Annotated in this window: 51 protein-coding genes; 19 read left to right on the plus strand and 32 right to left on the minus strand. The window is 69.2% G+C overall.

Annotated features, from left to right (window positions below):
* Together H0523_RS20410 and H0523_RS20415 are read left to right on the plus strand one after the other, a co-directional pair.
* Positions 1 to 1,040 (plus strand): YncE family protein (locus H0523_RS20410; protein WP_180180133.1); only part of this gene is annotated, 1,040 nt, incomplete at its 5' end.
* A complete protein-coding gene (locus tag H0523_RS20415; RefSeq protein WP_054430539.1) occupies positions 1,037 to 1,708 on the plus strand; it encodes a PepSY-associated TM helix domain-containing protein in 672 nt (223 codons plus the stop codon). The genes H0523_RS20410 and H0523_RS20415, both read left to right, overlap by 4 nt.
* 7 nt (positions 1,709 to 1,715) lie before the next feature.
* Here H0523_RS20415 and H0523_RS20420 read toward each other — a convergent pair whose 3' ends face one another.
* The 20 genes from H0523_RS20420 to pcp all read right to left on the minus strand — a co-directional run bounded on the left by H0523_RS20420 (position 1,716) and on the right by pcp (position 23,636).
* Positions 1,716 to 2,855, minus strand: a complete 1,140-nt coding sequence (locus H0523_RS20420; RefSeq protein WP_054430540.1) for a hypothetical protein — start codon at positions 2,853 to 2,855, stop codon at positions 1,716 to 1,718.
* A gap of 116 nt (positions 2,856 to 2,971) precedes the next feature.
* Positions 2,972 to 4,246, minus strand: coding sequence for a hypothetical protein (locus H0523_RS20425; protein WP_156350033.1), 1,275 nt, complete (start codon positions 4,244 to 4,246; stop codon positions 2,972 to 2,974).
* Between the two features lie 152 nt (positions 4,247 to 4,398).
* Positions 4,399 to 5,598: a hypothetical protein gene (locus tag H0523_RS20430; RefSeq protein WP_054430542.1), complete on the minus strand. Its 1,200-nt coding sequence runs from the start codon at positions 5,596 to 5,598 to the stop codon at positions 4,399 to 4,401.
* 273 nt (positions 5,599 to 5,871) lie between these two features.
* Positions 5,872 to 7,095: a YeeE/YedE family protein gene (locus tag H0523_RS20435; protein ID WP_369817057.1), complete on the minus strand. Its 1,224-nt coding sequence runs from the start codon at positions 7,093 to 7,095 to the stop codon at positions 5,872 to 5,874.
* A gap of 93 nt (positions 7,096 to 7,188) precedes the next feature.
* Positions 7,189 to 8,118: a sulfurtransferase gene (locus H0523_RS20440; protein WP_197287355.1), complete on the minus strand. Its 930-nt coding sequence runs from the start codon at positions 8,116 to 8,118 to the stop codon at positions 7,189 to 7,191.
* Between the two features lie 245 nt (positions 8,119 to 8,363).
* Entirely contained in the window at positions 8,364 to 10,571 is a 2,208-nt protein-coding gene (locus tag H0523_RS20445) for a rhodanese-like domain-containing protein (RefSeq protein WP_054430543.1), read from the minus strand.
* Positions 10,572 to 10,720: 149 nt separating this feature from the next.
* Positions 10,721 to 11,650: a CysB family HTH-type transcriptional regulator gene (locus H0523_RS20450; protein WP_054430544.1), complete on the minus strand. Its 930-nt coding sequence runs from the start codon at positions 11,648 to 11,650 to the stop codon at positions 10,721 to 10,723.
* A gap of 40 nt (positions 11,651 to 11,690) precedes the next feature.
* Complete coding sequence (locus H0523_RS20455) at positions 11,691 to 12,038, minus strand: VOC family protein (protein ID WP_054430684.1); 348 nt, start codon at positions 12,036 to 12,038, stop codon at positions 11,691 to 11,693.
* Between the two features lie 122 nt (positions 12,039 to 12,160).
* A complete protein-coding gene (metC, locus tag H0523_RS20460) occupies positions 12,161 to 13,366 on the minus strand; it encodes a cystathionine beta-lyase (RefSeq protein ID WP_054430545.1) in 1,206 nt (401 codons plus the stop codon).
* A complete protein-coding gene (locus tag H0523_RS20465) occupies positions 13,363 to 13,989 on the minus strand; it encodes a cysteine dioxygenase family protein (protein WP_054430546.1) in 627 nt (208 codons plus the stop codon). Before H0523_RS20465 ends, metC begins: the two co-directional genes overlap by 4 nt.
* 26 nt (positions 13,990 to 14,015) lie before the next feature.
* Positions 14,016 to 14,867: an amino acid ABC transporter ATP-binding protein gene (locus tag H0523_RS20470; protein ID WP_054430547.1), complete on the minus strand. Its 852-nt coding sequence runs from the start codon at positions 14,865 to 14,867 to the stop codon at positions 14,016 to 14,018.
* Positions 14,854 to 15,672, minus strand: a complete 819-nt coding sequence (locus H0523_RS20475; protein WP_054430548.1) for an amino acid ABC transporter permease — start codon at positions 15,670 to 15,672, stop codon at positions 14,854 to 14,856. The genes H0523_RS20470 and H0523_RS20475 overlap by 14 nt, the downstream gene beginning before the upstream one ends.
* On the minus strand, positions 15,662 to 16,399 hold the full coding sequence (locus tag H0523_RS20480; RefSeq protein ID WP_054430549.1) for an amino acid ABC transporter permease: 738 nt from the start codon (positions 16,397 to 16,399) through the stop codon (positions 15,662 to 15,664). The genes H0523_RS20475 and H0523_RS20480 overlap by 11 nt, the downstream gene beginning before the upstream one ends.
* Complete coding sequence (locus H0523_RS20485; RefSeq protein ID WP_054430550.1) at positions 16,396 to 17,640, minus strand: aminotransferase class I/II-fold pyridoxal phosphate-dependent enzyme; 1,245 nt, start codon at positions 17,638 to 17,640, stop codon at positions 16,396 to 16,398. Before H0523_RS20485 ends, H0523_RS20480 begins: the two co-directional genes overlap by 4 nt.
* Positions 17,637 to 19,058: an FAD-binding oxidoreductase gene (locus H0523_RS20490; protein WP_054430551.1), complete on the minus strand. Its 1,422-nt coding sequence runs from the start codon at positions 19,056 to 19,058 to the stop codon at positions 17,637 to 17,639. The genes H0523_RS20485 and H0523_RS20490 overlap by 4 nt, the downstream gene beginning before the upstream one ends.
* Positions 19,055 to 19,915, minus strand: coding sequence for a transporter substrate-binding domain-containing protein (locus H0523_RS20495; RefSeq protein WP_054460595.1), 861 nt, complete (start codon positions 19,913 to 19,915; stop codon positions 19,055 to 19,057). Before H0523_RS20495 ends, H0523_RS20490 begins: the two co-directional genes overlap by 4 nt.
* 31 nt (positions 19,916 to 19,946) lie before the next feature.
* Positions 19,947 to 20,786, minus strand: coding sequence for a transporter substrate-binding domain-containing protein (locus H0523_RS20500; RefSeq protein ID WP_054430553.1), 840 nt, complete (start codon positions 20,784 to 20,786; stop codon positions 19,947 to 19,949).
* 105 nt (positions 20,787 to 20,891) lie between these two features.
* Complete coding sequence (locus tag H0523_RS20505; protein ID WP_369817054.1) at positions 20,892 to 21,917, minus strand: Bug family tripartite tricarboxylate transporter substrate binding protein; 1,026 nt, start codon at positions 21,915 to 21,917, stop codon at positions 20,892 to 20,894.
* A 170-nt stretch (positions 21,918 to 22,087) separates the two neighbouring features.
* A complete protein-coding gene (locus H0523_RS20510; RefSeq protein ID WP_054430554.1) occupies positions 22,088 to 22,975 on the minus strand; it encodes an alpha/beta fold hydrolase in 888 nt (295 codons plus the stop codon).
* A 13-nt stretch (positions 22,976 to 22,988) separates the two neighbouring features.
* On the minus strand, positions 22,989 to 23,636 hold the full coding sequence (pcp, locus tag H0523_RS20515) for a pyroglutamyl-peptidase I (protein WP_054430555.1): 648 nt from the start codon (positions 23,634 to 23,636) through the stop codon (positions 22,989 to 22,991).
* Between the two features lie 93 nt (positions 23,637 to 23,729).
* Between pcp and H0523_RS20520 the strand changes: the two genes are divergently transcribed.
* Positions 23,730 to 24,656: a LysR family transcriptional regulator gene (locus H0523_RS20520; RefSeq protein WP_054430556.1), complete on the plus strand. Its 927-nt coding sequence runs from the start codon at positions 23,730 to 23,732 to the stop codon at positions 24,654 to 24,656.
* Between the two features lie 84 nt (positions 24,657 to 24,740).
* On the opposite strand, the gene H0523_RS20525 is transcribed toward H0523_RS20520, so the two are convergent.
* Positions 24,741 to 25,574, minus strand: a complete 834-nt coding sequence (locus H0523_RS20525) for a DUF4189 domain-containing protein (protein WP_054430557.1) — start codon at positions 25,572 to 25,574, stop codon at positions 24,741 to 24,743.
* Positions 25,575 to 25,878: 304 nt separating this feature from the next.
* On the opposite strand from H0523_RS20525, the gene H0523_RS20530 reads away from it, so the two are divergent.
* Together H0523_RS20530 and H0523_RS20535 are read left to right on the plus strand one after the other, a co-directional pair.
* Positions 25,879 to 26,445: a hypothetical protein gene (locus H0523_RS20530; RefSeq protein WP_054430558.1), complete on the plus strand. Its 567-nt coding sequence runs from the start codon at positions 25,879 to 25,881 to the stop codon at positions 26,443 to 26,445.
* A 247-nt stretch (positions 26,446 to 26,692) separates the two neighbouring features.
* Positions 26,693 to 28,234: a hypothetical protein gene (locus H0523_RS20535; protein ID WP_054430559.1), complete on the plus strand. Its 1,542-nt coding sequence runs from the start codon at positions 26,693 to 26,695 to the stop codon at positions 28,232 to 28,234.
* 84 nt (positions 28,235 to 28,318) lie between these two features.
* Here H0523_RS20535 and H0523_RS20540 read toward each other — a convergent pair whose 3' ends face one another.
* Positions 28,319 to 28,717: a RidA family protein gene (locus tag H0523_RS20540; RefSeq protein ID WP_054430560.1), complete on the minus strand. Its 399-nt coding sequence runs from the start codon at positions 28,715 to 28,717 to the stop codon at positions 28,319 to 28,321.
* Positions 28,718 to 28,854: 137 nt separating this feature from the next.
* Here H0523_RS20540 and H0523_RS20545 point away from each other — a divergent pair, with 137 nt between their 5' ends.
* Entirely contained in the window at positions 28,855 to 29,805 is a 951-nt protein-coding gene (locus tag H0523_RS20545; RefSeq protein ID WP_054430561.1) for a LysR family transcriptional regulator, read from the plus strand.
* 66 nt (positions 29,806 to 29,871) lie between these two features.
* A complete protein-coding gene (locus H0523_RS20550) occupies positions 29,872 to 30,447 on the plus strand; it encodes a hypothetical protein (protein ID WP_054430562.1) in 576 nt (191 codons plus the stop codon).
* Positions 30,448 to 30,472: 25 nt separating this feature from the next.
* Here the strand turns inward: H0523_RS20550 and H0523_RS20555 are convergent, their stop codons facing one another.
* Together H0523_RS20555 and H0523_RS20560 are read right to left on the minus strand one after the other, a co-directional pair.
* Entirely contained in the window at positions 30,473 to 31,081 is a 609-nt protein-coding gene (locus H0523_RS20555; protein WP_231689830.1) for a class I SAM-dependent DNA methyltransferase, read from the minus strand.
* A gap of 4 nt (positions 31,082 to 31,085) precedes the next feature.
* On the minus strand, positions 31,086 to 31,787 hold the full coding sequence (locus H0523_RS20560) for a TetR/AcrR family transcriptional regulator (protein WP_082404439.1): 702 nt from the start codon (positions 31,785 to 31,787) through the stop codon (positions 31,086 to 31,088).
* A 210-nt stretch (positions 31,788 to 31,997) separates the two neighbouring features.
* Between H0523_RS20560 and H0523_RS20565 the strand changes: the two genes are divergently transcribed.
* The 6 genes from H0523_RS20565 to H0523_RS20590 all read left to right on the plus strand — a co-directional run bounded on the left by H0523_RS20565 (position 31,998) and on the right by H0523_RS20590 (position 41,953).
* Positions 31,998 to 34,148 (plus strand): TonB-dependent siderophore receptor, encoded by a 2,151-nt coding sequence (locus tag H0523_RS20565; RefSeq protein ID WP_054430563.1) that lies wholly within the window; start codon positions 31,998 to 32,000, stop codon positions 34,146 to 34,148.
* Positions 34,149 to 34,158: 10 nt separating this feature from the next.
* Positions 34,159 to 35,274 (plus strand): ABC transporter substrate-binding protein, encoded by a 1,116-nt coding sequence (locus H0523_RS20570; RefSeq protein WP_054430564.1) that lies wholly within the window; start codon positions 34,159 to 34,161, stop codon positions 35,272 to 35,274.
* Positions 35,275 to 35,277: 3 nt separating this feature from the next.
* Positions 35,278 to 36,396: a siderophore-interacting protein gene (locus H0523_RS20575; protein WP_054430565.1), complete on the plus strand. Its 1,119-nt coding sequence runs from the start codon at positions 35,278 to 35,280 to the stop codon at positions 36,394 to 36,396.
* 235 nt (positions 36,397 to 36,631) lie between these two features.
* On the plus strand, positions 36,632 to 37,819 hold the full coding sequence (locus tag H0523_RS20580; RefSeq protein ID WP_054430566.1) for a TGL-type protein-glutamine gamma-glutamyltransferase: 1,188 nt from the start codon (positions 36,632 to 36,634) through the stop codon (positions 37,817 to 37,819).
* Between the two features lie 179 nt (positions 37,820 to 37,998).
* Entirely contained in the window at positions 37,999 to 38,667 is a 669-nt protein-coding gene (locus tag H0523_RS20585) for a class I SAM-dependent methyltransferase (protein WP_054430567.1), read from the plus strand.
* Between the two features lie 148 nt (positions 38,668 to 38,815).
* On the plus strand, positions 38,816 to 41,953 hold the full coding sequence (locus H0523_RS20590) for a CheR family methyltransferase (protein ID WP_054430568.1): 3,138 nt from the start codon (positions 38,816 to 38,818) through the stop codon (positions 41,951 to 41,953).
* An 82-nt stretch (positions 41,954 to 42,035) separates the two neighbouring features.
* Here the strand turns inward: H0523_RS20590 and H0523_RS20595 are convergent, their stop codons facing one another.
* Positions 42,036 to 42,920, minus strand: coding sequence for a LysR family transcriptional regulator (locus tag H0523_RS20595; protein WP_054430569.1), 885 nt, complete (start codon positions 42,918 to 42,920; stop codon positions 42,036 to 42,038).
* A 107-nt stretch (positions 42,921 to 43,027) separates the two neighbouring features.
* Here H0523_RS20595 and H0523_RS20600 point away from each other — a divergent pair, with 107 nt between their 5' ends.
* A complete protein-coding gene (locus H0523_RS20600) occupies positions 43,028 to 44,152 on the plus strand; it encodes a muconate/chloromuconate family cycloisomerase (RefSeq protein WP_054430570.1) in 1,125 nt (374 codons plus the stop codon).
* Positions 44,153 to 44,234: 82 nt separating this feature from the next.
* A complete protein-coding gene (locus tag H0523_RS20605) occupies positions 44,235 to 45,221 on the plus strand; it encodes a tripartite tricarboxylate transporter substrate binding protein (RefSeq protein WP_054430571.1) in 987 nt (328 codons plus the stop codon).
* A 1-nt stretch (position 45,222) separates the two neighbouring features.
* On the opposite strand, the gene H0523_RS20610 is transcribed toward H0523_RS20605, so the two are convergent.
* Complete coding sequence (locus tag H0523_RS20610) at positions 45,223 to 45,945, minus strand: GntR family transcriptional regulator (RefSeq protein ID WP_231689829.1); 723 nt, start codon at positions 45,943 to 45,945, stop codon at positions 45,223 to 45,225.
* A gap of 278 nt (positions 45,946 to 46,223) precedes the next feature.
* Between H0523_RS20610 and H0523_RS20615 the strand changes: the two genes are divergently transcribed.
* Together H0523_RS20615 and H0523_RS20620 are read left to right on the plus strand one after the other, a co-directional pair.
* Entirely contained in the window at positions 46,224 to 47,126 is a 903-nt protein-coding gene (locus H0523_RS20615) for a dihydrodipicolinate synthase family protein (RefSeq protein ID WP_054430572.1), read from the plus strand.
* Positions 47,127 to 47,139: 13 nt separating this feature from the next.
* Entirely contained in the window at positions 47,140 to 48,114 is a 975-nt protein-coding gene (locus H0523_RS20620) for a tripartite tricarboxylate transporter substrate binding protein (protein WP_054416944.1), read from the plus strand.
* 101 nt (positions 48,115 to 48,215) lie between these two features.
* On the opposite strand, the gene H0523_RS20625 is transcribed toward H0523_RS20620, so the two are convergent.
* The 3 genes from H0523_RS20625 to araD form a co-directional block, all read right to left on the minus strand.
* Complete coding sequence (locus tag H0523_RS20625) at positions 48,216 to 49,205, minus strand: Bug family tripartite tricarboxylate transporter substrate binding protein (RefSeq protein WP_054430573.1); 990 nt, start codon at positions 49,203 to 49,205, stop codon at positions 48,216 to 48,218.
* A 64-nt stretch (positions 49,206 to 49,269) separates the two neighbouring features.
* Positions 49,270 to 49,980 carry a ribonuclease activity regulator RraA gene (locus tag H0523_RS20630; RefSeq protein WP_054430574.1) on the minus strand — a complete coding sequence of 237 codons (711 nt, stop codon included), beginning with the start codon at positions 49,978 to 49,980 and terminating at the stop codon, positions 49,270 to 49,272.
* Positions 49,981 to 50,027: 47 nt separating this feature from the next.
* The gene (gene araD / locus H0523_RS20635; RefSeq protein ID WP_054430575.1) at positions 50,028 to 51,758 is read right to left on the minus strand and encodes an L-arabinonate dehydratase; all 1,731 of its coding nucleotides are present in this window, start codon (positions 51,756 to 51,758) and stop codon (positions 50,028 to 50,030) included.
* A gap of 157 nt (positions 51,759 to 51,915) precedes the next feature.
* Between araD and H0523_RS20640 the strand changes: the two genes are divergently transcribed.
* A complete protein-coding gene (locus H0523_RS20640; protein ID WP_054430576.1) occupies positions 51,916 to 52,605 on the plus strand; it encodes a GntR family transcriptional regulator in 690 nt (229 codons plus the stop codon).
* Between the two features lie 11 nt (positions 52,606 to 52,616).
* On the opposite strand, the gene H0523_RS20645 is transcribed toward H0523_RS20640, so the two are convergent.
* Together H0523_RS20645 and H0523_RS20650 are read right to left on the minus strand one after the other, a co-directional pair.
* Complete coding sequence (locus tag H0523_RS20645) at positions 52,617 to 53,072, minus strand: GNAT family N-acetyltransferase (protein ID WP_054430577.1); 456 nt, start codon at positions 53,070 to 53,072, stop codon at positions 52,617 to 52,619.
* Between the two features lie 3 nt (positions 53,073 to 53,075).
* Entirely contained in the window at positions 53,076 to 54,452 is a 1,377-nt protein-coding gene (locus tag H0523_RS20650; RefSeq protein WP_054430578.1) for a beta propeller repeat protein, read from the minus strand.
* 173 nt (positions 54,453 to 54,625) lie between these two features.
* On the opposite strand from H0523_RS20650, the gene H0523_RS20655 reads away from it, so the two are divergent.
* Positions 54,626 to 55,201, plus strand: coding sequence for a surface-adhesin E family protein (locus tag H0523_RS20655; RefSeq protein WP_054430579.1), 576 nt, complete (start codon positions 54,626 to 54,628; stop codon positions 55,199 to 55,201).
* A gap of 13 nt (positions 55,202 to 55,214) precedes the next feature.
* Here the strand turns inward: H0523_RS20655 and H0523_RS20660 are convergent.
* Positions 55,215 to 55,941: ABC transporter permease (locus tag H0523_RS20660; RefSeq protein WP_180180134.1), on the minus strand; the 727-nt coding region annotated here is incomplete at its 5' end.

The following is a 55,941-nucleotide window of genomic DNA, read 5'->3' on the forward strand; positions in this document are numbered from 1 at the left end:
CCCTGATCGCCCAGGCCCCGGCCGGCGCCGAAACGGCCGCCGCCCGCGATCCCATCGTGGCCGAGCGCAGCGCCACCGCGCTGCCCGGCAGCGGCCACAGTTGGGGCTTCGCGGCCCTGGCGCGCGACGGCGCCGAACTGCTGCTGGCGCGCCGCGAGAACGGCCTCACCGTCTACGACACCGCCCGCCGCCAGGCGCTGGCCCGGATACCCGGCACCGAAGGCGCCAACGCCGTCGCCGCCGTGCCGTCGGCCGACCGGCTCTACGTGGCCGGCATGGACGGCAGCGTGATCGTGGTGCGGGCCTCCGACCGGCAAGTGCTCAAGCGCGTGCCGCTCGACATCGGCAACCTCAACAACGTGCTGTACGACCCCGACAGCGGCCAGGTGCTGGTGACCAGCGGCCGCCGCGGCGCCGTGTCGCGCGTCTACCGCCTCGATCCGGCCTGCGACTGCGTGCGCGCCAGCCTCGACCTGCCGGCCGCCAAGCTCGACGCGCCCGCGCTGCTCGGGCCCGGTGTGGTGGCATTGCCGCTGCGCGACGAGGGCCGCATTGCCGTCATCGACCTGCGCCGCATGACGCTGACGCGCCTGTGGCAGCCGCCGCAATGCCCGCGCCCCAGCGCCCTGGCCGCCGATCCCGCCGGCAAGCGGCTGTTCGTCGCCTGCCGCGGCGCCGATCCGCGCCTGCTGAGCCTGGACGCGGACAGCGGCGCGGTACTGGCCAGCGCCGCCGCCGGCCGCGACATCAACGCCCTGGCCTATGACGCCCGCCGCGGCTGGCTGCTGGCGCCCAGCGGCGCCGATGCCCGCCTGTCGATCCATGACGCGAGCCGTACCGGCCACCTGCGCCGGCTGGCCTCCATCGGCACCCGGCCCTGGGCCCACAACATGGCCTACGACGCCGACCACGGCATCGCCTACCTGCCCAGCATGGACGACACCGAGGTCTATCCGGCGGACGGCGGCGAGTCGCAACGGCATTTCACCGCCGACAGTTTCACCGTCACCGCGTTGCGCCTGCGCGAGGCGCGGCCATGAGCCTCGCCTCCGCCAACTCCGCCATCGCCCGGCCGCCGCGTCCGCCGGCGCGGCGCGGTCAATACCTGAAGGCGCTGCGCAAGGCCCACGGCTGGCTCGGTTTGTGGGGCGCGCTGCTGGGCCTGCTGTTCGGCGCCAGCGGCATCCTGCAGAACCATCGCGCCGTGCTCAAGATCGACATGCCCGGCCCGGCGGTCGAGACCCTGCAATTGCAGGCGCCCGCCGGCCTGCCGCGCACCGACGCGGCGGTCGGCCAATGGCTGCAGCAGGCCTTGAAGCTGGACAAGCCGGTCGAACGCGTCCGCAAGGAAGCGGCGCAGGACGTGCGCTGGGGCGATGTCACCGCGCGCCAGCCCGAGCGCTGGCAGGCGCTGTTCCGCGCGCCGGGCTATCAGGTGCAGGTGGAATTCTGGCCGCAAAGCGGCGCCGCCAGCGCCCGCCGCAGCAGCGCCAGCTGGTGGGGCGTGATCCAGAACTTCCATCGCGCCAATGGCACCGGCGTGGCCTGGGTGCTGCTGTCCGACACCATCGGCGGCGCGCTGATCGCGCTGTGCCTGACCGGCGTGCTGCTCTGGACCGAACTGGAAAAACGCAAGCTGATCGGACTGGCCATCGCGTTCGCGTCGGTGATCGCGTGCCTGGCGGCGGTGGCGCAATCGTGGGCCTGATGCGGCATCAGGCAGGTTGCGCCCCGGACGGCAACGGGCCGATCTCCAGCGGGCAATGATGCTTCAACGGAAAGCGCACGCGCCCGTCCACCACCAGGAAGTTCAGCTCGGCATCGCCGCGCGTGTGCAATCGCCGCGCATCGAAGCGCAGGGCCGGAATGTAGGCGTCCTGATACCAGCGTCCATCCACCCGCACCCAGCGCACGTACTCCGGCGAACGCCCCAGCGTGCGCACGGTGACCAGCACTTCGGTCACCGGGCCGCGCACCGTGCGCTTGCAGGTTTGTAGCCGCGACCTTTGCTGCCACAGCCAGAGCTTGCGCAGCGGGCCGATACACGGCGGCGACAGACACGCCAGCATCACCGCCGCGAACAGCCACAGGAACGCCTGGTAGGCATCCAGCGACAGGATCCCGACGATTGCCCCCAACCCCACCGGCAGCATCATCAGGAACAGGAAGATCCCCACCATCCATGCCAGCGGCTTGAGCGCGCCGCGCCGCAGTTCGGCCCAGTCGTCCTCGCCCATGGGCTGGTCCGTGACCCGCACCGGCGGCAATTCCGGATAGTCCACCCGCGCGATCCTTTCCCCGCAGGAAAAACTGATCCGCGCCTGCGCATCGGGATACAAGGTATAGAGGTCCATCACCTCGTGCTGTACGATCGCGTCCGGATTGGGGGGATCGAGCAAGCCGGGCACCGGCTTGCCATCCAGCACGTAGTCGACGCGGGCGCCCTTCCACCGCAGTCCGCCCGAATTCCGGGTAGGCGCCACCGGGGCCGCCGACAACGGCACGCCATCGGCGCGCGGCCGCATGCCCGTCAGCGCGCCCTGCGCCACCTGGACGCGCCCGGCCCGCAAGACGCGGCCGATGCCCACGAAGGCCTGCCCGTGGCGCCAGGCCGTGTGCAATGCCACCGGCAGGAACACCAGAATCGCGACCAGAAGGCCATAGGAAGCGGCAATGGCGCGCCCGGGCACCACGTAGTCACTCAGCCATTGCGGCGGCGAATACCAGAGCCACAGCAGATACAGGAACATCAGGACGATGAGAAGGGCCAGCGCCATCAAGCCACGGTGGCTCTGGCGGCGGGCCTCGAGTTGGGCCCGCAAGGCGGCGTTCAATTCGACTTCGGAGAGGTGCATGGGGCGCTCGCAACGAATCGACAAGGAACCTGGGGCACAGTCGTCGGGACGGACGCCCGGACTGTGCTGTCGGCCGATGCTATCACGCGCGGGCGATGTTGTGACAAAAAACTACATCAATATAGATCGTGCCCAATCAGCGCATCGCCGGGTGGAGGATCGGAAAACAATCCCAAGACCGGCGCGTACACAAGTTCATCGACCTCCTGCCCAACGAGAGCATGGCGATGCATCAGGTTATCCATCAGTTCGAATGTGGCGTCATGGTCTGCGGCAAGCTCGACGCCGGCCATTCGTTCCGGATCCAGCGCCACGGACTTGGCTTGGAAATAAAACCGTATGCAATCGTCGAATTCAGGCCCTTTCCACGCATCGCACACCCACGGATTCGACTCTTCCGGCAACGGCACCCATGAAGGCAGGGGTTCGTCGCCGACCACTTTGATGGGGGGTGACGGGCGCCCCATCAGATCGCTGGGACCGGGTGGATCGACAACCTCGATGTAATAGGGAGGTTGAGATCCTGGCGGCGCGGATGCCACGGGTTTCTCCCCTGCGACAGGCTTATCCGGCCCCGCCGCGGGCGGAGCGGCGGGCGGCGCGCTCGGAGCGGGAGGCGGCGCGGGCGGCACGAACGGCAGGCTGGGAACAAGCGCCCAATCTCCGAAGCCGTCAGGCGGTATTCCGATCTCTCCCCCCGATATCAAGTTTCCATCGTGGTGCGGCGCGCTGGCGTCATTCCCCGGGGGCGAGCCGGCCGAGGGATGAGGGGCCGGCGTAAGCAGGGTTACCGGCGTCGAGGTTCCGATCTGTTCGAGCACCGAGCCGTCGTTCATCACGGTGATGATTCTCGTCGCTGCTTCAACGACCAGGCCATTGGCGATGGGCGTAAAGCTGTGGATCGCCTGGAATGCATCCTGGTAGCAAGCCCACGTGTTGCTGGCGCCGTCCATCTGCGTGCACGTCACTCCGAAGAGTCGGTAGGCGAGGCCCTCGTTCTTGGCATCGAAAGCCATGCCTGTGATCGTGCTGCCGAACTGATCGGTATAGGTCAGGCCATCGATGTGGTGGAAGAGTTTTTCGAAGGATTTTGCCAATTCAAGAATGCGGTGCCCCATCCACTCGCTCGATGCGTTGGGCAGATCAACGAGTAATATTTTCTCGAAGAATGCATACAACATGAGGCGGCCATATACGCGCTCGGCCGCCGGCAGCTGGTCGAAATCAAGCTGTTCGAGCCTGGCCATCAAGACGAGATCCGCCTCCAGCTTTCGCACGGCTTCATCCGGCTGCCCCTGAGCGTCGAAATAGGCAATGTCATGGTCCTTGCAGAACGAATCGACGGGACTGATCTCGGGTGTCACCCCGTCGATGCCGATGCGCGTCAACACTGCGCTCTCGACCAGCTGCTCCCTGGTTTTCTCCCCACCTCTCTCCCCCGCGGACCAATTTGGCCCGCACCAGAGCCCGTACACGGGTATGTAGCTCGTTGGACTCCAGGAATCCAGACCCACCCATCCGATTGCATCATGCTCCATTGCCATTATTCGCTCCTCGAATTGATCGAACAGCCCTGTGCGCCGTCATCCATGCCACACGCACTTGTGTCTACCGGAATGACTTCCGCATCCCGCCACGACGGCAGTGGAATCGCGGTCCAGGTATCCGTCGCGATATCCAGCATGGCCAAGCCGCCCGGACGGTTCGTGACATCCATCGGCTGGTCCCAATAGATCGACGCGAGATATGCGCCCGCCGGATCGCAGATCAACTCCTGCGGAATGAATCCCAGGCCCGGCTGCCAGGCCTTGCGCTGGCCTCCCGGTTCAATACGGATCAAGGTCAGGCCGTAGCGCGGCGTCTGCCCCCAGAGATACAGGTTCCCCGCCCGATCCATCGTCGGCATCTCGGCGTACTTGATGCCGCTGAAGACCTGTGGTTCGGGCAGCCTCGTATCTCCGCGCCGCATGCGATGGACGCTGCTTCTGCCATACAGGGGCTCGTAGCTCGAGAGATGTCCCGCCGGCCCGAAGGTTCGGAACAGGATCTCGTCCTCCGAGAGATACTGCGCCTGGCCGCCGGAAACGAATTTGAAGATGCCGGCAAAAGGCCGTTCCGTCGCGTCGGCCCGATCAAACTCCCAGATATCGAAATCGAGCAGGCCCAGGCGTTGTCCGGGCGGCAGGATGCGTCCCGTCCTCCAGAATGCGATCCGGCTTTCATCCAGCGACATGAAAGGCGAGAGCTTGTTGCCCCGCGCCAAGGGAAGGATCTGGAGGCCCTCGCCATCGCTGCGCATCAGCAGGATCTGCATGGCGTCGAGCGAACGGCGCTGTTCATCGTCGGAATCGCCGGCGATCCGCCGCCGCGACATCACGATGTAGTTGCCCTGCGGTGAATAGCGGGCGTAGGGATAGGTGTAGCCAGCGGGCAGTCCGTAGCGATACAGCTTTCCCGTCTTCCATTGATAGCGCATGACGTCGCATCGGTTGTCGCCGGTCCGGGCGCACTCCACGAACAGCCAGTCATTGCCATCGGGATGCACGCTGAGCGAACGGATCTCCCGGCCGCCATTGGGCGGGGAAAACGGCGTCTGCGTCGTTGGCGTCTCCTGCACCTCGTCCGACTTGACGGGCGCGTTGGTGAACCCGTGCGGGAACGGCAGCAACCATGACAACGGCACCAGCATAAGCATCGCCAGTACCGAAGCGATCACGAGCAGGCACGCGTGCTGTCGTTTCATCGCCGTCGCCCCAGCTCGGCGCCGGATCTGATCTGCCGATGCAATAACCGGGTTTCAGCGGCAACGCCGAACACCCCCGCCCCATACTTCCGACACCACGCCACCGCCGCCTCCACGCCGCCACCCGACAACCGGACCTCCCTCGCGCCTGTCGAAGCGCGCGGTCCGCCTCGACCGGCCCGCGCATGGAGCCGTTATTGCCGATCCTCCGCAATAACGTATCGGCGGGAACCGTCAAGCGGAAGCGGTTGCCGGTGGAAAGCGGACGGATGCTCAGCGCGTCGGGCGCAGCTTCAGCGCCACCCAGATCCCCGCCACGCAGGCCGCGCCGAAGATCCAGCCCGACGCCGCGCCCGCCATCACGCCGGACAGCAGAGTGCCGACGGTGCAGCCCAGCGCGGTCATGCCGCCCCACCCCATCAGGACGCCGCCGGTGAAGTTGCGCAGGATCTCGCGCGCCGTCGGCCAGCGCGGCCGGAACGCGCCGGCGGCCAGCGCGGCGGCCCAGGCGCCCGCCACCAGCGCCAGCACGAAGGCGCCGTTGTTGGACAGCAGCGCGTTCTTGACCGCGGTGGCGCAGCCGGCGAAGGTGTCCAGCCCCTCCAGCCGGGCCGGCAGCGCGCCGGCCGCGGACGCGGCGGTGCGGGCCACGCTGCCCAGTTCGGCGGTCACGCCCAGCGGCGCGATGCGCAGGTAGGCGATGACGCCGATGAAGGCCACCAGCAGGCCGCCGACCGCGGGCGGCCAGCGGTCCCGCAGCACGGCTTGCCATGGCGAGGACGGCGGCGTGGCCGGGCCGTTCGCCGCGTGCTGGGAGGCATTCGCTGGCCGGATGGCGGCGCCGTCAGGCGCGCCATCGGCCTGGCGCGCCGCCGGAACGCGCCGGCCGAGCCGGCTCAGGCCCAGCGCCAGCAACGCCAGCAACGCGATTTGCAGCAGCACGGTGCCGCCGTAGCCGAGGTGGTGCGGCAGCCACACCACCAGCGCCTGCTGGATCATGGCCAGGTACAAGGTGTTCCAGGACGCGAAACCCAGCACGAAGCCGACGCCCGCGCCCAGCAAGGCGAATGGCGAGGCCAGCGCGCCTTCGCCGAGGCGGTACAAATGCGCGCTGATGCAGGAGCCCGAGATGCGCATGCCGACCCCGAACACGAACGCCCCGGCCACCAGGGCCAGGCTGACCGGCCCGATGTGAGCGCCGGGCGGCAGGCGCTCGGCCCCGGGGATGGGCAGGAACGCGCCGAACACCGCGTGATAGCCGAGCGTGCCGACCGCCAGCGCCACCAGCACGGCATAGGCGCCGGCGGGGTCGCGCCGCTCGATCGCGTCACGCGCGATGCAGTAAAAGCAGAATCGTGAACGTTGCAGCACGATGCCGAAGGCGGCGCCGAGCAGCAGCGACAAGGACAGGCCGCGGCCGCCCTCGGGCTGCGACGCCAGCCACCAGGCGGCCGCGCCGATGGCGGCCAGCAGCGCCACGGCCGCCGCATTGCCGATCGCCGCGGCGGCGGACGGGATCGCGGCGGCCGAGCCCGTGGCGACAGCCGCCGCCGACCCGGCCGGCGGCGCGGAGTTTCCCAGGGCGCTCACTCAGGTCTTGCCCCACACGGTGCCCGACGGATTGCTGATCGGCGAACCGACGCTGTTGCCGTACTCGGTCCACGAACCGTCATAGTTGCGCACGTCGTAGCCCAGCAGCTTGCGCAGCGCGAACCACGAGTGGCTGGAGCGCTCGCCGATGCGGCAATAGGTGATGATGGGCTTGCTGCCGTCCACGCCCACCGCCTGGTAGATGGCGCGCAGTTCGTCGGCCGACTTGAAGGTGCCGTCTTCCGCCACCAGCTTGCTCCAGGTGACGTTGACCGCGCCCGGCACGTGGCCGGCGCGCACCGCCAGTTCCGGCACGCCGTTGGGCGCGAAGATCTTGCCGTTGTATTCGTCGGCCGAACGGATGTCGACCAGCACGTCCTGCTTGTCCTTGCGCGCCACCGCCAGCACGTCCTGCAGGTGGGCGCGCAGCGCCGGGTTGGCGTCCTTGGGACGCGCGTTGCCGGCGGCCAGCACCTTGACGCTGTTGGACTGCGGGCGGCCCTCGGCTTCCCATTTCTTGCGGCCGCCGTCCAGGATCTTCACATTGTCGATGCCGTAGATGTCGAAGATCCACGCGCCCCAGGCGGCGAACCAGTTGTTGTTGTCCCCGTACAGCACCACGGTGCTGTCGGTGTTGACGCCGGCGCGCTCCAGCAGCGCCTGGAACTGCTTGGGCGGCGCGATGTCGCGGTTGACGGTGTCGACCAGGTCGGTGTGCCAGTTGACGTTGCTGGCGCCGGGAATGTGGCCGCGCTCGAACAGGCCGGGATTGACGCTCACCTCGATGACACGCACCTTGGGGTCGTTCAGGTTCTTCTCCAGCCACTCGGTGGTGACCAGGTACTTGGCGTGCTGCGCCGTGGCGGGAAAGGCCATCAGGCTGGCCAGCGCGGCGAAAGCGCCCGCCAGCAGTTTCGATAGGGACATCATGATCTCCGGAAGCAGGCGCAATGCGGCCTGGGAATCCGGAGCATATTTGTTCAGCTTACAGTCAGGAACAATTTACTGGTCATATCCTGATTACCGGAATGCGCAGGTCGCGGTCGATCGCGACCTGCGCCCGCGAATTCCGGCGCGAGGCCAGCGCGGCGCCTGCCTTCACGACAGGCCGGCGCCGTGGCGCCGCGCGGCGGATGCCCCGGCTGGGCATCGCCCGCGGCGCCCAGGCGCTCCGCCTACGCCGCCGCGATCAACCGGATATCCGCGCTGCCATCGCGCTCCAGCTGCGCCACCAGCCCCAGCTCCCAGTCGAGATAGTCGCGGAAGCCCTGGTCGCGCGCCGACAGGTCGTCGAACAGATACGGGCTGATGCTCTGGTCGTCGTCGCCCGTCAGCACGCCCTCGGCGCCTTGCGCCAGCGGCAGGCCCTGCGCCTGCCAGGCACGCGTGCCGCCCAGCAGGTAACTGACCGGACGGCCGCTGCGCCAGGCCAGTTCGGCCGCCGCCACCGCGGCCAGCACGCCGTCGGGCGAGGTCAGCACGATGGGGCGTTGCGTGTCGGTCGGCAGAAACTCCTGCAGGCGATCCGGCGCGGCGTAGCGCGCGCCCGGTACGTGGCCGCGCTCGTAGGCCAGCCGCGATTCGATATCGAACAGTTCGGCGGCGCCGGCATCCAGCGCCGCCCGCAAGGCCTGGGCCCGCAGCGCGGGCGCGTCGGGCCGGTGGCGCAGCACGCGGCGCGGCTCGGCGCCGCGTTCCAGCGGCGCCAGCGCCGGCGGTTGGTACAGATAGACCTCGACCGCGCCCAGCTGCGCCAGCCAGGCGCCGGTGGTCTGCGCGCGCACGCCGTCCCAGTCGACCAGCACCACCCGCGCGCGGCGCGTCGCCAGGTACTCGTCGGTCGCCTGCACCAGCTGGCCGCCCGGCGCCCAGCGCCAGCCCGGCAGGTGGCCGGTCTCGTATTCCTCGCGGGTGCGCACGTCGAACTTGTACAGCGTGCGCGTGCCCTGCTCGGCCTCGAACGCTCGCAAGGTGGCGGCGTCGATATGGCCGATGCCGGCGCGTTCGGCCACGCCGCGCGCCTGCACGCGCGCCGCGGCGGCGCTGTCGGCGGACGGTTCCGGCAAGGCCGCCTGGCGGCCATAGGCCAGCTCGCGGCCGGACAGCAGCCATTCCATGGTGCCGTTGCGCAGCGACGCCACGCGGTTCGGGATGCCAGCGTCGATCAGCGTCTGCGCGCCGACGATGCTGCGCGTGCGGCCGGCACAGTTCACCACCACGAAGGTCTTGGGATCCGGCGCCAGTTCGCGGATGCGGTACACCAGTTCGGCGCCCGGCAGGCTGTGCGAGAACGGCAGCGTAAAGTTGTGGAATTCCTCCGGCGTGCGGCTGTCGACCACCACGATGTCGTCGCCGCGCGCGACGCGCTCGTGCAGGTCGTCGACGTCGATCCAGGGCGTGTGCTTCTCGTGCTCGATGACTTCGCCGAAGGCCTTGCTGGGCACGTTGGTGCCGGAGAACAGCTCGCGCCCTTCCCGCTCCCAGCCGTCGGTGCCGCCGGCCAGCACCGAGATGTCGGTCCAGCCCAGGCGGGTCAGCTTGGCCGCGGCCTGGTGCGCCAGGGTCTCGTCGTCATCCACCAGCACGATGCGCGTGTCGCGGCGCGGCACCAGGCGGTCGGCCAGCACCTCCAGGCGCCACAGCGGCGCGGGCACCGCGTACAGCAGGTGGCGGCGGGCGTAGCGGCCGGCTTCGCGCACGTCGAGCACGGCGATCTCGGCCTCGCCGCGCAGCGCTTCCTGCAACCCGGCGGGCGACAGGCGCGCATGGTAGATCGCGGCCGGCGGCGAAAAGGTGCGGTAGGAACCGCCAGCGGTGCTCTCGAACACCACCCGGCCATGCAGACGGTCGAGCGCCAGGCCGTAGAAATGCAGGTGCGCGCCGGGCTTGCCGTCCACCAGCTCGATGGTGTGCACGTCGCTCGGTCCCAGCACGATCGAGTCGCCCGCGGCCACGTCGACGCGCCGCACGTGGGTCAGCACGTCGCGGCCCGGCTCGGCGCCGGCGCTGCGCGCATAGACCTCGTTGCGCTCGTTGCCCGACACGCCGGCGATGATGGCCCAGGTGGTGTGGTCGTGCGGCGGCTGGGCCTTGCCCGCCTCGCCCAGCGACAGGTACAGCGCGTAGGCGCCGTCGGCGTCCTCGGCCAGGCGGTAGATCGCGGTGGGCCGGCCCGGCACCACTTCAAAGGCCTGCGGCGGAAACAGCTCGGCGCGGCGGCCCAGCGCTTCGAGCAGGCGGGCGACCGGCGCCAGTTGATCGGGCGTGGCGCGCGCGGGGTCCGGCACCAGGGCCTTGACCTGCGCGATGAAGTCGCGCACGGCCCGGGCGCGTTCGGTGTCGTGGCGGAAAGCGGCGGCGGCCGCGTCGGAATGGGTGCTCATGGGATCCGGAATTCCTGGGGTTGAAGAACCGGATCAGCCTACGTCCGCGGCCCGGCGCGGACAACGTAGAAATGCGTCTATGGATATGCGGCGACTGCGCGGCCCATGTCGGCCTCTGGCCGATCAGGCGGACCGCGCGCGCGCCGCGGTCAGGCCTCGCCCTTGAGCGCCTGGTCCACCACCGCGCGCGTCAGCGTCGGCACGAACATCTCGATGAAATGGAAGGCGTAGCCGCGCAGCCAGGCGCCGCGGCGGATGGCCAGCCGCGTCAGGTTGATCTCGAACAGATGGCGCGCGTCGATGGCGCACAGGCGCGTGTCGCGCTCGGCGTCCCAGGCCACGGCGGCCACGATGCCCACGCCCAGTTCCAGCTCGACGTAGGTCTTGATGACGTCCGCGTCCATCGCCGTCATGACGATGTCGGGCGTGATGCCGGCGCGCGCGAAGGCTTCGTCGATGTGGGCCCGGCCGGTGTAGCCGCGGCCATAGGTGATGATGGGATAGCGCGACAGTTGCGACAGGCTGATGCCGCCTTCCACCGCGCCCAGCGGATGCCCCTTGGGCACGATGATGCTGTGGCTCCAGCGGTAGCACGGCAGGTTCAGCAGGCCGGGATAGTCGGCCACCGCCTCGGTGGCGACGCCGATGTCGGCCTCGCCTTCGAGCAGCATTTCCGAGACCTGCCGCGGCGAGCCCTGGTGCAGGTGCAGCACCACCTCGGGATAGCGCTGGCGGAACTCCTTGATGACCGGCGGCAAGGCATAGCGCGCCTGCGAATGGGTCGCGGCGATCGACAGCACGCCCTTGCGGCTGTCGGCGTATTCGGCGCCGGCATGACGGATGTTGTCGGCGCATTGCAGGATCTGCTCGACCAGCGGCAGGATCTGCTCGCCCGGCGGCGTCAGGCCGATCAGGCGCTTGCCGGAGCGCACGAAGATGTCGACGCCGACCTCTTCCTCCAGCTCGCGGATCTGGCGGCTGACGCCGGGTTGCGAGGTGTGCAGGCTTTCCGACACGTCGGTCAGGTTGAAATCGCGGCGCACGGTTTCGCGCACGGAACGCAGTTGCTGGAAGTTCATGGAATCGCCGAGGCCTGTGTGAGGGAGCCGAGCACGAGGCCTAGCCGAGAAATGCCAGCTGGTTGCCGCTGGGGTCTTTGACGTACATGACGCGCGGCAAGGCGTCGGGCAGCGAACAGACCGGGTGAAAGCCCGCATCGCGCAGGCGCAGCAGGATGTCGTCGTAGGCGCCGGTGCGGATGGCCAGGTAGTCGGCCCTGACCTCGCGGCTGACCTCGGCCACCGGCGACAGCGACAGGGTCGCGTCGCCCAGCGCGAACAGCAGGCGCCCGTCCGGGACTGGCATTTCATCCAGCCCGAGGGTGCCGCGGTAGAACTCGCGCACGGCGTCCAGCTGCCGCGCCGCGAAGGAAAGCTGTACCGATCCGATCGAAGAAATAGAAGACATGCCCTGCCGCCAACCTTGGAACAAGGCAAATTCTAGACCCCGGGGGTACAACCGGACAAAGAGGTTGTAATTGCTTCTACATAATCAGAATCCCTAAGGAAACGCAGTCATTTGCATATGCGTCAGGCGCTGCGGCGCAGGCCGTCGCGGACCACGCCGAAGGCCCGATCGAGGTCTTCCACCAGGTCCAGCGGATGCTCCAGGCCGATGTGCAGGCGCACCACTTCATGGCCGCCCTGCCACACGCTGTGTTCGGCCAGCCGTTCCGGCGCCGCTTCCAGCGCCAGGCTCTCGTAGCCGCCCCAGGACGCGCCGATGGAGAAATAGCGCAACGCGTCGATGAAGCGCGCCGCGGCGCCCGGCTGGTCCGCCCGCAGCGCGAACGACACCAGGCCGCTGGCGCCGCTGAAATCACGCCGCCACAGCGCATGGCCGGGATCCTGCGGCAAGGCCGGGTAATAGACCCGCTCGACGTCCGCGTGGCGCGACAGGTATTCCGCCACGCTCAGCGCGTTCTGGTGGTGGCGCGCCAGCCGCACGTCCAGCGTGCGCAGGCCGCGCAGCGTCAGGTAGGCATCGTCCGCGCCCACCGCCAGGCCGAGCGCGTCGTAGGTGGCGCCGACCTGCCGCGCCAGCTCGGGGCTGTCGACCGTGACCACGCCCATCATCACGTCCGAATGACCGGCCAGGTACTTGGTGGCGGCCTGGATCGAGATGTTGGCGCCCAGCGCCAGCGGCTGGTAGTAGAGGCCGCCGCTCCAGGTGTTGTCGGTGGCCACCACCACGCCGCGGCTGCGCGCCTGGGCCGCCAGCGCCGGCAGGTCCAGCACCTCGAACAGCAGCGAACTGGGAGACTCCAGATACAGCAGCCGCGTGTTGGGGCGGAAGCGTTCGGCCAGATCGTCGCGGCCGGGCGAGAAGTATTCAACCTCGATGCCGTAGCGCTGCAGCAGCGCCTTGTCGACGCGCCGCACCGGCGAATAGACGCTGTCCGACACCAGCGCATGCTCGCCCGGCGCCAGCGTGGCCAGCAGCACCAGCACGATGGCCGACAGGCCGGACGGCGCCAGGACGCTGCGATGGCCCCCTTCCAGCGAGGCCACCGCAGCTTCCAGCGCCTGGTGCGTGTCCAGGCCATGGCGGCCGTAGGTGGCGACGCGTTCGCCAGCGGCGCGCTGCGCGTTCAGCGCCGCGTGCGTGGCGGTGTCGGCAAAGCGCACGGTGCTGGTGCGCACCACCGGCACATTGACCGGGCCGGCGCCCTGCTTCAGGTCGGGACTGCCGGCATGCACCAGCCGGGTTTGCACGTGGGCGTGATCGAGGCTCATGCGCGCTGCTCCTGGCCCGGCTTCATCTGGGTGGCGTTGTAGTTGACGATCTCGCCGGTGGCCAGGTCGATGCCGATGCGGCCCGACAGCGTCTCCAGCGGCTGGCCGTACAGGTGGAAATGCAGGGTCGGCTCATCGCCGGTGACATGGATGCTGTGGATGTCGTCCGGCAGGAACGACACCGACTGCCCCGGCTGCACCACCACTTCGCGCACCTGTTCCAGCGTGGCGCGGCCGGCCTGCGAGCCGTCGTCGCTGCGGCGGTAGACGCGATTCAGTTCCTGGCCCGACAGGGCCACGATCACCGCCCAGGTGGTGTGGTTGTGCGGCAAGGTGGTCTTGCCCGGGTTGATCGAGTTCAGGTAGAGCGCCGGTTCGCCGGCGGCGTCGTCGGGATTGAGGCGGTAGCGGGTCGAGGCGCCCACGCCCTGCCCCGGCGCCGGCGGCGCGAATTCGGCCGCGGGAAACAGCGCGCGCTGTTGCGCCAGTTGTTCCAGGCGCGTGGTGATCCGCGCCAGCAAGTCGCGCGACAGCGGCGCGGCGGCCAGCAGGCCGCGGATGTCGGCCAGGGCGTCCTGCACCTGCTGGCGGCGTTCGAGGGAAACGGAAGATTCGGTGGTCATGTCGGCTCCGGGTTGCGCAAAGCGCGTCACACTGCGAGGCGCAGCGGGTCAAAGGTCAGGTAGGCGTCGATCGGATCGGCCTGGGCGCGCCGCACCGGCGGCTCGGCCGAGGCGCGTTGCAGGAAGGCGCGGGTGCGTTCGCTGTCGGGCCGGCCAAAGATGCGGGCCGGCGGGCCGTGCTCGACGATGCGGCCGGCCTCGGTGAAGTACACCGTGTCGCTCACCTCCTGGGCGAAGCGCATTTCGTGCGTCACCAGCACGCAGGTCAGGCCGTCCTGCACCAGGTCGCGGATCACGGTCAGCACTTCGCCCACCATTTCCGGATCCAGCGCCGAGGTCACTTCGTCGAACAGGATCAGTTCGGGCCGCAGGGCCAGCGCGCGGGCAATGGCCACGCGTTGCTGCTGGCCGCCCGACAGCTCGCCCGGGTAGGCGTTTTCCTTGTGGTCCATGCGCACCTTGGCCAGCAGCTCGCGCGCCAGCGCCTGGGCCTGGGCCCGCGGCTGGCCGTTGACCTTGATGGGCGAAATCACCAGGTTCTCCAGCACGCTCAGGTGCGGGAACAGGTTGTATTGCTGGAACACGAAGCCCACCCGCTTGCGCAGGGCGATCAGCTCGGACTCGGTCTTGAGCCCGTCGACCCGCACGCCGCCGACCTCGATCTCGCCGCGCTGCGGCCGCAGCAGGCCGGTGATGCAGCGCAGGATGGTCGACTTGCCCGAGCCCGACGGGCCGATGATGGACACCGCGTTGCCGGGCCGGACCTCGACGTCGATGCCCTTGAGCACCTCGGTCTGGCCGAATGCCAGGTGCACGTCCCGCAGGCTCACCAGCGGGGTGTCGGTCGCGGCGTGGCCGCCGCTGTCAGTAATGCGCATAACGTCGTTCCAGATGGCGCGTCCAGCGCGCGATGGGATAGCAATAGGCGAAGAACAGCGCCAATAGCGTGAAATAGACCAGGATGGTGAAGTCGCTGCGCGCCACCGTGTTGCTGGCCACCGTGGCGGTGTCGACCAGGTCGTGCACGCCGACCAGCGAGGCCAGCGAGGTGCTCATGGTGATGCTGGCGTACAGGTTCATCCACGACGGCAGCATGCGCCGCACGCACTGCGGCAGCACGATCATGCGGAAGATCTGCGAGCGCCGGAACGCCAGCGACTGCGCCGCTTCCCATTGCGCCTCGGGGATCGACTGGATCGCCCCGCGGAAGATCTCGGCGACGTTGGCGCTGGCCGGCAGGCCCAGCCCGATCACCACCTTGATCCAGTCGGGAAACGGCAGGTTCCAGCCGCCCAGGTTCAGTTCGAACGGAAACACGTAGGTCGTGAAGTACACCAGCACCAGGATCGGCGCGTTGCGGAACGCCAGCACGTAGATCCGCGTCAAGCGCCGCAACAGGGGCGACGGCGACAGCGACAGCGCGCCCACCACCAGCCCGACGGCCGTGCCCAGCGCCATGGCCAGCACGCTGATCTGCACGTTCATGCCCAGGCCGCGCAGCAACGCCGGCGACCAGTGCCACAGGTGCCGCACCGCGGCCGGCGCGCTGTCGGTCAGGGCCCACGCGACGCCCAGCGCGACCAGCGCCAGCAGCAGCACCACCCACGGATCGCGCAGCAGCGCCCGCCAGCCGCCGCCCGCGCGATGCGCGGCAGCGCCATTCAATACCAGTTCATTGGCCATAGCCGGGCATCCTCAAGCGCGCTTCCAGCCAGCGTCCGCCCACGCTCACCAGCCAGGTCAGCAGGCCGAAATACAGCAGGATCAGCAGCAACAGTTCCAGCACGTTGTCGCGGTGCGACCAGATCATGATGGACTCGTAGGTCACATCCCCCACCGCGATGGCCGAGGCGATCGCGGTCATCTTCACCAGATCCACCAGGTTGTTGACCAGCGCCGGCAGCGCGAAGCGCAGCGCCAGCGGCAGTTGCACCTGCGTCAGGATCTGGCGGCGCGAGAAGGCCAGCGAGCGCGCGGCTTCCAGCGTCACCGCCGGCACCGCCTCGATGCCGGCGCGCAGCGCCTCGGCGTGGAACACGCCCTTGTGCAGCGCCACCACGATCACCACCCACATGAACGGCGTGATCGGGCTGCCACCGCCCAGCTTCTGCGTGATCAGCATGTTCAACACCAGGAAGGCGCAATACAGCTGCACCAGCGTCGGCGTGTTGCGGGTCAGTTCGACGAAGGCCTGCAGCGGCCGCGCCAGCCAGCCGCGACCGCTGGTGAGCCCGGCCGCGATCAGCACGCCGAACAGCAGGCTGACGGGGATGGTCCAGGCGCACAGTTGCAGCGTCACCAGCAGGCCGTGGCCGAAGGCGGACAGCTCGCCCGGATCCAGCACGAAGCCGTAATTCAGGCCCAGGGGCTTGAAGAAATGGACCCAGGCCTGCAATGCCTGTTCGATCATGCGGCCGCCTCCAGCGCCGCCGGCCGCAGCGCCGCCACGGCGCGGCCGATGCGCGTCACGGCTTCGGCCAGCTTGGCGTCCGACGCGGCGAACGACAGCCGCAGGTACGGCGACAGGCCGTAGGCCGCGCCGCGCACCACCGCCACCCCTTCGGCTTCGAGCAGCCAGTCGACCACGTCGCCATCATCGGCGATGACGCCGCCGTCGGGTCGGACCTGGCCGATCAGGCCGGCCACCCCGATCCAGGCGAAGAACGAGCCGCGCGGCGCCGCCACGCGCAGGCCCGGCACCGCGCCCAGGCCGTCGACGATCAGCCGCGCCCGGCGCGCATAGGCCAGCCGCGCGTTCTCGACGAAGTCGTCGGCCACGCCCTGCAGCGCCACCAGCGCGGCGGCCTGGCCCAGCGAACTGGGGCCCGACGACACCTGCGACTGCACCGCCTCCAGCACGCCGATCAGCGCCGCCGGGCCCACGCCCCAGCCGATGCGCCAGCCGGTCATGGCATAGGCCTTGGACACGCCGTTGACCGCCAGCGTGCGTCCGGCCAGCTCCGGCGCGACGCGCAGCAGGTGCGCGGGCGGCTCGTCGAACCAGATCTGCTCGTACATCTCGTCCCACAGCACCAGCACCGACGGGTGCTCGCGCAGCACCGCCGCCAGCGCCGCCAGCTCGGCCTCGCTGTAGACCGCGCCCGACGGATTGCCGGGGGAATTCAGGATCAGCCACTTGGTGCGCGGCGTCAGCGCCTGGCGCAGGCCCTGCGGCGTGAGCTTGAAGCCATCGGCCTCGGCCGTCGGCGCCAGCACCGGCCTGCCGCCGTTGACCCGCACCGAGTCGAGGAAGGTGGGCCAGTACGGCGTCGGCACGATCACCTCGTCGCCCTCGTCCAGCGTGGCGGCCAGGGCCAGGTAGATCACCTGCTTGCCGCCGTTGGAGATGATGACGTGGGCCGCCTCGGTGGGCAGGCCGTGGCGCTGGCGATAGCCATCGGCCACGGCGCGCCGCAGCGCGGCGGTGCCGGCGGTCGGCGTGTACTTGGTCTGGCCTTGCGCCAGCGCCAGCGCGGCGGCGTCCTTGATGGCCTGGGGCGTGTCGAAGTCGGGCTCGCCCGAGGTCAACACCACGATCGAGCGGCCCTCGGCCGCCAGCCGCGCGGCGCGCGCGCCGGCCGCGGCGATGGGCGACAGTTCGACGCCGCGGGCGCGGCGCGAGAACACGCCGGGAAACAGGGATTCAGTCATGACAGGACCTTTCCGGGATTCATCAGGTTCAGGGGATCGAGCGCCTGCTTGACGCGGCGCATCAGCGCCAGTTCCAGCGGGCTCTTGAAATGGGGCAAGGCGTCGCGCTTGACCTGGCCGATGCCGTGCTCGGCGCTGATCGAGCCGCCCTGCGCATGGGCCTGGGCGTGCACCAGGTCATGGATGCGGGCCTCGTTGGCGAACAGGCGCGCCACCGGGCCGGCGGGGTCGTGCGACACGTTGTAGTGCAGGTTGCCGTCGCCCAAGTGGCCGAACGCCATCGGCCGCAGGCCCGGGTCGAGCGCGCGCAGCGCTTGCGCGGCGCCCTGCAGGAAGGCCGGAATCCGCGAGACCGGCACCGAGATGTCGTGCTTGACGTTGCCGCCGTCACGCGCCTGCGCCAGGCCGATGGCCTCGTCGCGCAGCCGCCAGAACGCGGCGGCCTGCTGCAGGCTGTGGGCGATGGCCGCGTCCTCCAGCAAGCCCTCGCCCAGCGCCGCCTCGGCCAGGCGCTGCAAGGCGTCCGCCGCGCCGGCCTCGTTGGCGGAGACCTCCAGCAAGGCGTACCAGGGTTGCGCCAGCGCCGGCAGCGGCTGCGGCTGGTCCGGCACGTGGCGCGCCACCAGTTCCAGCACCGGCCGGCCGATCAGTTCGAACGCCGTCAGCTGCGCGCCCAGGCGCCGCCGCGCCAGCGACAGGAACCCCAGCGCCGCCTCGATCGACGGCAGCCCGGCCAGGGCGCTGCCCTGCTCGGCCGGCTTGGGATACAGCTTGAGCGTGGCCGCGGTGATCACGCCGAGCGTGCCCTCGCTGCCGATGTACAGGTCCCGCAGCGAATAGCCGGTGTTGTCCTTGCGCAGGCCGCGCAGGCCGTTCCAGACTTCGCCCTCGGCCGTCACCACCTCCAGCCCCAGCGTCAGCTCGCGCGCATTGCCGTAGCGCAGCACCTGCGTGCCGCCGGCGTTGGTGGCAAGATTGCCGCCAATGGTGCAGCTGCCTTCGGACCCCAGGCTCAGCGGGAACAGGCGGCCGGCCTGGCTGGCGGCCTCCTGCACCTGCGCCAGCACACAGCCGGCCTGCACCGTGATGGTGTCGTTGTCGGTATCGATGCCCAGCACCCGGTTCAGGCGGCCCAGCGACAGCACCACGGCCTGGCCGCTGGCGTCCGGCGTGGCGCCGCCCATCAGCCCGGTATTGCCGCCCTGCGGCACCACCGGCACCCGCGCGGCGCGGCACAGGCGCAATACCGCCGCCACGCCCTCGGCGTCGGCCGGACGCGCCACCGCCAACGCCTGTCCGTGCAGCACGCGGCGCTGGTCGGTCAGGAACGGCGCCGCGTCCGCGCCGGTCGCGACCCAGTCCGCGCCCAGCCGCGCGCGCAGCGCGGCCAGCAGCGTGTCCTCGGCGGCCGTCGTCATGGCTTGGCCTGGGCCTCGGGCGGCGCGCTGTCGAACTTGCCGGCCTGCGCGTCGGCGTTGGCCTGCCGCAGGTAATCGGCCGGCACGCCGAACTTGTCGGCCTCTTTCACCAACAGGCCGGACTTATGCCAGTCGCGGATCACGCCGTCGACGAAGGCGCGCGTATCGGCCTCGTTGCGGCGGGTCCAGATCACCGTGGGCGACGGGATCAACTGGTCCGGGGTGGCCAGCTCGAAGCCTTCCCATTCCTTGCCATTGGGCCCGTGCAGCGTCTCGTACAGCGCCGGCTGGATGTGCACCGAGGCGTCGCAACTGCCGCCCTTGAGCGCCAGCAGCGATTCCGGGATGTTGCGCAGGCCCTTGACCACCGCGCCGTAGGTGTCCTGCAGCGGCTTGGCGAAATTGCTGCCTTGCGACACGCAGGCCACCTTGCCCTTCAGGTCCTCCCAGCGCTTGATGCCGCTGCGCTTGGACACCATGGCCGCGCCGCCGACCAGGTTGTAGGGCGTCGGCGCGTAGCTCAGGATCTCGCTGCGTTCCTGGGTCCACTGGATGTTGGCGATCAGCAGATCGACCTTGCCGGCCTGCAGGAACTGCACGCGGGTCGCGGCCGTCACCGGCACCGTCTCCAGCGTCACGCCCAGGCGCCGGGCGATATCGCCGCCCAGCTCGGTCTGGAAGCCGCCCACCTTGCCGGTGGCCGGATCGAGCAGGCCGAACGGCGGGCTGGCGCCGTCCACGCCCACCACCAGCTTGCCGCGCTGCTTGACGCGGTCCAGGGTGGCGTCGGCGTGCGCCGCCGTCGCCAGGGACGCCAGCGCCAGCGCGGCGGCCCACTTGATTGCTTGTCTATTCATCGGTCTTTTCCAACACGGGCGGGCGCGAGGCTCAGCTGCCCTGCTTGTACTTGTCGTGCAGTTCCTGCAGCAGCGGCTGCGGCGGCTGGATGTCCAGGCGCTTCTCGGTGGCGATCAGCCAGCCGCTGCGGTGCCAGCCCTGGATCACCTTGTCGACGGCGGCGATGGTGTCGGCCTCGCCCTTGCGGGTCCAGACCACCGAATTGGCCGGCAGCACTTCCGTGGCGATGGGCGCGTGATAGTCGGCCCATTCGGGATTGGTGCGCAGCAGCGGATGGATCAGGGTCGAATCGTGCACCGCGGCCACGCACTGGCCGCCGCGCAGCGCCAGCAGCGAGTCCGAAGAACTCTTGTAGCCCTTGACCACCGCGCCGTAGTCGGCCTGCAGGGGCCGCGCGAAGCTGCTGCCCTGCGACACGCAGACCGGCTTGCCGCGCAGGTCTTCCCACTTGGCGATGCCGCTGTCCTTGCGGGTGGCGGCGGCGCCGCCCACGCGGAAGAACGGCGTCGGCGCGTAGCCGAGGATCTCGGCGCGTTCGGGGTTCAGCTCCATCGACGCGATCAGCAGATCGACCTTGCCCGAGATCAGGAACTGCGTGCGGGTGGCGGTCTGCACCTGCACCAGCTCGGCCTTCACGCCCAGGCCCTTGGCCAGTTCACGCGCCAGATCGGGATTCCAGCCGACCAGTTGCTGCGTGGCGGGGTCGATCGAGCCGAACACGCCGCCGTTGGCCAGCACGCCGATGGTGACGGTGCCGCGTTCCTTGATCTTGTCCAGCGTGGCATCGGCATGGGCGCCGGCGGCGCCGGCCGCCAGGGCCAGCGCGACGGCCGCCTGCAGGATACGGCCGGAGATATTGCGAGTCTTCATGTTGTTGTGTCGTAGGCATTGAACGGAGTTCTATGCTGCGGTCCGCCGCCGCACAACACAAAGAAGACTTTCAGATATGAATATGAAACCGCTGTTGCGGCGCGCCTACTGGAGCTTGACGTCGGCGGTGGCGATCACGCGCCGATAGGTCGCGATGTCGTCGCGCACGGTCTGGTCCACGGCTTCCGGCGTGCTGGCGGCGATGGCGAACCCCAGGTTCTCAAGCAGCGTGGCGGTCTCCGGTTCGCGCAGCACCGCCACCACATCGCGATGGATGCGCTCGACCAGCGCCGGCGGGGTCGAGGCCGGCGCCACGAAGCCCTGCCAGCTCTCGACCGCGTAATCGGCCAGGCCCGCCTCCTGCATGGTCGGCACCTCCGGCAGCGCCTTGGAGCGGTACGGCGTGGTCACCGCCAGCGCCACCAGCTTGCCCGAGCGCACGTTCTCGGTGGCCGCGGCCAGCGTGATCAGCATGGCATCCACGTGGCCGCCCAGGACGTCGAGCGTGGCCGGGCCGCCGCCCGGATAGGGAATCTGGTTGGTCTTGGCGCCGATGCGTTCGTTGAGCAGTTCCACCGCCAGGTGCTGCAGGCTGCCGTTGCCGCCAGGCAGCGCCAGCGAGATCTCGCCGGGCCGGCTGCGCACCAGCGCCACGAATTCCTGGAAGGTCTTCACGCCCAGTCCCGGACGCACCACCAGCAGCTGCGGATTCACCACCGCCTTGGTCACGCCGCGCAGGTCGCGCAACGGGTCGTACAGCGGCTTGCCGGGTTGCAGCGCGTTCAGCGACAAGGCATCGCCGCCCAGCAGCAGCGTGTAGCCGTCGCCGCGCGCATGCGCCACCGCGGCATTGCCGATGGCGCTGCTGGCGCCCGGCTGGTTCTCCACCACCACGCTCTGCCCCCACTTCTCGCTCAGTTTCTGCGCCACGGTGCGCGCCAGCTTGTCGGCGCTGCCGCCGGCCGCGATCGGCACGATCAGCTTGACCGGCCGGCTCGGATAGCGCGTGGCGTCGTCCGTGGCGGCCGGCGCGGCGCCGGTCATGTTGCTCAACAGGCCCGCGCCCACCACCACGCCACCGGCCAGGCCGAGCGCGGCCTTCAAGAGGGACCTGCGTCGATTGCCCATCATCCTGCTCCTGCGGAAATTCCAAGCAGGCCAGGATAGGAGCGCGCCGTGCGCCGGACAAATACCGATACGCAATGTGGAAATGCTGCGGCAGCCGTTGCTGGGGCAGCCCTATGCTGCGGCAGCCCTATGCTGGGGCAGCCCTATGCTGCGGCAGCCGTACGCTGCGGCGGTTACGCCAGGAACGCCAGCATGCGCCGCGCCAGTTCGCGCGGCTGCTCTTCCGGCAGATAGTGGCCGCAATCGGCCAGCACCCCGCCGCGCAAGTCGCGCGCCAGCGGCCCCAGCGCCTGGTGCAGGTCGGGCGCGCTGCCGTGCTCGCCGCCCAGCGCCAGCACCGGCAGCGTCAACGGCGTCTCGCGCAGCGCCCGGTTCTGCTCGGCCGACTGGTGCGCCGCGCGGTAATAGCCGAGCATGCCGCGCAAGCCGCCCAGCGTCTGGTAGACCCGCTCGTACTCATCCAGGTCGGCGCGGCTGAACACGCCCGGCTTGTTGGCGGTCTTGCGGCTGAAGAACCACTCGATCAGCACCCGCTCGCGGCCCTGCAGCAGCGCTTCGGGCAGGTCCGGCACGGTATTGAAGAGGAAATGCCAGCGCTTCCAGTTGTCCGGTCCCAGCTCGAAGCTGGCGGGCAGCGTCACGCCAGGGATATTGGCGTCCAGCAGCACCAGCCGCTCGACCTCGTCGGCGTGGCGCGCCGCGTAGGGATAGGCGATCCAGGCGCCGATGTCGTGCCCGGCCAGCGCGTAGCGCGTCAGCCCCAGCGTGTGGAACAGCGCCCGCAGGCGCTCGCCCGCCGTGCGGGTGTCGTAGCCGTCCAGCGGCTTGTCCGAGTCGCCCTGCCCGGGCAGGTCCACCGCATAGAGGCGGAAATGCGGCGCCAGCAGCGGCATGACGCGGCGCCACGCGTACCAGCTCTGCGGAAACCCCGCCAGCAGGATCAGCGCCGGCCCGGCGCCGCCTTCCACCACGTGATAGCCCAGGCCGTCCACCCGCGCCTGCCGGTGGCGGAACGGCACGCCGTCCAGCGCGAAGGCGTCGGCGTCGTTGAAGGTATCCATCGTCCGTCTCCGTTCAATGCAGCGCGCCGCCGCCTTCCTTGACGTCCGCCGTGACCGCCAGCGAGGTCGCCACCATCACCTTCACGCCCTCGATCAGCGTCTCCAGCGCCAGGCTGGGCTGGCCGGGGTGATGGGCCGCCATCTCCGGCAGGTACGGCACGTGCACGAAGCCGCCGCGCAACGCCGGGCGCTCGGTGGCGATGTAGTGCGACAGGCCGTAGAAGATGGTGTTGCAGTTGTAGGTGCCCGCCGTCGACGACACCGACGCCGGCACGCCCGCGCGCCGCAGGTCGCGCACGATGGCCTTGATCGGCAGGGTCGAGAAATAGGCCGCCGGGCCGCCCGCCACCACCGGTTCGTCGATCGGCTGGCGGCCTTCGTTGTCGGGGATGCGCGCGTCCACCACGTTGATCGCGACGCGCTCGATCGACACGTCGCCGCGGCCGCCGGCCTGGCCCAGGCAGATCACCAGGTCCGGTTGCGTGTCCTCGATGGCCTGGCGCAGCACGCCCACCACCTTGCCGATCACGCACGGCAGCTGGCGCGCCACCAGGGTGGCGCCGGCCACTTGCGCGCCATCCAGCCGCCGCGCGGCTTCCCAAGAAGGGTTGAGGGTTTCGCCATCGAACGGTTCGATGCCGGTAATCAATACGGTCGTCATTGCGCAGTCCTTCGATTCCATTGCTGCCAGCCATGGTAGGACCGCGCCATGGAATTGTTGAAATCCATAATCGCTATTCGTATTATTGATGGCATGAATCTTTCCGCCGTCGATCTGAACCTGCTGGTCGCCTTCGAGGCGCTCTACGACACCCGCAACGTGACCCTGGCCGGCCAGCGCATCAACCGCGCCCAGCCCTCGGTCAGCAGCGCGCTGGGCCGCCTGCGCCTGCTGTTCCAGGACGAGCTGTTCCTGCGCACCGCCGACGGCATGCAGCCCACGCCCAAGGCCGCCGCGCTGATGCCGGCCGTGAGCGCGGCGCTGGACCAGATCCGCCAGGCGCTGACGCAAGGCGCCGGCTTCGATCCCCAGGCCGCCGCCGGCCGCCGCTTCACCGTGGCGGCCAGCGACTACGCCGACGTGGTGATCGTGCCGCACATCGTCGCGGCGCTGCGGCGCGACGCCCCCGGCATCGACCTGCGCATCGCGCGGCTCGACCGCGCCGCCCTTTACGAGCAGCTGGACAACGGCAGCGTCGACCTGGCCATCGGCGGCCACCTGGCGCCGCCCAAGCGCATGCTGCGCGAACGCCTGTACCCGGAGCATTTCGTCTGCATCGCCGACAGACATCATCCGGCGCTGCGCGGCCGCAAGCTCGACCTGGCGCGCTACGTGGCGCTGCCGCACGCCCTGTTCACGCCCAGCGACGACGGCTCGGCCCGCGGCGTGGTGGACGCCAGCCTGGCGCGGCTGGGCCAACGGCGCCGGGTGGCCTGCACCTTCGCCCACATCGTCGCGCTGCCGCACGCCGTGCAGGGCACCGACCTGGTCGCCACGCTGGCGCGGCGCGCCGCGTTGCGGCTGGCCGGCCCCGGCCTGACGCTGCGGCCGCTGCCGCCGGAGGTCGACCCCGGCCCCTTCGATATCGACATGGTGTGCAGCCGGCGCGCGCCCGGCGACGCGGCGCTGGCATGGCTGCAGCAGGTGGTCCGCGACGCCGCCGCGCGGCTGGCCGATTGACCGGGCGCCCATGAAAAAAGCCGGCCCCCCTGTACGGGCGCCGGCTTGCCGTGCCGGGCGGCGCGCGGCCGCCTCATGGCGATCTCAATTGGCCTTTTCGTCCTCGCCGGCATAGCCGCTGATGTAGGGACGGCCCGAGCAGCGCACCATCGCCACGCAATTGGGCAGGCCGCTCTTGGCGCTGCAGGTGTTGCGCGCCGCATCGCGCGCCGCCTTCGGGTCGGGATCGAGCGCGGTGTAGCTGGTGCCGCGCCCCTTCACGCCCTTGGCCCAGGCCAGGCCGACGCAGCTGTCGCGGTAGGTCAGGACCTTGGTGCAGCCGATGCAGTCCTCCCATTCCAGCAGCTTGTTGATGGCGTCCTTCTCGTTGGGGTAGCCATCCGAATAGGTCAGATCGCCCGTGTTCATCTCGGCGACGGCGCCCCAGTACTCGCGATCGTTGAGCTTGGCGGACAGGGCCTCCAGCTCGGCCGGCGTGGCCTTCCTGGCCGCCTCCACGTCCTGCGCGCTGTAGCCCGGCCCCACGCACAGCGGCATCGTGGTCAGCCAGCATTTGCCGTCGGGGCTGCCGGCGGTGCAGCGGCGGACCGCCTTCTTGGCCGCCATTTCCGGCGACACGCTGTTGCCGGGGAACAGGTCGTTCGAGGTATTGCGGGCGTAGGTCATGCAGCTGTCCGAAAACCAGCTCAGCGATTTGCAGTCCTTGCCGCCGCCCTTGCGGCAGGCCGCCAGCGCCGCCGATTCGGCCGCCTTTTCCGAATCCTCGGGCAGCGCCCAATAGATCTTGGCGTGTTTGCCATCCGTCGCGATGCCGCCGTACAGCTTGTCGGCATGCGCCTGTGGCGCGAACAGGCCCGCCATCAACGCCAGCGCGCCGAGCGCCGCGCGGATAATCGGAGAAAATCGGGCAAATATCATCGTTCGGGTTCCGGATCGGGTGGATTCAGCGGCCACGATCTTAGCAAGCGGTTTACCCGCTCCGTCCCCTCTGCCAAGGCGGCGCGGGCATATTGAGTAACAAATTTCACCATTGGCGCAAGGAAGCTGGCCCCGTTTTCCGGTAAAAATGGCGGACATTTCGTAAGCAGGCTGTCAGTCTGCAATCACTCTCCCGTCACAAGCCCTGCCGACCCGGCCTGTCACGAAGAGACACAAAACGCCTGGCGCCCGGCCGCGATCACCGCCGCCGCGTCCGGCCGCCACGGAGCACCGACCGCACGCCATGACGTTCCCCCTGCCCCTTTCCGCCCGCCGCCCGCCGCTGCGCCTGGCCGCCAGCCTGATCGCCGCCGCCAGCCTGGCCGGCTGCGCGCCGATGCCCAGCGGCGGCAGTTCGTCGCTGCCGTCGCTGAGCCGGGTCTTCTCGGAAGGCCTGTCGTTCTCCCCCAGCGTCAACGTCGCCCGCAACATGCAGGGCCGCTCGATCAACGACGCCATCGCGGCGCTGGGCGAGCCTTCCAAGAAGCGCGCGATCGGCAACACCATGGAGCTGGAGTGGTCCGACTACCAGTCCGCGCCCTACCAGGAATGGGTCACGACCGGCACCAGCCAGCAGGTGGTCGGCATGATCCCGGCCACCAACACGACCGCGGCAACGCCGGTATTTCAGCAAAGCAGCAGCGGTTACTACCAGGGCCGCACCCGCATTTATGAATGCAAGGTGCTGATGCGCATGAAGGACAGCGTCATCGTCGATTCCACCGTCGACGGCAACGTCTGCCCGGAATTCATCGCCGCGCTGCGTAAATGGGCCGGTGAAAATGAAGCGAAGAATTATGTCGTGAAATAAGGCGCGAGGCGGCGCGAGAGATGCGCCGCCCGCACGGGCCGATAATCGCGGCGCTCGGTATTTATTTTGTCGACATTATTTTGGAAATCACTTCCAAAGCTGTCATTTAACTGAATATAAATAACCTCAAAAACGCAAAAATAAATAACGTCGGCCGATTAATTTTCCGCCGCGCCTGCCGTTAGTCATGGTGATACTCCCCGGCAAGCCTCATGGGCAGCTGTTGCCCGCCAGGAATACCACTGACATGACCACGATCTCCAGCTACACCCCGCCGCTCGTCATCGCCCCGCAGGCGCCGGCGACCGGGGTGTCCCGCGTCACCACCGTCAACCGCAGTCCCGACATCCCCGCGTCCACTTCGGTGACGCTGGGCCAGCCGGCCAACGTGCTGACCTATTCGCCCGAATCCGTCGCCGCTGGCCAGGTGCAGGAACCCGACGCCCTGTCCTCGCTGATGTCCGACAACGTCCGCGCCTCGTCGCTGACCGGCCAGTTCAAGGGCCTGGCCGCGGCCCTGCTTGGCCGCATGCAGAACGATGGCGGCAATTACTCGCTGTCGATCCCGTCGGCCCGCGCCGCCGCGCCGGTGGACGGCGTCGCCGCGCCCAAGGGTCCGGCCGTGGCCGACAATTCGGTCGCGTTGCGCATCACCACCGCCAGCGGCGCCAAGGTCACGGTAACGCTCGAAAGCAATGAAAAGGGCCTGGGCGTGCAGATCGACGTGGGCGACGCCAAGCTCACCGAAGAAGAACGCACCGCCATCGCCGGCCTGTCCAAGTCGTTCCAGGACGCCGTCGACGGCCTGACCTCGGTGCCGCCCAAGCTGGCGCTGGGCGCGCTGGCCAAGTTCAACACCAGCGTGCTGTCGTCGGTGTCTCTGGAAGCCACGGTCGGCGCCGAGGGCCCCGATCGCGTCAGCTTCAATTTCCAGGCCGATGCGGGCCAACGCTCGCTGACGGTCAAGACCGTGGCCGGCTCGGCCCAGATCAACGTCGACGCCAGCAAGCCCAGCCAGTTCGGCAGCAGCCAGCAGCAGACGACCGCCATCAACAATTACCTGACCAAGTTCGACAGCGCCCAGACGCGCGGCGAAGGCGATGCCACGCTGATGGCCCTGTTCAAGTCGGGTTTCGCGGACCTGCACAAGAGCTACGGCGACTGGGCGCCGGAAGCCAAGACCACGACGCGCCTGGGCATGCCGGCCGAAGTGCATCGCACCATGCTGTCCGGCCTGGCCGACTTCTCCGCCTCGATCAATCAGGCGCCGGTCGCGTCCAATCCGCTGCAGGCGCGTGAGCTCGACACCTTCTCGTACGAGACCTCGCAGAACACCAGCTCCAGCGGCCGCCCGCAACTCGACCTGGCGATCACGCAACAGCAGCAGTCGTCGCTGAACGCCAGCTTCCACCGCGCGCTCACGCCCGATCAGAAGCTGAACCTGACCACGGATCCCGAGTCGCAGAACTACGCGTTCTACCAGATCCGCGACGACTACAGCAACCGCACCGACATCGCCTACGAAGACGGCGAACTGGCCAAGGCCTCGTTCACCGAGTCCAGCACGATGTCCACCCTGGTGACCAAGTTCATCAAGGGCAAGCTGGTCGACCAGAGCAGCATCACGCCCACGACCCAGACCCGCACCCAGGACCTGATGGGCCTGCTGCGCGCGGCCGATCTGACCAGCCACCGCGAAGACACCCGCACCCCGCGCGATCAGGTCGAGGCCGCCCTGATCCGCAAGCAGGAAGACCTGGCGCAAGCCGTGGCCCGCCTGCGCGGCTGATACGACGAGGCACGCAAAACGGGGCAGGCCCGGCGATCCCGCCGGCCTGCCCCGTCGCTTTTCTTGCCCCGCCGCCAGGGGCGGCTAGGCGTCCTGCGGCAGTTTCGCGATCACCTTGATCTCGAAATCGAAGCCGTACAGCCAGGTCACGCCCACCGCCGTCAGCGTCGGATGCGGCGCCTGGCCCCAGTATTCCGGCACCACCTGCCAGATGGTCTCGAAGCGGGACGCCGGATCCACCATGAACACCGTCACGTCGATCACATCCTCGAAGCTGGCGCCGGCCGCCTTCAGGATCGCGTTCAGATTGTCGAACGCCTGCCGCACCTGCGCCTGCAGGTCGGGTTCGGGCGAGCCGTCCTCGCGGCTGCCCACTTGGCCCGACACGAACAGAAAGCCATTGGACCGCACGGCGGGCGAATAGCGGTTGCGTTCATACAGCGCCTGGCGCCCGGCCGGAAAAACCACATCACGCGTTGCCATACTCATTCTCCTGTCTCGGGCCTCGGCCCGTATTGATGATGCAGGCACTGTACGGACGGCGCCGCCGCCGATAAATGGGCAAGCTTGTCCATCACTGTTTGTAAAATGCAAACAATCCCCTGATCCCTGGAGTGGCGATGGACCGTTTCGACGCAATGCAGGCCTTCGCCCGCGTGGTGGAAACCGGCAGCTTCACCAAAGCGGCCGACACGCTGCACATGAGCAAGACCAGCGTCACCCAGCTGGTGCAGCAGCTCGAGGCGCGGTTGCGCGTGCGGCTGCTCAACCGCACCACCCGCAAGGTCAACGTCACCGCCGACGGCGCGGTCTACTACGAGCGCGTGCTGCGGCTGCTGGCCGACATGGACGACGCCGAGACCAGCCTGTCCGTCGCCGCGGCCGTGCCGCGCGGCCGCCTGCGGGTCGACGTGCCCAGCCCGCTGGCGCGCATGATCCTGGTGCCCGCCCTGCCCGCCTTCCACGCGCGCTACCCGGACATCCAGCTGGATATGGGCGTGAGCGACCGCATCGTCGACGTGATCGGCGAGAACGTCGACTGCGTGGTGCGCGGCGGCGAGCTGACCGACCAATCACTGATGGCGCGACGCGTCGGCGACCTGCAATTGCGCGTCTATGCCGCGCCCGCCTACCTGCAGCGGGCCGGCGCGCCCGGTCATCCGCGCGACCTCGAGGACAGCCATCACCGCATCGTCGGCTTCCTCTGGTCGCGCAGCGGCAAGCCCCTGCCCTACGCCATGCGGCGCGGCGACGAGCGCGTACACGCGCACGGCCGCTACGTGGTCGCGGTGGACGACGGCAACGCCTATCTGGCGGCGGGCCTGGCGGGCATGGGCGTGCTGTGGCTGCCCGACTACATGGCGCGCGAGCATGCCGCGCGCGGCGAACTCACGCCGCTGTTCGAGGACTGGCAACTGGACCCGATGCCGCTCTACATCGCCTTCCCGCCCAACCGCCACGTCAGCGCCAAGCTGCGGGTGTTCATCGACTGGGTGGCGGAACTGATGGCGGAGCATGCGCCGCCCGAGTTCGCCCGCATACACCCGCCACCTACAATACGGCAATCGTAGAGGCCTTGAGCCTGAACCAAGGATGTGCATGACTATCGCAACCCCCCGCGCTACGAGGCCACACCGATGAGCGAATGGAGCGAGATCAAGGCGCGCTTCAAGCGCCCGCTAAGTGCGCTGTTCCTCTGCCTGATGCTACTGATTTTGTCCCGCGATCTCTTCGACGCCGCGAACAAGGCGTACCTGCCGCCCGATCCCGCCACGCTGCACGCCATCGCCGTGCGCGTGGACAAGTTGGCCGTATGCCCCTACTCGCGGACCGCCAGCTCCCGGCAGAACAGCGGCTACAGGCCTCTTTGCTATTTCTCGAACGACTATCCCGACGTGGCGTTCGAGGCGGGCGCCGTTGTGACCGGCCTCGTCCTGCCACGGACCCTGGAACTGCTGACCGACCGCGAGCCGGACGACCTGAAGAACGTCTACGAGGGCCAGATGTTCAGCGTGCACGTGCCCATCAGGGTTTATGGGCTGCGCCAGATGGACGGCAAGGTGTTGTGGGATCCGGTGGCCACCTACGATAGAGCCTGGTCCACCAAGCAGCGCAAGAAGGCGTATGCCTGGCTCGTGGTGCTGATCGCGCTGGGCTGCGCCGCCTACGCCTTCCTCAGGATCCGGGCGATCCTGCGCGATCCGCATCTATGACCTGACGGCCCCTCGCCCGCCCGGCTCAGGTCCGCCTGGCCAGCCACACCGTCGCGTTGCCGCAAGCAGCGTCCCATTCGACGTGGCGCAATACCTCGAAGCCGTTGGCGGCGAGCAGCTCGCGGTATTCGGCGCTGTCCAGGCTGCCGTGATAAAGCGGCTGGCCGTCGAGCTGGCCGATGGCCTCGCCCAGCGTCGTGCCGCTGGTGAACATCAGCGCCGCGCCCGGCGCGGCCAGGCGCCGGAACTGCGCGAACATGGGCCGCTGGTCCTCGGGCGACAGATGGAAGAAGCTGTGCCACGCGATCAGGCCGTCGAACGGCCCGGCGCAAGGCAGCTGGCGCATGTCGGCGGCGATCCACGCCTGCTCGGGAAAGCGCGCCGCGGCGCGCGCCAGCAATGCGGTCGAACTATCGACGCCGGTAATCCGGCAGCCGTGTTCGATCAGGTGGCCGGCGATCGGCACGCCGGTGCCGCAGCCGATGTCCAGCACCCGCGGCGCGGCCGCCGGCAACGCCGCCAGGAAGTCGGCCAGCCAGGCGCGCTCGATCAACGCGGCGCCGCGGTCGCGCTCGAACGCTGCCGCATGCGCCTGGTACAGCGCCATCACGTTGCGGGACAAGGGATTGGACACGGCCTCAACCCGGCGCGGCGCCGCGCATGAACAGGTCCCATGCGCGGTCGAAGTAATCCTGCTGCGCCGCCGGATCGGCAAAGCGCGTCTCGCCCAGCATGGTGGCGACCAGCGGCTTGATCGAGGTGGCGTACAGCAGTTGCTCGGCGATGAACGCGGCGTCGCCGCCGCCCAGCGTCCCGGCCGCCTGCGCCTCGGTCACCATATCGGCCAAGCGCCGCAGGAAGGGATCGTCGGCGCCGGGGGTGGGCTGCACGCCCTTGGCCGGCAAGGCCTCGCCCAGCGCCACGCGGTTCAGCGCCACCAGTTGCGGACGCAGGTTGATGTCCAGCAAGGCGCGCGCGTAGCGGCGCAGGCGCTGCTCGGGCGCGCCCGCTTCAGCCATACAGGCGTTCAGTTCCTCGACGATCGCGCCGCGGAACGTGTCCATCAACGCGCCGAACAGCGCGGCCTTGGAGGCGTAGCGGCGGTACAGCGTGTCCTTGCCCGCCTTGCAGATCTCGGCCACCTGCTCCATCGACGTCGCGGCATAGCCCTGTGCGGCGAACAACTCGGCCGCGACCGCGAGGATGCGGCGCTCCAGCTGCGCCGCCGCTTCCCGGGTCGGCCGCCCGCCCGGCGCCTTGCGCACCGTCTCGCCGGCGGGCGACGTCGCGGCGACGCGGCGGGCGGGGGTGGCGGTCTTGCTGGGCTGGGTGGTGGGCATCCAATCGGTCCGTGGCTGGCAGTCTTGAAGGCCCCTATTGTCCCGCAGCGCGCGCCGCACGGCAAATAACCAAACGCAAAAGTCCCGTTATCACCTAGGCAGAAAGCACGTCAAGGGTTTTATTTTTTCCAAATTAACTGGACGTTACCGTCCCGTTTATGTGATGATGATTGCAATTGAGATTTCTTTTCATTTGCAACAGGTGTTGAAATGGCGATTGATGTCCGGGAAGCCGTGATCCTCGGGGCGGTTTCTGGTTTGCTGGCGGCCGGCGCGGCCCAGGCGCAGCAGGAAGCGGTGCAACTCAGTCCGGTGGTGGTCAAGGGCGAATCCGCCGACCCGGCCGACAGCAGCGACCGCATCCTGCTCCCGACCACCACCTCGGCCACCAAGACCGGCACCCCGGTGCTCGAAACGGCCCAGTCGATCTCCACCATCACCCGCAAGCAGCTGGACGACCAGGCGCCGCAGACCGTCAGCGAAGCCCTGCGCTACACCGCCGGCGTGCTGTCCGACCGCGACACCAACTCGCGCTACGACTCGGTCTTCCTGCGCGGCTTCGGCGCCTTCGGCACCGCCACCAGCTACGTCAATTTCCTCGACGGCCTCAAGCTGCCGCGCGGCCAGGCCTTCGCGCAGGCGGCCATCGACCCGTACCTGCTGGACCGCATCGACGTGCTCAAGGGACCGTCGGCGCTGCTGTACGGGCAGGTCAGCCCGGGCGGCCTGGTGAACCAGGTGAGTCGCCGGCCGTCCGACCAGGCCACGCACGAGATCCTGCTCGAAGGCGGCAACGAGGGCCGCGCCCGCGCCGGCTTCAGCAGCCAGGGCGCCGTGAATGAGGCCGGCACGCTGCAATACAGCCTGAGCGCGGTTGGCCGCTACGCCGACAGCCGCTACGACGGCGTGCACGAAAGCCGCTACGCGGTGGCCCCGTCGCTGACCTGGCGGCCCAACGCCGACACCACCTTCACGCTGTCCGCGTACTATCAGAAGGACCCGGACGGCGGCTACTTCAACTCGGTCTATCCCAAGTTCCTGGCGCCGTCCCGGTACAAGGACGACCTCGGCCGCCGCTTCAACGTCGGCGACCCCAAGTTCGATTCGTTCGAGCGCGAACAGCACGGCATCGGCTACCAGCTGGAACACCGCGTCAGCCCGGCGCTGACGCTGCGCTCGCGCCTGCGCTATTCGGACGTCGACGTCGACTTCCGCTCGCTGCAGATGGCCGCGCCGCTGGCCGCCGACGGCACCATCGCGCGCCAGGCGCTGCGCTCGATCGAGGACGTCAAGGGCGTCGCGCTCGACAACCAGGCGCAGATCGACTTCGCCACCGGCACGGTGCAGCACACCGTGCTGACCGGCATCGACTACCAGCACACCCGCAGCAACTGGCAGTACAACTGGGGCCCCGCGCCGTCCATCAACGTCGCCAATCCGCAGTACGGCCAGCCGATCGGCCCGCTGACGACCATCATCGACAGCGGCCAGACGCTGCGCCAGACCGGCGCCTACGTGCAGGATCAGTTCCGCTTCGGCGGCTTCCGCGCGCTGCTGGGCGTGCGCCACGACTGGACCGAGCAGGATTCCGACAACCGCCTGGCCAAGAGCGCCACCAACCAGTCCAGCGAAGCCACCAGCTACCGCGCCGGCCTGCTGTACCTGTTCGACAACGGCCTCGCGCCCTACGTCAGCTACGCCACCTCGTTCGAGCCCAACGTCGGCGTCAACGCCAGCGGCGCGCCGTTCGTGCCGAGCAAGGCCAGCCAGTATGAAGTCGGGTTGAAGTACCAGCCGACCGGCGTGGACGCGCTGTTCACGGTGTCGGCGTTCGACATCCGCCAGCGCGACGCGCTGGTGCCTGACACCTTCGGCTTCAACACGCAGGAAGGCCGTATCCGCTCGCGCGGCCTGGAGTTCGAGGCGCGCGGACAGGTCACGAACAACCTGGAGCTGATCGCCGCGCTGACGCTGCTGGACACCAAGGTGACGCAGGCCGCGGTCGAGGCCAACAAGGACAAGCGGCCGCAGGCGGTGCCCACGTACTACGGTTCGGTGTGGGCCAACTACCGCTTCGGCGCCGGCGCGCTGGAAGGCTTCAAGGTCGGCGCCGGCGTGCGCACGGTGGGTTCGAGCTACGCCGACAACGCCAACAAGGTGAAGGCCGACGGCTACACCCTGATCGACGCCGCGCTGCGCTACGATTTCGGCGCCGCCAGCCCCAGCCTGAAGGGCCTGGAAGGCCGCCTGAACATCAACAACCTGTTCGACAAGACCTACTACTCCAGCTGCAGCTCCGACTATTTCTGCCAATACGGCAATGGCCGCCAGATCATCGCCGGCCTGAGCTACCGCTGGTAAGGAGCCGACGATGCATCGACGCCGCTTCTGCGCGGGACTCGCGCTGGCCGGACTGGGCGGCGCCCTGCCCGCCCTCGCCAGCCCGCCGCGCACGCTGACCGACATGGCGGGCCGCGCCTTGCGGCTGCCCGCCGCGCCGCGCCGCATCGTGCTGCTGGAGGCGCGCGACATCCTCACCATGGCGCTGCTGCATCCCGATCCGGCGTCACTAGTGGTGGGCTGGGCCGCCGCCGACCGCATCGACAGCGAGGCGCTGCAGGCGCGCTTCGAGCGCAAGCGGCCGATCGCGGTCATCGGCAAGCAGGCGCCCACCACGATCTCGCTGGAAGGCATCGTCAATCTGGCGCCCGATCTGGTGGTGACCAGCTCGTTCATGACGCCCGAGGATGGGGCCGGCGGCCTGTTGCAGCGCCTGACGGCCCTGGGCATCCCGGTGGCCTACAGCGATGTCGCCAGCAACGCCGCGGCGCCCGCCACGGCCGGCCCGATCGACACGCTGCACCGCAACCTGCGCATGTGGGGCGACATCCTCGATGCCGGCGACCGGGCCGCGGCCTATTCTGCGTTCGCCGACGAGCGCCTGGCCGAGGTCGCGCGGCGGCTGGCGGGCGCCAGGCCGGTCACCACCTATCTGGAAGTGCAATCCACGCCCGACGACTGCTGCTGGGCCGCCGGCAAACAGGTCTGGGGCGAGCTGCTGGCGCTGGCCGGCGGCCAGAGCCTGCCCGGCGTGACCGCGCCCTGGTACCAGAAGCTGCAACTCGAATACCTGCTGGCCACGCCGCATGACGTCTACATCGCCTCGGGCGGCGGCTGGGTCTCGGGCGGGCGGCCGGCCATCGGCCCCGGCATCGACCCGGCCCAGGGCCGCGCCGGCCTGCGGCGGCTGGCGGCCCGCACCGGCTTTGCCGCGCTGCCCAGCGTACGCCAGGGGCGCGTGCATGGCATCTGGACCGGCCTCATCACGGTCGCGCCGTTCAACCCGCTTTTCGTCGAGGCCGCCGCCAAGTGGCTGCACCCCGACCGCTTTGCCGATTTCGACCCCGCCGAGACCCTGGCGACGATCAACCGCCGCTTTTTGCAGGAGCCGATCGACGGCCCGCTGTGGGTCTCCCTCCAGGAGTAAACCTTGTCCAACCCCTCTGCGCCGTCCTGTACGGCGTCGGCCGTCATCGCCTTTCCCAGGCTGGCCGACTATCTCGAACCGATCCTGGCCGCCATCGCCACGCACGACATGACCGTGCGCGCCGAATCCGACCACCACGCCGTCACCGCCGCGTTCGGCAGCGCCACGCTGCGGGTCCGCCCGGGCGCGCTGCATATCGAGATCGAAGCCGCCGACCCCGCCGCCCTGAATCGCATGAAGCACGCATTGGCCGGCCCGATCGGCTTCATCGCCGCGCAGGAGCGGCTCGACATCCAGTGGCGCGGCGACGCCGGCGGCCTGACGCCGCTGGACGACCTGCGCATCCTGCGCGTGGCCACGGTGCGCGACCTGACCCCTTACTTGCGCCGCATCGTGCTGCAGGGCGTCGATCTGGCCCACCTGGACCGCGCCGACCAACTGCATTGCCGCCTGATCTTCGCGCCCAAGGGCGAGGCCGAGGTGGCCTGGCCGATGCTGGACGGCCACGGCCGCGTCACCTGGCCCGGCGGCAAGATGCCGACCCGCGTCTACACCATCCGCGCCATCGATCCGGCCGCCGGCGCGCTGACGATCGACTTCGCGCTGCACGCCGATGCCGGGCCCGCCACGCGCTGGGCGCAGGCGGCCGCGCCGGGCGACCGGGTCGGCGTCGTCGGCCCCGCGGCCGGCGGTCCCAAGCCGGCGGCCTTCCACGTGCTGGCGGGCGACGAAACCGGCCTGCCCGGCATCGCCCGCATCCTCGAATCGCTGCCCGCCGATGCGCGGGGCCACGCCTTCATCGAGGTGCGCGACGCCAGCGAGGAACTGCCGCTGGCCAGGCCCGCCGGCATCACCTTGAAGTGGTTGCACCGCGATGGCGCGCCAGCCGGCGCCACCACGCTGCTGCCCGATGCGGTCCGCGCCGTGACGTGGCCGCCGGCGCTCGACGACGCGTTCTTCTGGGGCGGGTGCGAGCACAAGGCGTTCCGCGCCATCCACCGCTACCTGCGCCACGACCTCGGCTTGCCGGCCGACCGGCAGGTACTGTATTCGTACTGGCACCGCACCCTGAGCGAAGAGCAGATCATCGAGATCGGCGCGCCGGCCTATCTGGCCGAATAGGCCCGGCCGGCATGACAGCAGGGTGACAGAACGGTGACCATTGCGGCCCGTTTTGTACAGCTATTATTAAGGAAGCGCCCCTACAATCCGGCGGGCCCCACAAGGGCTCGCCAGGGGTCGGCCGCAAGGCGTCAGAGGGGCTGAAATAGTTCTTCACCCCCTCTTGCAGCTTGACGGGAACTCACCCCGCCTCGCGCCTATCCATACCCTGTCCGCCGCTACCGATTCGCTTCCCATGCCGTCTTCCCAGCAGTCACCGAATCATCCCGATCAGGGCGGGATCCGCATCCTCGCCGCCGACGCCGACGCCGGCCAGGCCGCCGCCGCGCTCGAGGCCACGCAGCAATACCTGTCCGACCTCGGCCTGCGCGCCGCCGCCCGCTGCGACCTGCGCAAGGCCGCCACGCCCGGCGTGCATGCCGCGCTCAATCGCGGTTTCGCCGCCAGCTACCTGCCCGATCACGACACCACCCGCGTGGCGCGGGCGCTGAGCCTGCGCACCGACGCCAACGAAGCCGACCTGGACCGCGAGATCGTGCTGGCGATGCTGGCCAGCCCGGTCGCCTTCGACTTCCCCAGCGTGGCGGAACTGGCCTCGGCCGTGCGCATCCGCCGCTACATCGTGCAGGCCGCCGGCAAGACCGCGCTGGCCTTCGACACCGAACACGCCGAGCGGCCCGAGGACTACTGGACCTACGACGAGGCGCGCGGCTTCACGGTGCTGCCGGGCCGCTCGCTGATCGACGGGCTGCGCAAGGCCACCCAGCCCGAGGCCTCGGGCCAGCTGTATTCGTTCTCGTGCTACCGCGCCACCGAATACGTCACCGTGCTCGGCATCGCGCAGGAACTGCAGACGGCCAACCCCGACCTCGGCCGCCGGCTGCAGCGCCAATGGGAAACGCGCGCGGTCATGTCCGGCAGCTTCCACGACACCTTCCTGCACGAATACGGCGCGCTCGACGCGCCCTTGCCGCAGCGCTTCTACGTGCCGGGCGACCGGCTCTGGTTCCGCAACCCCGACGCCGAATCGTCGGACGTCGAAGGCTACGAAGGGTCCTGGGTGTTCTACCTGGGCGGCGGCCTGTTCAACAATTTCTGGGAACGCGGCGCGCCGTACACGCTGACGTCCAAGTGCGTCGAGATCTACCATTGGCGCCACGGCCTGCGCACCGACGCCGCCGGCAAGCGCTACATCGACGAACAGATCGTCAAGGAACACGTGCACGCCACCCTGGCCGACCCCGAGGCCACCGCCGTCATCCTTGAACGCATGATGCGAATCCGCGACCCCCAGGGCGTGTACGCCGAAGGCGGCTGCATCGACGCCACCCGCGAGCGGGTGCGCTGGGTGCGCCCCGGCCATTGCGACATCGTGCTGCCGGACTTTCCCGGCGCGGCGCGGGCGCTCTCCATCGCGGCCTGAATCCCCCAAGCCGCTCGGTTTGAATTCCTCTGCGGGCGGCAGCCCCTGAGCGACCCCCTGGCCGGCCGCCACCAGGCCGATCGCGGTCGTCGCCGCTTGACGCCGACGCTATCATGCAACATCATATGTTTCATGATGACGGCGCGCCGCCCTGGCCGCCGTCCCGCCCGGAGTCATCGATGGCCTTCACCAATACGCCCGGCGCCTCGGACGACTACGCCGAACGGGTCGCGCGCCACGTCCCCGGCCTGCGCGACCTGCACCGCATGATCGGCCTGCTGATGGCCGAGCTGACGCCGGACGACGGCCGCCTCCTGGTGCTCGGCGCCGGCGGCGGACTGGAGTTGAAGGCCCTGGCCGAGACGCGGCCAGGCTGGCGCCTGGACGGCGTCGATCCGTCGGCTGACATGCTGCGCCAGGCCATCGCCACATTGGGCGATCTGGCCCCGCGCGCGGCGCTGCACCAGGGCTATATCGACGACGCGCCCGAAGGCCCCTTCGACGGCGCCACCTGCCTGCTGACGCTGCATTTCCTGGCAGCGCCCGAACGCCTTCGGACCGTTCGCGAAATCAGCCGCCGGCTCAAGCCCGGCGCGCCCTTCATCGCGGTGCACCACAGTTTTCCACCCGAACGGCGCGATGCCTGGCTGGCCCGCAATGCCGCCTTCGTGACCGCCGCGGGCGTGCCCGCCGAACAGGCCCAAAACGGCATGCGGGCAATGCGCGACAAGTTGCCGGTGCTGGCGCCGCAGGCAGACGAAGCCATCCTGCGCGAGGCCGGCTTCACCGATATCGAGCGGTTCTACGCCGCGCTGACATTCCAGGGCTGGCTCTGCCGCAAAACGTGAGCCGCCCCCTTGGGTCCAGGGCCATGGACAGGAAACCGGGAACACAACGGCGCGGATTGGGGGAAGCACAAAAGGCGCACGCCCGTGTTACTGTCGGCATGATGCTGCCACCTCTCTCATCCGCCCGGTACGGCCGGCGCGCACAACCATGACCCTCACACCGGAATTCCCCATCGTCGGGGTAGGCGCGTCCGCGGGCGGCGTCGAGGCGCTGGAAGGCTTTTTCCGCGGTATCCCGCCCGCGCCCGGCGTGGCGTTCGTGGTGGTCACGCATCTGAGCCCCTCGCGCGAAAGCCATCTGTCCGAGGTGGTCTCGCGCTACACCTCGCTGCCGGTGCTGACCGCCGTCGACAACCAGCAGATCGAGATCAACAGCGTCTACGTGCTGCCGCGCGATGCGCTCATGTCCGTGAGCCATCGCCGCCTGCGGGTGCTCAAGCGTCCCGCGGATCTGCCCGGACGCAGGCCCATCGACCTGTTCTTTTCCGCGCTGGCGCGTGATTGCGGCGATTTTGCCGCCGGCGTGATCCTGTCCGGCGGCAATTCCGACGGCACGCTGGGCATCAAGGCCATCAAGGAACACGGCGGCCTGACGTTGGCGCAGGCCGCCGACGGCTATGGACCGCGCAATCCGGAAATGCCGGACAGCGCCATCGCCAGCGGCCTGGTCGACTTCGCCTTGCCGGCCGAAGAGATGGGAAAACGCCTGGTGGAGTTCGCCCAGGGCCTGCCCACGCTGCCGGACGCGACGACCGGGACGCAGGCCAGCGGCGCGGTGCGGCTGGATGCGGCCGGACTCGAAATAAGCAATCTGCTGCGCGCGCGGGTCGGCCATGACTTCAGCGGCTACAAGAACAGGACCTTCATGCGCCGCGTGCAGCGGCGCATGCACGTGAACCAGATCGGCAGCCTCGAGGCCTATGTCGAGTTCCTGAAAGTCTCCCCGCAGGAGGCCAGCGCGCTGTTCCGGGACCTGCTGATCAGCGTGACCAATTTCTTTCGCGATGCCCAGGCGTTCGAGTCGCTGCAGCGCCTGATCATCCCGAAGCTGCTGGAAAACCGTGGCACGTCCGAATCGGTGCGCATCTGGGTGCCGGGCTGCGCCACCGGCGAAGAAGTCTATTCCCTGGCCATCCTGCTGCGTGAACACATGGACAGCATGGCGGCCACGCCGCAGATCCAGCTGTTCGCCACCGACATCGACGACCGCGCGCTGGCCGTGGCCCGGGCCGCGCGCTATCCCGGCCAGTTGCTCGACAGCATGCCGCAGGAGCGGCGCGACCGCCATTTCGTCGCCGACGGCGACGGCTACGTGGTCAACAAACAGGTGCGCGAACTGTGCATCTTCTCGCCGCACAACGTGCTGCGCGACCCGCCGTTCTCGCGCATCGACCTGATTTCCTGCCGCAACCTGCTGATCTACTTCGGCGGCGAGATCCAGAAGCAGGTCATTCCCACCTTCCATTATTCGCTGCGGCCCGGCGGCTACCTGTTCCTGGGCATGTCCGAGAACGTCAGCCAGTTCAGCGAACTGTTCAGTCCGGTCGAGAAACGGCACCGCATCTTCCAGCGCCGCGCCGACATCGCCCCGCCGCCCCGGCCCGCGCTGCCGCTGGCATCCCTGCAGTCCCGCGGCCAGCCCAGCGCGGGCCCTCCGCGCCCGCAACCCGGCGCCGCCGCGCTGCGCCAGGCGGTCGATGCCCAGGTGCTGGCGCAGCATGCGCCCGCCCACGTGCTGGTCAATCGGGACGGCGACATCGTCTATTACTCGGGCCGCACCGGCAAATACCTGGAGGCGGCCGCCGGCGCGCCCACACGCCAGATCCTGACGCTGGCGCGCAAGGGCCTGCGGCTGGATCTGCGCACCCTGCTGCACGCCGCGGTCGAGAACGGCATGCCGGCGGTGCGCCGCGACGTCGCGGTGGAGGACGACGAGGGCCGCGTGCAGCGCGTGTCGCTGACCGTCGAGCCGCTGGCCGCCCGCCACGACACGGAACCGCTGTACCTGGTGCTGTTCACCGACCAGGGGCCGGTCCTGACGCGCGAAGAAGCCCAGGTCCATGCGCATGCGTTGCGGCAAGGCGCCGCCCAGCACATGGAAACCGAGCTGCGCGACACGCGCGAGCGCCTGCAATCGATGATCGAGGAATATGAAACCGCCCTGGAAGAGCTGAAATCCTCGAACGAGGAACTGCTGTCCGTCAACGAGGAACTGCAATCGACCAACGAGGAACTGGAAGCCTCCAAGGAAGAACTGGTATCGCTCAATGAAGAGCTGCATACGGTCAATGGCGAATTGCATGGCAAGGTCGACGAGCTGGACCGCAGCAACAGCGACCTGCACAACCTGTTCGAAAGCACCGCCATCGCCACGCTGTTCCTGGACCACGATCTGATCATCCGCAGCTTCACCCCCGCGGTCGGCGACGTGTTCAACATCCTGCCCAGCGACTGCGGCCGGCCGATCACCGATCTGGCCAGCCGTTTCGACCTGCCCTCGTTCGCCAGTGACATCCAGCACGTCTACGACCGCTATCAGCCGATCGAACGGCGCATCGCCGGAACGCTGGACGGCAAGCACTATCTGTTGCGGCTGGTGCCCTACCGCGGCAGCGACAGCCGGGTGGACGGCGTGGTCGTGACCTTCATCGACATCACCCAGATCACCCGCGTCGAACGGCGCCATCGCATCCTGATCTCCGAATTGCAGCACCGCACCCGCAACCTGCTGGCGCTGGTCAAGAACGTGGCCCGGCGCACGCTGGGCGAAGGTGAACCCTTCAAGCGCTTCGACACCCGGCTCGCCGCCCTGGATCGCGTTCAGGGCCTGCTGGGAGAAACCGGCGGCGAGCGCATCGAATTCCACGACATGATGCGCCGCGAACTGGAGGCCGTCGGCAACGGCCACCAGATTTCGCTTGCCGGTCCGCCCGTGCCGCTACGCGCGGACCGCATCCAGACGCTGGCGCTGGCCATCCATGAACTGGCCACCAACGCGGTCAAGTATGGCGCCCTGAACTACGACACCGGGCGCCTGGACATCCAATGGCGCCTGGCCCGCCAGGACAACCGGGAAGTGCTGGTGCTCGACTGGGTCGAAACCGGCCTGCCGGTGGCGCCCGACGCCAGCCGCCGCGGTTATGGCCGCGAGTTGATAGAGCACGCGCTGGGGTTCACCCTGGCCGCCAAGACCACGCTGGCATTCCGGCAGGACGGCATTGCCTGCCACATCGAAGTGCCCCTGGAAAACGACACTGGCGCGGCCGAGCCGCCAGGTCCGGCCTGAAGCGGCAACGCCCGCCGAAATCCCTCAGCCCGGACAGCCCGATCGCCTTGCCGACCCGCCGCGACCGGCCCGCCTCGGCTGGTTACCCCTTCGCCAGCTGCGCCGCCAGGGCCAGCGCCTGCGCCAGGAACGGCGAGGCGTCGTCCTTGCGATAGCTGGCGATCACCGGCGACACGAAGGCCTCGGCGTCGATGCGCACGTGGGCCACGTCGCGCCGCTGCAGGCGCTGCACCGAGGCCGGCACCACCGTCACCCCCAGGCCGGCCGCCACCAGGCCGATCGCGGTCTGCAGCTCGTTGGCCTCCTGCGCCACCTGCGGCGCATGGCCGGCGGCGCGGAACAGGTCCAGCACATGGTCGGCGAAGTTGGGCCGCGGCCGCGCCGGATACAGCAGGAACGGCTCCTGCGCCAGCCGGTCGACCGAGACGCTGGCGCAACCGGCCAGCGGGTGGTGCAGCGGCACGGCCGCCATCAACGGCTCGGTCATCAGGATGCGGCGCTCGATCGCCGGATCGTCCAGCAGGATCCGGCCGATGCCCAGGTCGATGCGGCCGGCCTTGAGCGCCTCCAGTTGCGGCAGCGTGGTCATCTCCATCAAGCCGACTTCCACCTGCGCGTCGGCGCCGCGCAATTGCCGGATCAGCTCGGGCACGAAGCCGTACAGCGTCGACGGCACGAAGCCGATGCCGAACCAGCGCCGCCGCGCCTGGCCCAGCCGGCGCGTGCCCTCCAGCACTTCGTCCAGCCGCGCGGTCAGCAGCCGCGACTGTTCCAGCAGGAAGCGCCCGGCTTCCGTCAGGCGCAACGCGCGGGTGGTGCGTTCGAACAGCGCCACGCCCAGCTCCTCTTCCATCTGGCGGATCTGGCGGCTGAGCGGCGGCTGCGCCATGTGCAGCGCTTCGGCGGCGCGGGTGAAGCTGCCCTCGCGCGCCACCGCCTGGAAATACCGCAGGTGCCTGAGTTCCATGGTTTATACAAACCTTAAAGGTATAAATGGAGACCCATATAGTCTTGGACTTGGCGGTCTGACGCAAGCGATACTGCGCTTCACCTGAAGAACCTGCTTTGGAAAGTATGAATCCGGTAACGATAAACTCGGTCGAGGCGATCCTGGTGGATCTGCCGACCATCCGCGCCCACCAGCTCGCCATGGCCGTGATGCAGCGCCAGACGCTGGTGATCGTGCGCCTGCGCTGCAGCGACGGCATCGAGGGCATCGGCGAGGCCACCACCATCGGCGGCCTGTCGTACGGCGAGGAAAGCCCGGAAGGCATCAAGCTGGCCATCGACACCTACCTGGCGCCGGCGCTGGCCGGCCTGGACGCGGCCAACATCCACGCCGCCATGCGGCGCCTGGAAACCGTGGCGCGCGGCAACCGCTTCGCCAAGTCGGCGCTGGAAAGCGCGCTGCTCGATGCCCAGGGCAAGCGCCTGGGCGTGTCGGTCTCGACCCTGCTGGGCGGCGCCGTGCGCGCCAGCCTGCCGGTGCTGTGGACCCTGGCCAGCGGCGACACCGCGCGCGACATCGAGGAAGCCGAATCGCTGCTCGCCAGCCGCCGCCACAACACCTTCAAGCTCAAGGTCGGCCGCCGCGCCGTGGCCGACGACGTGGCCCACGTGTCGCGCATCAAGCAGGCGCTGGGCGACCGCGCCCGCGTCACGGTGGACGTGAACCAGGCCTGGAACGAGGCCGACGCGGCCGGCGCCATCGCGCGCCTGGAAGCGGCCGGCGTCGACCTGATCGAACAACCGATCCCGCGCGCCAACCTCGCCGGCATGGCGCGGCTGGCGGCGCGCTTCGTGGTGCCCATCATGGCCGACGAAGCCGTCAACGGTCCCGAGGACGCGCTGGCCATCGCGCGCCTGGGCGCGGCCGACGTGCTGGCGCTGAAGATCGCCAAGTCGGGCGGCATCCACGAAATGCTGCGCACCGCCGCGGTCGGCGACGCCGCCGGCATGTCGCTGTACGGCGGCACCATGCTGGAAGGCTCGGTCGGCTCGATCGCCTCGGCGCACGGCTTCGCCTGCCTGCCGCGGCTGTCGTGGGGCACCGAACTGTTCGGCCCGCTGCTGCTCAAGGACGACATCGTCGCCAACCCGCCGCGCTACGCCGATTTCGAGATGGAGATCCCCACCGGCCCGGGCCTGGGCCTGGAACTGGACGAAGACAAACTGGCTTTCTACCGCAGGGACCGCTGACGCGCCCTGCCCCACGGTTGTTCCCGCGCGCCGGCCACGCATCGGCGCGCGGAAAAATAATTCAAGCACACGGAGACACGACATGGCATTGCGCTACGCATTCAAACACCTCGCCCGGGCCTGCATGGGCCTGGCCCTGCTCGGCGCCGCCAGCGGCGCGATGGCCGACGGCTACCCCGACCGGCCGGTCAAGTGGATCGTGCCGTTCCCGCCGGGCGGCGCCATGGACAGCATCGCCCGCACCCTGGGCGAGTCGATGGGCAAGCAACTGAACACCTCGTTCATCGTCGAGAACCGCGCCGGCGCCGGCGGCAACATCGGCGCGGCCAGCGTGGCGCGTTCCAAGCCGGACGGCTATACCATCCTGATCGTGGCCAACGGCATGGCCGTGAACCCGGCGCTGTACGCCGACCTGAACTACGACCCGATCAAGGACTTCGCGCCGATCTCGCTGCTGGCGGTGGTGCCGAACGTGCTGGTCACCAACCCCGCGCGCAACGATGTGAAGAGCGTGGACGAAGTCATCGCCAAGGCCAAGGCGCAGCCCAACCACTACACCTACGCCTCGGCCGGCGTCGGCACCTCGATCCACCTGGCGGGCGAGCTGTTCGTGTCCATGGCCAAGATCGACATGCTGCACGTGCCCTACAAGGGCAGCGGCCCGGCCATCGCCGACCTGCTGGGCGGCCAGGTGGACTACATGTTCGACAGCGTGACGTCGGCCAAGCCGCATATCGAGGCCGGCAAGCTGCGCGCATTGGCCGTGACCACCGCGAAGCGCTCGGCCGCGCTGCCCAACGTGCCCACCGTGGCCGAAAGCGGCCTGCCCGGCTACGAACTGATGCCGTGGTTCGCCGCCTTCGCGCCGGCCGGCACGCCGCCCGAGGTCGTGGCCAAGCTCAACGCCGCCATGCGCCAGGCCCTGAACGAGCCCAAGGTCAAGGCGACGCTGGACTCGATCGGCGCCGAATCCATCGGCGGCACGCCCGACGAACTGCGCGACTACCTGGCCAAGGAAACCGCGCAGTGGAAGGTCCTGGTGAAGGAACGCAATATCAAGATCAACTGAGTTACGCCGGCGTCGCGGTCGTATCGAGCAGGTGATCGACGATCGCCAGGATCTGCTCGGCGGCTTCGGCGATGTGGCGTTCCAGCGCCGCCTCGGCCTCGCCGGCGCGGCCCTGGCGACAGAACGCGATCAGGGCGCTGTGCTCGTCGTGGGCCTGCTGGCGGATCGGCGCGTTGACGATCTGGAAGCGGAAATAGCGTTCGGATTTTTCATGCAGCGCGCGCACCATGGCCAGCGCCGCCGGGCGCTGCGCGGCGCGGTACAGCAACTCGTGCAGCTGCCAGTTGAGCCGGCCCCACTGCTGCGGCTCGGCGCTGTCCATCAGCGCCACGATGCGCGCCGCCTCGTCCAGGTCCTCGGGCGCGTGCTGCGAGACCGCCAGGCGCAGCAGCCAGGGCTCCAGCCGCAGGCGGATATCGAAGAACTCCTGCACTTCGGCGCGCGACAGCATCGAGACGTACGCGCCGCGGTGCGCGATCATGTCCACCAGCCCTTCGGCGCTGAGCTGCCGGATCGCCTCGCGCACCGGCAGCCGGCTCACCCCCAGTTCCTCGGCCAGCAGTTCCTGGCGCAAGGCGGAACCGGGCGGAATCGCGCCGGACAGGATGCGGTCGCGCAAGGCGTCGACCACCAGGTCGACGGCGGTCTTGCGGATCAGCCGGCCGGCGGATCCGGCGGCGGAACGAGGCTGGGGAGCGCTGGCGGAAGAGGAATTCTGGGACACGTCACATCCGGTGGCGTTGCCGTCCGGCGGATGCCGGGGGGCGACGGAATCGCGGAAACCGTGCGCCACGCCCAGGAAAACCCCGAGAGACAGCCGGTATCCGCAGCCCGTTTAATGTGAGTATATTGGATCCATGATCCAGTTGATATCAGCGCCCTGACCCGGGCGATGGTTCGAGGCCGCGCGCCTCGTTTTTCTGGCCTTTTTATTTTGGATCCAATATCCAATCAATAGCCCGACAGTACAAACCGGGCGGATCACGCAACAGGAGCGGCAGCATGAGCATTCAATGGCAAGGCGTATTTCCCGCGGTCACCACCAAACTGAAGCCCGATTTCTCGCTCGACCCGGATGCCATCCGCCAGGGCCTGGAGCGCCTGATCGCCAACGGCGTGGGCGGCGTGGTGATGATGGGCATGGTGGGCGAGAACGCCCAGCTCGCCCCCGAAGAAAAACAGGCGGTGCTGCGCCTCGCGGTCGAGACCGTGCGCGGCCGCGTGCCGGTGGTGTCGGGCGTGGCCGAGACCGGCACCGCGCGCGCCGCCGCCTTCGCGCGCCAGGCGGCGGAGATCGGCGTCGACGGGCTGATGGTGTTTCCCGGCCTGACGTACAAGTCGGACGAGCGCGAAACGGTGGCGTTCTATCGCAGCGTGGCGCAGGCCAGCCCCCTGCCGATCCTGCTGTACAACAACCCGCGCGGCTACGGCGTCGACCTGACGCCCGACCTGGTGGCGCAACTGCTGGAAGAACCGACCATCGTCGCGATCAAGGAGGAGTCCTACGACACCACCCGCGTAACCGACCTGATCACGCGCTTCGGCGACCGCCTGGCGGTGGTCTGCGGCGTCGACGACCTGGTGCTGGAAAGCGCCGCGCTGGGCGTCACCGCCTGGGTCTCGGGCATGGCCAACGCCGTGCCCAAGGCCTCGGTGGACCTGCTGCGGCTGGCGGCCGAGGGCGATCTCGTCCGGGCCCGCAAGCTGTATGCGGCGCTGACGCCGCTGTTCCATCTGGACACCGTGGTCAAGCTGGTGCAGCACATCAAGCTGGCCGAGCACCTGATCACCGGCAGCGCCGAAACCGTCAAGCCGCCGCGCCTGGACCTGGCCGGCGCCGAACGTGAACGCACCCTCGCCATCACCCGCCAGACACTGGCGGATCTTTCAGCCCTGGGCTACTGATACCGGAGCCACCATGACCCGCACCCGCCTGCCCGCGCTGGCCTTCAGCGCCCTCTCCTTCCTGGCCTGCGTCGCGGCCGCCCCCGCCGCGATGGCGGCCGACTACCCCAGCCGCTCGATGGAGCTGGTGGTCGCCTACCAGCCCGGCGGCGGCAGCGACAACACCGCCCGCGCCATCGCCGAGGCGGTGCGGCCGCCCCTGCTGGCGCAACCGACCGTGGTCATCAACAAACCCGGCGCCAGCGGCTCGATCGGCTGGTCGTACGTGGCCAACGCCCAGCCCGACGGCTACAAGCTGGTGCTGATGACGCCGGAAATGCTGGTGGTGCCGCTGATGGGCATCGGCAAGACCACCGTCAAGGACTTCCAGCCCATCGCCCGCTTCACCGACGATCCGTCGTCGGTCACGGTGCGCGCCGACGCGCCGTGGAAGACGGTGGAGGAATTCCTCGACTACGCCCGGAAGAATCCGGAACGGGTGGCGGTGTCCAACGCCGGCATCGGCACCGTGCCGCACATGGCGGCCGCGGCGCTGGGCGAGCAGACTGGCGTGAAGTTCGTGCACGTGCCCTACCAGGGATCGGCCCCGGCCATCATGGGCCTGTTGTCCGGCGACGTGCAGGCCACCACGGTGGCCTATGCCGAGTTGCAGCAGCACGTGGACACCGGCAAGCTGCGCACCCTGGCCGTGATGGCGCCGAAGCGGCTCGACACCCTGCCGGACGTGCCGACCATGAAGGAACGCGGCGCTGACCTGCAGTTCAGCGTCTGGCGCGGCATCGGCCTGCCGAAGTCGGCCCCGGCCGACGCCATCGAAAAATGGCGCGCCGCCGCGCGCCAGGTGGCGCAGTCGCAGGACTTCCAGGCGCTGATGCGCAAGCAGAACCTGACGCCGTCATACGCCGACCAACCGCAATTCGCGGCCGACGTGGCGCGGCAGGAACAGGCCTTCAATGCGTTGGTGCCGAAGCTGAACCTGAAACCCTGACGCGGCGAATCCGGGCGCGGAAAACAAAAGCCCCGGCTCCAGGCCGGGGCGGGAATCAGGTCTTACATGATGGGGCGTAGGCTTGCGCCCATTGGCAGCCATCACTCCACCGTCGCCCCCGACTTCTTCACCACCTCCGCCCAGCGCGGAATCTCCGTGGCCATCAGGGCGCGCAGTTCGTCGGGGGTGCTGCCGACCAGTTCCATGCCCATGGTCTTGCCGAGCTTTTCCTGCACGTCGGGTTCCTTCAGGATCAGCGCGATCTCGGCGGCGAGCTTGTCGAGGATGGGCTTGGGCGTGCCCTTGGGCGCATACACCGCCTGCCACGAGGCCATCTGGAAGCCGGGCACGCCGGCCTCCTGCATGGTGGGCACGTCGGGGGCCAGCGAGATGCGGTCCTTGGTGGTGACGGCCAGCAGCTTGAGCTTGCCGGTCTGCAGCAGCGGCAAGGCGGCGGTCATCTGGTCGAACATGAACGTCACCGCGCCCGAGGACACGTCGACCATGGCGGGCGGCGTGCCCTTGTACGGCACGTGCGTCAGCGGCACGCCGATCATGCTGGCGAACAGTTCGCCGGCCAGGTGGGTGGAGGTGCCGGCGCCGGAAGACGCGAAGGTGCGCTTGGACGGATCCTTCTTGAGCAGCGCGATCAGGTCGGCCACCGAGTTCACGCCCAGGTTCGGATCGACCAGCAGCACGTTCGGCAGATAGGCGATCAGCGAGACCGGCTCGAAGTCCTTGACCGGGTCGTACTTCAGGTTCTTGTACAGGCTGGCGTTGATGGCGTGGGTGCTGATGGTGCCGCCGAACAGCGTGTAGCCGTCGGGCGCGGCCTTGGCCACGTAGGTGGCGCCGATGCCGCCGGCCGCGCCGGGCTTGTTCTCGACGATGACGTTCTGGTGCAGCCGGTCGCCCAGCTTCTGCGCCAGCACACGGCCGACCACGTCGGTGGAGCCGCCCACGGTGAACGGCACCACGTAGGAAATCGGCTTCTGCGCCGGCCATTCGGCGGCCGTGGCCGGCAGCGCCCACGCGCCCAGCAGCGGTCCTGCCAGCAGCGCGGCCAGCGCGCTGCGACGTTGCTTGTTCATGCTTGTCTCCTGCCCTCTGTGTTTTATAGGCATGGGTCGCCGGCCGGTCGGCCGGCGCCAAGGCTCAACGGCCCTGTTCTTTGCGCCAGGCGGCGAATTTGTCCTTGGTGCCCGGGTCGGTGGGCGGATACAGGCCCAGGATCGACGCGCCGGCCTGCACCTGGCTGGTGACGAAGTCCTCGAACGCGGTCATCTCCACCGCTTCGTCCGCGATCTCGTCGGCCAGGTGCGCGGGGATCACCACCACGCCCTCGCGGTCGCCCACCACGATGTCGCCGGGGAACACGGCCACGTCGCCGCAGCCGATGGGCGCGTTGATGTCCAGCGCCTGGTGCAGCGTCAGGTTGGTCGGCGCGGACGGACGGTTGTGGTACGCGGGATAGCCGAGCTCGGCGATCTCGGGCGAGTCGCGGAAACCGCCGTCGGTGACCACGCCGGCCACGCCGCGCTTCATCAGGCGGGTCACCAGGATCGAACCGGCCGAGGCGGCGCGCGGGTCCTTGCGGCTGTCCATCACCAGCACCGCGCCGGGCGGGCAGGTCTCGACCGCGGCGCGCTGCGGGTGGGCGCGGTCCTCGAACACCTTGATGGTGTTCAGGTCCTCGCGCGCCGGGATGTAGCGCAGCGTGAAGGCCGGGCCGACCATGTTGGGCAGCGTCGCGTTCAGCGGCCGCACGTCCTGGATGAACTGGTTGCGCAGGCCGCGCTTGAACAAGGCGGTGCACAGCGTGGCGGTGCTGATGCCGGCCAGCTTGGCGCGGGTGGCGGGATTCATGTCTGACACGGAAAACTCCAGGGAAAGCGATTCAGGGGATGGCGGGTTCAGAAGATTTCCGGTTCCGGCACGGGCGCGCCGAAGCTGGTCTCGAGGAAGTCGAAATCGCAGCCCTCGTCGGCCTGCAGGATGTGTTGCGAGTACATCCAGCCGTAGCCACGCTCGTAGCGTTTGGGCGGCGGCGTCCAGGCGGCGCGGCGCGCGGCCAGTTCCTCGTCGCTGACGTTCAGGTGGATGCTGCGGGCCGGCACGTCGACGGTGATCAGGTCGCCGGTCTTGACCAGCGCCAGCGGGCCGCCGATGTAGGCTTCGGGCGCGGCGTGCAGGATGCAGGCGCCGTAGCTGGTGCCGCTCATGCGGGCGTCGGACAGGCGCAGCATGTCGCGCACGCCCTGCTTGACCAGCTTGGTGGGGATCGGCAGCATGCCCCATTCCGGCATGCCGGGGCCGCCCTGCGGGCCGGCGTTGCGCAGGATCATGATGTGGTCGGCGGTGACGTCCAGGTTCTCGTCGTCGACCGCGGCCTTCATGCTGGGATAGTCGTCGAACACCAGCGCCGGGCCGGTGTGTTGCAGGTATTGCGGCGCGCAGGCGCTGGGCTTGATGACGCAGCCGTCCGGCGCGATGTTGCCGCGCAGGACCGCCAGCGCGCCCTCGTCGTAGATGGCGGTGTCGAGCTTGCGGATGACGTCGTCGTTGTAGACCTCGGCGCCGGCGATGTTCTCGCCCAGCGTCTTGCCGGTGACGGTCATGGCCGACAGGTCCAGGTGCCCTTCCAGGCGCGACATCAGCGCCGGCAGGCCGCCGGCGTAGAAGAAGTCTTCCATCAGGTACTTGTCGCCGCTGGGCCGGATGTTGGCGATGACCGGCACCTTGCGGCTGGCGGCGTCGAAGTCGTCCAGGCCCACCGGATGGCCGGCGCGGCGCGACATCGCCACCAGGTGGATGATGGCGTTGGTGGAGCAGCCCATGGCCATGGCCACGTTGATGGCGTTGTGGAACGAGGCCGGGCTCAGGATGCGCTGCGGCGTCAGGTCATCCCAGACCATCTCGACCACGCGGCGGCCGCACTCGGCCGACATGCGCATGTGGTTGACGTCGGCCGCCGGGATCGACGAGGCGCCCGGCAGGGTCATGCCGATGGCCTCGGCGATGGCGGTCATGGTGCTGGCCGTGCCCATGGTCATGCAGGTGCCGTAGCTGCGGGCGATGCCGCCTTCGACCTCGGTCCATTGTTCCTGCGTGATCTTGCCGGCGCGGCGCTCGTCCCACAGCTTCCAGGCGTCGGAGCCGGAACCGAGGATCTTGCCCTTCCAGTTGCCGCGCAGCATCGGGCCGGCGGGCACGTAGACACAGGGCAGCCCGGCGCTGATGGCGCCCATCAGCAGGCCCGGCGTGGTCTTGTCGCAGCCGCCCAGCAGCACCGCGCCGTCCACCGGGTGGCTGCGCAGCAGTTCCTCGGCCTCCATCGCCAGCATGTTCCGGTACAGCATGGTGGTGGGCTTGACGAACGATTCGGACACCGAGATCGCCGGCAGTTCCACCGGAAAGCCGCCAGCCTGGAACACGCCGCGCTTGACGTCCTCGACGCGCTGCTTGAAGTGGCTGTGACAGGGGTTCAGGTCGGACCAGGTGTTGATGATGGCGATGATCGGGCGGCCGGCCCAGTCGTCGGGGCCGTAGCCCATCTGCATCATGCGGGAACGATGACCGAAGGAGCGCAGGTCGTCCTTGGCCATCCAGGCGGCGCTGCGCAGGCTTTCGTAGGTGCGTTTCATAGGGGAAGCGGGGTCCAGGAAGGCGGTGGAATGAAACTGACGAAATCATTGACCAGACCATTTAAACACTAATACATTAGTGCGTCAGCTAGGTGAAAACCCGCTACACTCCGCTTCCACCACCGACCGTTCCGACCCTTTACCGAACTTCGCTCCGATGCCCAGCCACAAGCTCAGACTGGACCGCTCGCGACACGCCGCGCCGCAGGTCTTCGAACATCTGCGCGAACAGATCATGTCCCTCGAACTGGCGCCCGGCGCGCCGCTGTCGCGCGTGACGCTGGCCGAGGCCTACGGCCTGAGCCAGACGCCGATCCGCGACGCGCTCATGAAACTGGCCGAGGAAGCCCTGGTCGAGATCTATCCGCAGCACACCACGGTGGTCAGCCGCATCGACATCGCCGCGGCGCGCCAGGCGCACTTCCTGCGACGGTCGATCGAGCTGGAAATCGTGCACGTGCTGGCGCAGCAACCCGATCCCCTGCTGGTCCAGCGGCTGCAGGCCAGCATCGACCGCCAGCGTGTCTGCCACGCCGCCGGCCAGTACCAGGAATTCATGGCGGCCGACCAGGCCTTCCACCGCGACATGCACGCGGCCGCGGGCGTCACGGCGCTGTGGGACATGGAACAGCGCTACAGCGGCCACGTCGACCGCCTGCGCCGCCTGCACCTGCCGGAAGCCGGCAAGGCCGAACGCATCATGGACGACCACCAGCGGGTGCTGGACGCCATCGCGGCGGGCGATGCGCCGCGCGCGCAGCAGGCGTTGCGCGAGCACCTGTCGGGCACGCTCAGCCAGGTGGCCGAGATCTGCAAGCGCTATCCGGACTACGTGCAGGCCGACTGAGGCCGGGAGGCTCAGGCCTCGGCGCGCGGGGGACGGTCGCCGCGCGATTCCAGCAGCAGGTAGTCGCCGTCCTCGCCCGCGCCGGCGCCGATTTCCACGAAACCGCAGGCCTGGTAGAAGGCCAGCGCCGCGGCGTTGCGCCGCAGGCACTTGAGCCGGTAGCGCGTCACCGGCCAGCCGGGCAAGGCGCGCAGCAACGCCCGCGCCACGCCCTGCCGCTGCCAGGCGCGGCCCACATACAGGTGGTGGATGAAGTCGTCAGGCTCCCACAGCGACACGAAGCCGGCCAGGGCGCCGTCCGCGGCCAGCGCGACCCAGAGCCGTTCGCCCTCGGTCTGCGCGTCCAGGTCGACCGCGCGCAGGCTGGCCGGCGCCAGCCAGGGATAGGCCTCGCGGCGCGTCGCCAGGAACAGCGCGCGCAACCCCGGCAGATCGGCGGCCCGCGCCTCGCGCACGGTCGGCGTCATGCCTCACTCCAGCGCATAGCGCACGATGATGGTCTTGCCGCCGCGATCGACGTGCACCAGCACGCCCTCGCCCGCCGCGTCCAGGCCGAGCAGGCCGCGCTCCTGGTCGGGCGAGAGCTGGAACGGCCGCCAGGTCCTGCCCTGGTCGCGCGTGTGGAAGTAGGTGCGGGTGTAATCCTTGAACGAGAACAGGTGGTCGGCATAGGTCTGCACCACCCAGCCGTTGCGGCCGAACCAGGCCTGGCCGATCCAGGTGCGCTGGCCGCGCACGGCCGGCATGGCGGCCAGCTCGTGCCAGTTGCTGTCGGCCGGATCGAGCCGGTAGATGCGGTTGTCGTCGGTGGCGTATTCAGGCTGCCCCACCCGCGGCTGCGAGCGCGGATCCTGCGGCGGCACCGGCGGCACGTCGTGGGTGATGCGGAACGCGGGCGAAGCGCCGTCCTGGAACCGCACCTCGAAGCGCCGGGTCTCGATGCGGCGCGCCACGCCGACCGTGACGCGGTCGCGCCAGCTCCAGCCGACGGCGCGGTCGGCGGCCAGCGGATAGAGCGACCAGCCGTACACCAGCTGATCGGTGGCGGCGCGGCCCGGGCCCAGGTGTTCCAGGAACGCCCGGCCATAGCTGTCGGCGTCGGGCCAGACCTGCTCGCGCAAGGACAGCGCCGACCAGTGGCGCGCGCCGTCCTCGCTGACCAGCAGGCGTTCGTCGCCGGCGCCATTGCTGCCGTCGGTCAGCGCCATGGCCCGCTCATCGGTCAGGAACACGGTGAACCGCCGTGGCGCGCCCAGCTGCAAGTCAGGCGCGTAGCGCCAATTGGCGCCCTGGTCGTCGGAACGCCAGACGTCCCACCCGCTGGAAGCGTCGCCGTCATGGCCGCGGCGCTGGCTGCCGCCCACCAGGTAGATGGTCTGCCCCTGCGGCCCGCCGAGGAGCGTGACGCCGGTGTCGCCGCCGATCGAGCCGAGCAGCGCGTAGCGGCCATTGTCACGGCCGCCATAGACCAGGTTGCGCACATCACGCGCCGAGGCGGCCGCCTGCAGCATGCCCTGCGTCGGATCGGCCGACGCGGCCTCGGCGCGCGCGGCCCCGTCCGCCTGGCAGCAGTCCGCCGCGGACGGCAGCAGCGCGTCCAGCACCGGCGCCTTGGCCAGGCCGGCGATATCCTTGTCGCCCGCGATCAGCTGCCCGACCAGGAACTGATGCTCGCCATAGCGGTACAGCCGCGTGCGCGAGTAGCCGGCCAGCGGCGGGCCATCGAGCTCGCCGATGACTTCGCTGCGCGCCAGCGGCTCGCCTTCCGGCATGAGCTGGTAGAACCCGTAAGCCAGCACCCCGGTCACGGCGATGGCCGCCGCGCCGGCGAGCACCCTGATATTCATCGTCGTCGCCTCTCCTCCGACCCCGGCCGGCGCCCCGTGGCACGGCGTCGGCATCGCTTGTCGAACGGACGAGACTATACCCCCGCGCCGCGCTTGCCGCCGGGTTCCGGCCGTCATGATTTCTTTCTCTATACTGGGGTGACTCCACACCGATGTCCCACAGGGAAGGCCCCATGACAGCAAGGCAAGCGCAACTCACCCTCGTCCTGGCGGTATTGGGGGGGCCTGCCTGGGCCCAGGCGGGCAGCGCGGAGCCGGCCACGCCGGCCGATACCTGCGCGGTGGTGACGGTCCGCCAAGGCGATCCGGTCCCGCCCGACGCCTGCGCCGTCAGCATCGCGCCGGCCACGCCGGATACCGGCGGCATCGTCTTCGGCGGCGCGCCGGCCTGGCAGCCGCTGGCGCCGCAGTCGATGCCCGGGGTGTTCTACGACCGCGACTCGATCGTGCAGCTGACCGAGCGGCCGCTGGTGATGCTGGCGACGGTGGCGTGGTTCTATGCGCAGCCGCGGGTCTCCGAGGCCAATGGCCAGCCCTACGGCTCGGTGACGCAGCCCGTGACCATCAATTGCAGCAACAACACCTACACCATCACCGAAACCCAGCACTACGCCGGCCCCAACGCCACCGGGGAACTGGTGGAATCGCTGCCGGTGGCCGGCATTTCCAACGCGCCGGTGGCGCGCGACCCGGTGCAGCGGCAGCTGCGCAGCGTGATCTGCCCGGCCGGCAAGTCCTCGCGCAAATAGCGGCGGCGCCGGCCTACCCGCGCCAGTAGCGGTACAGGCCCCGGGCGGCGGCATCCAGCAGGAAGCCCAGCGCGCCGATCAGCAGCACCATGGCCATCAGCTCGGAATAGGCCAGGCGGTCGCGGGTGTCGAGGATGAAATAGCCCATGCCGGCCGAGACGCCCAGCATCTCGCACGGCACCAGCACGATCCAGAGAATGCCGATCGCCAGCCGCACGCCCGTCAGGATGTGGCCCAGCACGCCCGGCAGGATCACGTGGCGCAGGGTCTCCCAGCGGGTCGCGGCCACGCTTTGCGCCAGCAGCAGCCAGCGCGCGTCCAGCTGCTGCACGCCGGCGGCCGTGTTCAGCACGATCGGCCAGACGGCGGCGAAGGCCAGCAGGAAATACACCGGGTCGTCGCCCACCCCGAACACCATCACCGCGATCGGCATCCACGACAGCGGCGAGATCATGCGCAGGAACTGCATCGCGGGCGACAGCGCCGCCTCCAGGCGGCGGTAGCTGCCGATGGCCAGGCCCAGCGGCACGCCGATCGCCAGCGCCAGCCCCAGGCCCACCGCCACGCGGCGCAGGCTCACCAGCACATGCAGCGGCAGGTCCGAGCCGGTCAGCAGGGCCCACAGGCTGGCGAAGGTGGCGCCGGGCGCGAAACGCCGCGCCATGCCGCCGGCGGGCGCCAGCACGTCGGTGCCCAGCCACCACAGCGCCAGCAGCGCCGCCAGTCCGGCCAGGCCAAGC

It is taken from the genome of Achromobacter insuavis, from assembly GCF_902859645.1.
Lineage (GTDB): Bacteria > Pseudomonadota > Gammaproteobacteria > Burkholderiales > Burkholderiaceae_B > Achromobacter > Achromobacter insuavis.

What these genes read in the sequence shown, in the direction of transcription:
- H0523_RS20505 (WP_369817054.1), bottom strand. Translation starts at nt 21,917, where the DNA reads ATGATGGGCAATCGACGCAGGTCCCTCTTGAAGGCCGCGCTCGGCCTG.
- H0523_RS20605 (WP_054430571.1), top strand. Translation starts at nt 44,235, where the DNA reads ATGGCATTGCGCTACGCATTCAAACACCTCGCCCGGGCCTGCATGGGC.
- H0523_RS20570 (WP_054430564.1), top strand. Translation starts at nt 34,159, where the DNA reads ATGCATCGACGCCGCTTCTGCGCGGGACTCGCGCTGGCCGGACTGGGC.
- H0523_RS20470 (WP_054430547.1), bottom strand. Translation starts at nt 14,867, where the DNA reads ATGCGCATTACTGACAGCGGCGGCCACGCCGCGACCGACACCCCGCTG.
- H0523_RS20420 (WP_054430540.1), bottom strand. Translation starts at nt 2,855, where the DNA reads ATGCACCTCTCCGAAGTCGAATTGAACGCCGCCTTGCGGGCCCAACTC.
- H0523_RS20545 (WP_054430561.1), top strand. Translation starts at nt 28,855, where the DNA reads ATGGACCGTTTCGACGCAATGCAGGCCTTCGCCCGCGTGGTGGAAACC.
- H0523_RS20495 (WP_054460595.1), bottom strand. Translation starts at nt 19,915, where the DNA reads ATGAATAGACAAGCAATCAAGTGGGCCGCCGCGCTGGCGCTGGCGTCC.
- H0523_RS20445 (WP_054430543.1), bottom strand. Translation starts at nt 10,571, where the DNA reads ATGAGCACCCATTCCGACGCGGCCGCCGCCGCTTTCCGCCACGACACC.
- H0523_RS20485 (WP_054430550.1), bottom strand. Translation starts at nt 17,640, where the DNA reads ATGACTGAATCCCTGTTTCCCGGCGTGTTCTCGCGCCGCGCCCGCGGC.
- metC (WP_054430545.1), bottom strand. Translation starts at nt 13,366, where the DNA reads ATGAGCCTCGATCACGCCCACGTGCAAACCCGGCTGGTGCATGCCGGC.
- H0523_RS20600 (WP_054430570.1), top strand. Translation starts at nt 43,028, where the DNA reads ATGAATCCGGTAACGATAAACTCGGTCGAGGCGATCCTGGTGGATCTG.
- H0523_RS20615 (WP_054430572.1), top strand. Translation starts at nt 46,224, where the DNA reads ATGAGCATTCAATGGCAAGGCGTATTTCCCGCGGTCACCACCAAACTG.
- H0523_RS20500 (WP_054430553.1), bottom strand. Translation starts at nt 20,786, where the DNA reads ATGAAGACTCGCAATATCTCCGGCCGTATCCTGCAGGCGGCCGTCGCG.
- H0523_RS20560 (WP_082404439.1), bottom strand. Translation starts at nt 31,787, where the DNA reads ATGCCCACCACCCAGCCCAGCAAGACCGCCACCCCCGCCCGCCGCGTC.
- H0523_RS20595 (WP_054430569.1), bottom strand. Translation starts at nt 42,920, where the DNA reads ATGGAACTCAGGCACCTGCGGTATTTCCAGGCGGTGGCGCGCGAGGGC.
- H0523_RS20530 (WP_054430558.1), top strand. Translation starts at nt 25,879, where the DNA reads ATGACGTTCCCCCTGCCCCTTTCCGCCCGCCGCCCGCCGCTGCGCCTG.
- H0523_RS20525 (WP_054430557.1), bottom strand. Translation starts at nt 25,574, where the DNA reads ATGATATTTGCCCGATTTTCTCCGATTATCCGCGCGGCGCTCGGCGCG.
- H0523_RS20630 (WP_054430574.1), bottom strand. Translation starts at nt 49,980, where the DNA reads ATGAATCCCGCCACCCGCGCCAAGCTGGCCGGCATCAGCACCGCCACG.
- H0523_RS20475 (WP_054430548.1), bottom strand. Translation starts at nt 15,672, where the DNA reads ATGGCCAATGAACTGGTATTGAATGGCGCTGCCGCGCATCGCGCGGGC.
- H0523_RS20580 (WP_054430566.1), top strand. Translation starts at nt 36,632, where the DNA reads ATGCCGTCTTCCCAGCAGTCACCGAATCATCCCGATCAGGGCGGGATC.
- H0523_RS20480 (WP_054430549.1), bottom strand. Translation starts at nt 16,399, where the DNA reads ATGATCGAACAGGCATTGCAGGCCTGGGTCCATTTCTTCAAGCCCCTG.
- pcp (WP_054430555.1), bottom strand. Translation starts at nt 23,636, where the DNA reads ATGACGACCGTATTGATTACCGGCATCGAACCGTTCGATGGCGAAACC.
- H0523_RS20520 (WP_054430556.1), top strand. Translation starts at nt 23,730, where the DNA reads ATGAATCTTTCCGCCGTCGATCTGAACCTGCTGGTCGCCTTCGAGGCG.
- H0523_RS20650 (WP_054430578.1), bottom strand. Translation starts at nt 54,452, where the DNA reads ATGAATATCAGGGTGCTCGCCGGCGCGGCGGCCATCGCCGTGACCGGG.
- araD (WP_054430575.1), bottom strand. Translation starts at nt 51,758, where the DNA reads ATGAAACGCACCTACGAAAGCCTGCGCAGCGCCGCCTGGATGGCCAAG.
- H0523_RS20620 (WP_054416944.1), top strand. Translation starts at nt 47,140, where the DNA reads ATGACCCGCACCCGCCTGCCCGCGCTGGCCTTCAGCGCCCTCTCCTTC.
- H0523_RS20535 (WP_054430559.1), top strand. Translation starts at nt 26,693, where the DNA reads ATGACCACGATCTCCAGCTACACCCCGCCGCTCGTCATCGCCCCGCAG.
- H0523_RS20640 (WP_054430576.1), top strand. Translation starts at nt 51,916, where the DNA reads ATGCCCAGCCACAAGCTCAGACTGGACCGCTCGCGACACGCCGCGCCG.
- H0523_RS20625 (WP_054430573.1), bottom strand. Translation starts at nt 49,205, where the DNA reads ATGAACAAGCAACGTCGCAGCGCGCTGGCCGCGCTGCTGGCAGGACCG.
- H0523_RS20455 (WP_054430684.1), bottom strand. Translation starts at nt 12,038, where the DNA reads ATGTCTTCTATTTCTTCGATCGGATCGGTACAGCTTTCCTTCGCGGCG.
- H0523_RS20430 (WP_054430542.1), bottom strand. Translation starts at nt 5,598, where the DNA reads ATGAAACGACAGCACGCGTGCCTGCTCGTGATCGCTTCGGTACTGGCG.
- H0523_RS20550 (WP_054430562.1), top strand. Translation starts at nt 29,872, where the DNA reads ATGAGCGAATGGAGCGAGATCAAGGCGCGCTTCAAGCGCCCGCTAAGT.
- H0523_RS20440 (WP_197287355.1), bottom strand. Translation starts at nt 8,118, where the DNA reads ATGATGTCCCTATCGAAACTGCTGGCGGGCGCTTTCGCCGCGCTGGCC.
- H0523_RS20415 (WP_054430539.1), top strand. Translation starts at nt 1,037, where the DNA reads ATGAGCCTCGCCTCCGCCAACTCCGCCATCGCCCGGCCGCCGCGTCCG.
- H0523_RS20655 (WP_054430579.1), top strand. Translation starts at nt 54,626, where the DNA reads ATGACAGCAAGGCAAGCGCAACTCACCCTCGTCCTGGCGGTATTGGGG.
- H0523_RS20540 (WP_054430560.1), bottom strand. Translation starts at nt 28,717, where the DNA reads ATGGCAACGCGTGATGTGGTTTTTCCGGCCGGGCGCCAGGCGCTGTAT.
- H0523_RS20465 (WP_054430546.1), bottom strand. Translation starts at nt 13,989, where the DNA reads ATGACCACCGAATCTTCCGTTTCCCTCGAACGCCGCCAGCAGGTGCAG.
- H0523_RS20645 (WP_054430577.1), bottom strand. Translation starts at nt 53,072, where the DNA reads ATGACGCCGACCGTGCGCGAGGCGCGGGCCGCCGATCTGCCGGGGTTG.
- H0523_RS20450 (WP_054430544.1), bottom strand. Translation starts at nt 11,650, where the DNA reads ATGAACTTCCAGCAACTGCGTTCCGTGCGCGAAACCGTGCGCCGCGAT.
- H0523_RS20490 (WP_054430551.1), bottom strand. Translation starts at nt 19,058, where the DNA reads ATGACGACGGCCGCCGAGGACACGCTGCTGGCCGCGCTGCGCGCGCGG.
- H0523_RS20510 (WP_054430554.1), bottom strand. Translation starts at nt 22,975, where the DNA reads ATGGATACCTTCAACGACGCCGACGCCTTCGCGCTGGACGGCGTGCCG.
- H0523_RS20585 (WP_054430567.1), top strand. Translation starts at nt 37,999, where the DNA reads ATGGCCTTCACCAATACGCCCGGCGCCTCGGACGACTACGCCGAACGG.
- H0523_RS20565 (WP_054430563.1), top strand. Translation starts at nt 31,998, where the DNA reads ATGGCGATTGATGTCCGGGAAGCCGTGATCCTCGGGGCGGTTTCTGGT.
- H0523_RS20590 (WP_054430568.1), top strand. Translation starts at nt 38,816, where the DNA reads ATGACCCTCACACCGGAATTCCCCATCGTCGGGGTAGGCGCGTCCGCG.